The 45158-nt window shown below is 56.3% G+C and carries 21 protein-coding genes; 12 read left to right on the top strand and 9 right to left on the bottom strand.

What is annotated here, in order from left to right:
* Positions 1-282: 282 nt before the first annotated feature.
* Complete coding sequence (gene copA / locus BEA93_RS19945) at positions 283-2784, bottom strand: copper-exporting P-type ATPase CopA (RefSeq protein WP_105225023.1); 2502 nt, start codon at positions 2782-2784, stop codon at positions 283-285.
* A gap of 261 nt (positions 2785-3045) precedes the next feature.
* On the opposite strand from copA, the gene glsA reads away from it, so the two are divergent.
* From glsA to cueR, 7 genes are all read left to right on the top strand, one after another.
* Positions 3046-3978, top strand: a complete 933-nt coding sequence (gene glsA, locus BEA93_RS19950; protein WP_001278189.1) for a glutaminase A — start codon at positions 3046-3048, stop codon at positions 3976-3978.
* Positions 3979-3980: 2 nt separating this feature from the next.
* Positions 3981-5273, top strand: coding sequence for an APC family permease (locus BEA93_RS19955; protein ID WP_000982141.1), 1293 nt, complete (start codon positions 3981-3983; stop codon positions 5271-5273).
* Between the two features lie 342 nt (positions 5274-5615).
* Complete coding sequence (locus BEA93_RS19960) at positions 5616-6971, top strand: TolC family outer membrane protein (protein ID WP_016263006.1); 1356 nt, start codon at positions 5616-5618, stop codon at positions 6969-6971.
* Between the two features lie 195 nt (positions 6972-7166).
* Positions 7167-28835, top strand: coding sequence for an Ig-like domain-containing protein (locus tag BEA93_RS19965; RefSeq protein ID WP_105225024.1), 21669 nt, complete (start codon positions 7167-7169; stop codon positions 28833-28835).
* A gap of 3 nt (positions 28836-28838) precedes the next feature.
* Positions 28839-31001, top strand: coding sequence for a type I secretion system permease/ATPase (locus BEA93_RS19970; protein ID WP_016263009.1), 2163 nt, complete (start codon positions 28839-28841; stop codon positions 30999-31001).
* Complete coding sequence (locus BEA93_RS19975; protein ID WP_001014334.1) at positions 30998-32173, top strand: HlyD family type I secretion periplasmic adaptor subunit; 1176 nt, start codon at positions 30998-31000, stop codon at positions 32171-32173. Before BEA93_RS19970 ends, BEA93_RS19975 begins: the two co-directional genes overlap by 4 nt.
* Positions 32170-32577, top strand: a complete 408-nt coding sequence (gene cueR / locus BEA93_RS19980) for a Cu(I)-responsive transcriptional regulator (protein WP_001026744.1) — start codon at positions 32170-32172, stop codon at positions 32575-32577. Before BEA93_RS19975 ends, cueR begins: the two co-directional genes overlap by 4 nt.
* Before the next feature lie 4 nt (positions 32578-32581).
* On the opposite strand, the gene BEA93_RS19985 is transcribed toward cueR, so the two are convergent.
* The 3 genes from BEA93_RS19985 to BEA93_RS19995 are packed head-to-tail and all read right to left on the bottom strand — an operon-like array spanning position 32582 to position 34516.
* Positions 32582-32785, bottom strand: coding sequence for a hypothetical protein (locus BEA93_RS19985; protein ID WP_000787079.1), 204 nt, complete (start codon positions 32783-32785; stop codon positions 32582-32584).
* The gene (locus tag BEA93_RS19990) at positions 32782-33204 is read right to left on the bottom strand and encodes a hypothetical protein (protein WP_001515911.1); all 423 of its coding nucleotides are present in this window, start codon (positions 33202-33204) and stop codon (positions 32782-32784) included. The genes BEA93_RS19985 and BEA93_RS19990 overlap by 4 nt, the downstream gene beginning before the upstream one ends.
* A gap of 52 nt (positions 33205-33256) precedes the next feature.
* Complete coding sequence (locus BEA93_RS19995) at positions 33257-34516, bottom strand: YadA C-terminal domain-containing protein (RefSeq protein WP_236942068.1); 1260 nt, start codon at positions 34514-34516, stop codon at positions 33257-33259.
* A 485-nt stretch (positions 34517-35001) separates the two neighbouring features.
* On the opposite strand from BEA93_RS19995, the gene BEA93_RS20000 reads away from it, so the two are divergent.
* Positions 35002-35364 carry a hypothetical protein gene (locus tag BEA93_RS20000; protein WP_001001646.1) on the top strand — a complete coding sequence of 121 codons (363 nt, stop codon included), beginning with the start codon at positions 35002-35004 and terminating at the stop codon, positions 35362-35364.
* Positions 35365-36073: 709 nt separating this feature from the next.
* Here the strand turns inward: BEA93_RS20000 and BEA93_RS20010 are convergent.
* Complete coding sequence (locus BEA93_RS20010) at positions 36074-36532, bottom strand: NfeD family protein (RefSeq protein WP_000561077.1); 459 nt, start codon at positions 36530-36532, stop codon at positions 36074-36076.
* The gene (locus tag BEA93_RS20015) at positions 36529-37446 is read right to left on the bottom strand and encodes an SPFH domain-containing protein (RefSeq protein ID WP_000904499.1); all 918 of its coding nucleotides are present in this window, start codon (positions 37444-37446) and stop codon (positions 36529-36531) included. Before BEA93_RS20015 ends, BEA93_RS20010 begins: the two co-directional genes overlap by 4 nt.
* Before the next feature lie 145 nt (positions 37447-37591).
* Here BEA93_RS20015 and fetA point away from each other — a divergent pair, with 145 nt between their 5' ends.
* Together fetA and fetB are read left to right on the top strand one after the other, a co-directional pair.
* The gene (gene fetA, locus BEA93_RS20020) at positions 37592-38269 is read left to right on the top strand and encodes an iron efflux ABC transporter ATP-binding subunit FetA (RefSeq protein WP_001114841.1); all 678 of its coding nucleotides are present in this window, start codon (positions 37592-37594) and stop codon (positions 38267-38269) included.
* On the top strand, positions 38256-39035 hold the full coding sequence (gene fetB / locus BEA93_RS20025; RefSeq protein ID WP_105225153.1) for an iron efflux ABC transporter permease subunit FetB: 780 nt from the start codon (positions 38256-38258) through the stop codon (positions 39033-39035). The genes fetA and fetB overlap by 14 nt, the downstream gene beginning before the upstream one ends.
* A gap of 432 nt (positions 39036-39467) precedes the next feature.
* Here the strand turns inward: fetB and cnoX are convergent, their stop codons facing one another.
* The 3 genes from cnoX to tesA are packed head-to-tail and all read right to left on the bottom strand — an operon-like array spanning position 39468 to position 41805.
* Positions 39468-40322 carry a chaperedoxin gene (cnoX, locus tag BEA93_RS20035; protein ID WP_001515914.1) on the bottom strand — a complete coding sequence of 285 codons (855 nt, stop codon included), beginning with the start codon at positions 40320-40322 and terminating at the stop codon, positions 39468-39470.
* A gap of 60 nt (positions 40323-40382) precedes the next feature.
* Positions 40383-41192 carry an NADP(+)-dependent aldehyde reductase gene (ybbO, locus tag BEA93_RS20040; RefSeq protein WP_000148946.1) on the bottom strand — a complete coding sequence of 270 codons (810 nt, stop codon included), beginning with the start codon at positions 41190-41192 and terminating at the stop codon, positions 40383-40385.
* Positions 41182-41805, bottom strand: a complete 624-nt coding sequence (gene tesA, locus BEA93_RS20045) for a multifunctional acyl-CoA thioesterase I/protease I/lysophospholipase L1 (RefSeq protein WP_024191847.1) — start codon at positions 41803-41805, stop codon at positions 41182-41184. Before tesA ends, ybbO begins: the two co-directional genes overlap by 11 nt.
* On the opposite strand from tesA, the gene ybbA reads away from it, so the two are divergent.
* Complete coding sequence (gene ybbA / locus BEA93_RS20050; protein WP_001515917.1) at positions 41776-42462, top strand: putative ABC transporter ATP-binding protein YbbA; 687 nt, start codon at positions 41776-41778, stop codon at positions 42460-42462. The genes tesA and ybbA overlap by 30 nt on opposite strands.
* A complete protein-coding gene (gene ybbP / locus BEA93_RS20055; protein WP_105225155.1) occupies positions 42459-44873 on the top strand; it encodes a putative ABC transporter permease subunit YbbP in 2415 nt (804 codons plus the stop codon). Before ybbA ends, ybbP begins: the two co-directional genes overlap by 4 nt.
* Positions 44874-45158 lie beyond the last annotated feature (285 nt).

Genomic DNA, 45158 nt, shown 5'->3' on the forward strand with positions numbered 1-45158 from the left:
AGGCGTTCACGCCGCATCCGGCACCTGAGCACTATTGCCTGATGCGACGCTGACGCGTCTTATCAGGCCTACAAACTAGTGCCCGAACCGTAGGCCGGATAAGGCGTTCATGCCGCATCCGGCACCTGAGCACTATTGCCTGATGCGACGCTGTCGCGTCTTATCAGGCCTACAAACTTGTGCCCGAACCGTAGGCCGGATAAGGCGTTCACGCCGCATCCGGCAGTCGTGCGTTAATGCCAAATGCGCCGCCCTGAAGCAGCGCATCCGGCAATGACGTACTTACTCTTTCGGTTTAAACCGCAGCAACCGGTTGGCGTTGCTCACCACGGTAATCGACGAGAGTGCCATGGCTGCCCCGGCAACCACCGGGTTAAGCAAGGTTCCGGTGAACGGCCATAAAATACCGGCGGCGACGGGGATCCCAATGCTGTTATAGATAAACGCACCAAGCAGATTCTGCTTCATATTACGCAGCGTTGCGCGGGAGATGGCGAGCGCATCGGCAACGCCCATCAGACTATGGCGCATCAGAGTAATCGCTGCGGTTTCAATCGCAACATCACTCCCACCGCCCATTGCAATACCGACATCCGCCTGGGCCAGTGCTGGCGCGTCATTAATACCGTCACCCACCATTGCGACCTGACGCCCCTCGCTTTGCAGACGTTTAATCGCTTCGGCTTTACCATCCGGCAATACACCCGCAATCACTTCATCAATCCCCGCTTCTTTGGCGATCGCATTGGCGGTCGCTGGGTTATCCCCGGTCAACATCACCAGACGATATCCCGCTTTATGCAGCCGTTGCAGCGCCGCCACGCTATCACTACGTAATGGATCGCGTACTGCCAGCAGGGCTACCGCTTTACCGTCAACCGCCAGCAGCACTGGCGTTGATCCTTGCGATGCCTGGGCGGTAATCTCCGCTTCGATAGCTTTCGTATCTACTTGCTGATCATTTAACAGCGCCTGATTCCCCAACAGCAGCGCATGGCCTTCTGCTTCACCGCTCACGCCCAGCCCGCGCAATGTGCGGAAGCCGTTGACTTGTGGCAGTTGCATATCGCCTGCTTTATCGAGGATTGCCCGCGCCAGTGGGTGGCTGGAACCTTGTTCCAGTGCCGCCGCCAGACGCAGCGCCTGCGCTTCGTCAACATCAGCAAAGGTTTTCACAGTGACAACCTGCGGCTTCCCTTCGGTCAGCGTCCCGGTTTTATCGAAAACTACGGTATCCAGCGTACTGGCACGTTGCAGTGCGTCGGCGTCACGCACCAGAACACCGAACTCTGCTGCGCGGCCGACACCAGAAATAATCGACATCGGCGTTGCCAGCCCCAGCGCACACGGGCAGGCGATAATCAGCACCGTGGTGGCAATCACCAGGGTATAAACAATTTGCGGTGCCGGACCAAAGAAATACCAGATTGCCGCACTGATCAGCGCAATCACCACCACTACCGGCACAAACACGGCAGAGATTTTATCCGCCAGTTGGCCGATTTCCGGCTTACTGCTCTGGGCCTGGCGCACCATGCGAATAATCCGCGACAAGGTAGTATGGCTGCCAACCGCACTGGCGCGAAACAGCACGCTGCCGTCCTGCACCACCGTCCCGGCATGGACACTATCGCCTTCGCCTTTTTGCTGCGGAATAGGTTCACCCGTCAGCATTGCTTCATCCAGCCACGCTTCGCCCTGGGTAATCTCACCATCTACCGGCACACGATCACCGGTCGTCAGGCGCAGCAACATACCTGGCTGCACTTCAGCCAGCGGCACACTTTTTTCACCATCTTCGGTGACCAGTCGTGCCGTGGGCGGGGTTAAATCGAGTAATTTCTCCAGCGCTTTAGAAGAGCGCTGACGTGCGCGCGCTTCCAGCATATGGCCGAGATTAATCAGACCGATAATCATCGCGCTGGCTTCGTAATAAAGATGTCGCGCTTCCATCGGGAACCACTGCGGCCACAGGTTGACGCTCATCGAATAGAGCCACGCCACGCCTGTACCCAGCGCTACCAGCGTATCCATCGTCGCCGCGCCGTTCAGCAGGCTTTTCCATGCGCTGCGGTAAAAATGCCCACCCGCGAAAACCATCACCGCCAGCGTAATCAGGCCGATAACCAACCACAGGTTGCGGTTGTCGGCAGTGACCATCATGTTCTCGCCAATCATCCCCCAGACCATCACCGGGATACCCACCGCCAGGGCGACAATCGCCTGCCAGCGGAAGCGTTTCATAGTCGCGACGGCGGTTTCCTGCTGGCGCTCGCGGCGTTTAGCATCATCTTCAATCGCCTCTGCGCCGTAGCCCGCTTTTTCCACCGCCTGCACTAAATCTTGTGGGGAGGCACTGCCCATCACCAGCGCAGTGCGCTCCGCCAGGTTTACCCGTGCCTGGGTGACGCCCGGTACGCTTTGCAGCGCGTTCTGCACCCGGGTGACACAACTGGCGCAGCTCATGCCGCTCAGCAGCAACTGCTGACTATCGTCTTCGGCGGTCGCTGCCGGAAGCTCATCAGGAACCGCTGTCAGTGCTTCCGACGGGATTGATGACTCCGCCAGCGGTTTAGCCTTTGGGTGGCTTACTGATGCGTCATAACCCGCTTGCTTGATAGTTTCGATAAGCTGTTCTGCGCTGGCAGTACCGGTAACGTGCGCTTCAGTGATAGACACGTCCGCCTGCTCAACGTCCGGGCGCTGCTCAAGACTCTCTTTTACGCGTTTAACGCAGTGACCGCAGGACAAGCCGTCCAGGGTCAGGTCGATTGTTTGAGACATAATTCACTCCTTTAAGACAGTGTTGACTGACTGAGATAAAGGGTAAACCTTCCAGCAAGGGGAAGGTCAAGAAATTAATTAATCACCAGGATAAAAGTCAGTGAAGATTAAAAAATTGGCTCAATTTCCATCAGAATCAGACAATTATCTCTTTGTTTTCCTGTAGTTAATTTGCGGGTGCTAAGTTAAATCAGGATGCCTGAAAATTGGCATCGGGGTGAGGAATAACCTCCCGCATCTATAAAAAGGAGTTAACAAAAGATGTCAGATGCAAAAAATTTACAGCAGGCAGTGGACCAGGCATATACCCAATATCATTCACTGAGCGGCGGACAAAATGCCGATTACATTCCCTTTCTGGCGAATGTCCCCAGCCAACTGGCGGCAGTGGCTATTGTGACTTGCGATGGTAGCGTCTATCGCGCGGGTGACAGTGATTACCGCTTTGCGCTGGAATCCATCTCGAAAGTCTGTACGTTAGCCCTCGCGCTGGAAGATGTCGGCTCGCAGGCGGTTCAGGACAAAATTGGCGCTGACCCGACCGGATTGCCTTTTAATTCAGTCATCGCCTTAGAACTTCATGGCGGCAAACCGTTGTCGCCACTGGTGAATGCAGGTGCTATCGCCACTACCAGTCTGATCAAAGCCGACAATGCCGAGCAACGCTGGCAGCGGATTTTACACATCCAACAACAACTGGCTGGGGAGCAGGTGGCGCTCTCTGATGAAGTGAATCAGTCAGAGCAGACCACCAACTTCCACAATCGCGCAATTGCCTGGCTACTGTATTCCTCCGGATACCTCTATTGCGATGCGATGGAAGCCTGCGACGTGTACACCCGTCAGTGCTCCACGCTTATCAATACCGTTGAACTGGCGACGCTTGGCGCGACGCTGGCGGCGGGCGGTGTTAATCCGCTAAGCCAAAAACGTATTCTTCAGGCCGATAATGTACCGTACATCCTGGCCGAAATGATGATGGAAGGACTGTATGGTCGCTCCGGTGACTGGGCGTATCGCGTGGGGTTGCCCGGAAAAAGCGGCGTTGGCGGCGGTATTCTGGCGGTCGTACCTGGCGTGATGGGTATTGCCGCGTTCTCGCCACCGCTGGATGAAGAAGGCAACAGTGTTCGCGGACAAAAAATGGTGGCATCGGTCGCTAAACAACTCGGCTATAACGTGTTTAAGGGCTGATCATGATGAACACGGAAGGTGATAACGATAACAAACCCCTCGGGCTATGGAATGTCGTTTCCATCGGCATTGGGGCGATGGTGGGGGCGGGGATCTTTGCCCTGCTGGGGCAGGCCGCGTTGTTAATGGAAGCCTCGACCTGGGTCGCCTTTGCCTTTGGCGGTATTGTGGCGATGTTTTCCGGTTATGCCTACGCGCGGCTTGGGGCGAGTTACCCCAGTAACGGCGGGATTATTGACTTCTTTCGTCGGGGATTAGGTAATGGCGTCTTTTCGCTGGCTCTATCGTTACTGTACCTGATGACGCTGGCGGTGAGTATCGCGATGGTGGCTCGTGCCTTTGGCGCTTATGCCGTGCAGTTTTTGCATGAAGGCAGCCAGGATGAGCATCTTATTTTGCTGTACGCACTGGCGATCATTGCGCTGATGACACTATTTAACTCCTTAAGCAATCATGCGGTAGGGCGGCTGGAAGTGATCCTCGTCGGCATCAAAATGATGATCCTGTTGTTGTTGATCGTCGCAGGCGTCTGGTCGCTACAACCAGCGCACATTTCTGTCTCTGCACCACCCAGCTCCGGCGCGTTCTTCTCCTGTATTGGGATAACCTTCCTTGCTTATGCGGGCTTTGGCATGATGGCAAACGCAGCGGATAAAGTGAAAGATCCGGCGGTCATTATGCCACGGGCGTTTCTGGTGGCGATTGGCGTTACCACGCTACTCTACATTGCGCTGGCGCTGGTGCTACTTAGCGATGTTTCGGCATTAGAGTTAGAAAAATATGCCGATACCGCCGTAGCGCAAGCCGCTTCTCCGTTGCTCGGACATGTGGGTTATGTGATTGTGGTCATCGGCGCTTTACTGGCGACGGCCTCAGCCATCAACGCCAACCTGTTTGCCGTGTTTAACATCATGGACAATATGGGCAGCGAGCGCGAACTGCCGAAATTAATGAATAAATCCCTGTGGCGGCAGAGTACCTGGGGAAACATCATCGTAGTGGTGTTGATTATGCTGATGACGGCGGCGCTGAATTTAGGCTCGCTCGCCAGCGTCGCCAGTGCCACTTTTTTGATCTGCTACCTGGCGGTGTTTATGGTCGCTATCCGCCTGCGTCATGATATTCACGCCTCGTTACCGATCCTTGTTGTTGGCACGCTGGTTATGTTGTTGGTGATCATTGGGTTTATTTACAGTCTGTGGTCACAGGGCAGCAGTGCGCTGATGTGGATTATTGGCGCACTATTACTAAGCCTTATTGTGGCAATGGTAATGAAACGGAATAAAACGGTATAAACTTTTCTGTGCGCGGTGCTTTCTGTACTGCGCTTTTATTTTTATCCTTAAATTAATCTCCTTTCTTATGCCTTTAATAAATAATTCACAAAAAAAAGATATATAGACGATAAAACTGTGATTTCTATCACTTCCTGGTATGGATTATTCTTAACAAGGATGATGGTAATCTAAAAGTCGTAGTGTATTCTTAATAAATGACGTATAAGCTTTTCAACTGCATTTCTTTTAAAGGGGGAAGTAAAAACGAAAGAGATGCGCAAGTTATTACCCTTCTTAAATAAAATGATGCTGGTTATAAAGATCAGTTAAAATAATGACCTGGAAGGAAGTGACTTACCTATGGCGCGATTACAATTAAAAAACCGTAAAAATAAAGGTCTGATATTTTTAATAAGTTTTATTGTGATGGGAGGAGACGCGCTTGCTGCACCGTTACCACAATGGGCTAATGCCCCTGCGGTTACGCCGGTTGCCAGTTTATCCTTACAGGAAAGTATATTACGCGCATTTGCCCGCAACCCTGACGTCACCCAACAGGCGGCGCAGATAGGTATTGGCGAAGCGCAAATCGATGAAGCCAAAAGTGCCTGGTATCCGCACGTGGGTTTAACCGGCAACGCAGGCCCGTCGCGACAAACTGACTCCAGCGGCAGGCTGGATAACAACGTTTCTTATGGCATAACCCTGACGCAACTGGTGTATGACTTTGGTAAAACTAACAACAATATCAAACTGCAAACTGCCGCTCGTGATAGCTACCGCTTTAAATTAATGGCCACCCTGACCGATGTCGCAGAGAAAACGGCGACCGCCTATATGGAAGTTAGCCGTTATCAGGCTTTGTGTGACGCGGCGCAACGCAATATTCACTCGCTGGAAAATGTCTATAACATGGCGGCACTGCGCGCCAATGCCGGGCTGAACTCATCTTCTGATGAATTACAGGCCCAGACGCGTATTGCCGGAATGCGCTCGACGCTGGAGCAATATCAGGCACAGATGGCCAGCGCCAAAGCACAACTGGCGGTGCTGACCGGCGTACAGCCGGAGGCGATAGCCGCGCCGCCAGGCGAATTAGCCGAACAGCCAGTATCGCTAAAAAATATCGATTATCAGTCCATCCCACTGGTGCTGGCGGCAGAAAACTTACGCCAGTCGGCTCAGTACGGGGTAGAAAAAACCAAAGCGCAATACTGGCCCACGCTCAGTATTCAGGGGGGCAAAACGCGCTACCAGACCAGTGACCGTTCGTACTGGGACGACCAGTTACAGTTGAACGTCAATGCGCCGCTGTATCAGGGTGGCGCGGTTTCTGCTCAGGTGCAACAAGCCGAAGGGCAACAAAAAATCTCTGCCTCGCAGGTCGAACAGGCAAAACTGGATGTGCTGCAACGGGCGTCGGTGGCGTATGCCAACTGGACCGGTGCACGGGGTCGTGAAGAAGCAGGTTTAGCGCAATCCGAAAGCGCGCACAAAACGCGAGATGTGTACCAAAATGAATATAAATTAGGCAAACGCAGTCTGAATGATCTATTAACCGTCGAGCAAGATGTCTTTCAGGCGCAATCGGCTGAAATAAATGCCAATTATGATGGTTGGGTCGCAGCAGTTAATTATGCCGCTGCGGTTAATAACCTGATTCCATTAGCGGGAATTAAACAAGGCTTATACAACGACTTACCCGACTTGAAATAATCCTGCCATTATTAATAGTAGGGCTACATCGTTATTAAGTGATTTTACTCGTCATGCTTCAGGTTAGCATGAATTGCGGCTGTGTATCCTCTCGCTTGCCACCTTTCTGCAACTTGAATTGTTTAGAGTAACCCTTTGTCTTATTAAGATAAATGGACTCGCTAAGGATGTGCGCCATTTATCAGGAATGCCATTATGAGCCTGATTATTGATGTTATTTCGCGTAAAACATCCGTCAAACAAACGCTGATTAATCCGGGCGACGTCACGGTTGTTATTTATGAGCCATCTGTGGTGCAGATTCATGCTCAGGCATCTGCCGTCGCACGTTATGTTCGCGAAGGAAATGACCTGCTGATTTATATGCAGGATGGTACGGTTGTCCGTTGCAATGGCTATTTTTTGCAAGCGGCTAATTCAACTGAACAATCGGAGCTGGTCTTTGCCGATGGACAACAGCTTACACATGTCACTTTTGCTGATACTGCTGCGGGTGGTTTAGCCCCTGTGGAGCTGGTAGCCCATACTGCAGCCATTGAAAGTATTGCACCATTTCTTGATACCGTTGCTCAGACGAGCACCTTCCCGTGGGGATGGTTAGCGGGTGCAGCGGTAGGTGGCGGCGCGCTTGGCGCTTTGCTGGCAAGTGGTGGTGGTGATGATTCGAAAACTGAAGTGGTTAATAACCCACCGCCAGCCGAACCAGGCAATGCTACCCCGTCATTTTTAGTGACCGATAATCAGGGCGACCAGCGCGGCATTCTCGCTACCAATGACATCACCGATGACACCACGCCAACCTTTAGCGGCAGCGGACAGGCGGGGGCGACCATCCAGATCAAAGACAGCAACGGCAACACCATCGCCAGTACACAGGTAGACAGCAACGGGCACTGGAACGTTTCTTTACCTACACAAAGTGCCGGTGAACATACCTGGTCAGTCGTGCAAATTGTCGGCAACACCATCACCGATGCCGGTTCGATAACGTTAACTATCGACAACAGTCAGGCCGCCGTACAGGTTGCCACCACCGCAGGCGATAACATTATTAACGCCAGCGAGCAGGCTGGCGGATTTACACTTTCTGGCAGCAGTAGCCATCTGGCACAGGGAACAGAACTCACCGTCACGCTTAACGGCAAAACTTACACGACTACCGTCGGGGCTAACGGCGCGTGGAGCGTGCAGGTGCCGACTGCCGATGCGCAGGCGTTAGCTGAAGGGAACCAGGCAGTACTGGTTAGTGGTAAAGATGCCACGGGCAATACGGTCACTGGCGCGCAACTATTAACAGTCGATACCCAGCCGCCGACGCTTGCCATCAATGCTATCGCTCAGGACAACATTGTCAGCGCCGCGGAACATAACGCCGCGCTGGTGTTAAGTGGTACATCGAATGCTGAAGCTGGACAAACCGTTACCCTGACAGTAAACGGTAAAAGCCATACAGCAATCGTCGGTAGCGACGGCACATGGCAGGTGACGCTGCCTGCCGCAGAAGTGCAGGCACTGACGGAGGGTAACTACGCCGTAAATGCCAGCGTCAGCGACCGGGCAGGAAACGCCACCAGCAACAGCGCAAATTTCACGGTAGACACCAGTGCGCCTGTGGTCAGCGTTAACACCGTTGCGGGTGACGATGTTCTTAACACCGCTGAACAGATTGTGGCACAGATTATTTCCGGGCGGGTCAGTGGGGCTTCACCTGGCGACACGGTCACCGTCAAATTAGGTGCCACGGTTCTGACCGGTGTGGTGCTGGCAGACGGCACCTGGAATGTCGCTCTGGATCCAGCGGTAACCCGCACGCTGGCGCGTGGGCCTAACGACCTTATTGTCACGGTTACCGATGCTGCCGGAAATACCGGTACAGCGACTCATAACATCACCCTGGCGGGCGTCGCGCCGCAGGTGGCGATAGATCCCATCAGCGGTGATAACGTACTGAATGCGCTGGAGTCTCAGCAGCCGCTAACGTTAAGCGGCACCAGCAATTTGCCCGATGGCGGCACGGTTAACGTGACGCTGAATAATGTCACTTATAGTGCGCAGGTTAACGGCGGCGTGTGGTCATTGAGCGTGCCAGTAAGCGATGTCCTGAACCTGGCAAACACCAACTATATTGTTACCGCCAGCGCCACGGATGTGACCGGCAATACGGGAACCGCGCAAAGCAACTTACTGGTCGATACGGTGCTGCCGCAGGTGATTATCAACACCTTTGCGGGCGACAACGTGGTGAACAATGCCGAAGCGGCGGCAGATCAAACCCTGAGCGGGCGCGTAGTGGGCGCAGTGCAGGGCGATACTGTAACCATTGAGCTGGGTGGCAATACGTACACGGCGACGGTGGGGAGCAACCTCACCTGGAGTGTGAACGTTCCGGCGGCTGATTTACAGGCGCTGGGCGATGGCGCATTAACAATCAACGCCTCTGTGACGAACGGACACGGCAACACCGGTAATGGTGAACGTGATATCACCATCAGCGCCACGCTGCCGGGTCTGCGTATCAATACTATTTCCGGCGATGACGTTATTAACGCCCTCGAACAGCAACAAGATCTGGTTATTTCTGGTAGCAGTAGCCATCTTCCCACGGGCACCACCGTGACGGTAACGCTCGGCAACGAAACGTATCAAGGCGTGACCGATAGCAACGGCAACTGGCAGGTGGGCGTTCCGGCTGCGGACTTGCAGGCGCTCAGTGCAGGCACGGTCGTCGTGACGGCCAGTGCAACAGACCCGGCAGGTAACCCGGTCTCTATCGACCACAACGTGCTTGTTGATGCGGGTGAAGTGGCGATCGCTATCAACATCGTTTCCGGCGATGACATTATCAACGCCGCAGAAAAAGGCTCGCCGCTGACGCTGACTGGCACCACCCAGGGCGTCGAGGCCGGGCAAACTGTGGTGGTGAAATTCGCCGGGCAAACCCTGACGACCACAGTACAGAACGACGGTTCCTGGAGCCTGACCGTACCCGCCAGTACAGTCAGTAGCCTGTCAGATGGCGCAACGGAAATCACCGCAACTGTCACTAATACCAGCGGTAACACCGGCGACACCTCCCGCACGATTACCGTCGATAGCCAGGCTCCGGCCTTAAGCATCGATTCGCTGACCGCCGATAACATCATTAATGCCACTGAAAGCGGACAAGATTTGTCTATCACCGGCACCACCGACGCCCAGCCAGGGCAGACGGTAACGGTCACGCTGAATGGGCAGACCTATCAGGGCACTGTGCAGTCAGACGGCACCTGGAGCGTGACCGTTCCCGCCGCCAACGTTGACGCGCTGGCTGACGGCAACGCCACGGTCACCGCCAGGGTGAACGATATCGCCGGTAACCCGACCAGCGTTTCACGTGTGGCGCTGGTGGATGCCACGCCGCCGGTGGTGACCATTAATCCGGTGGCGACCGACAACGTCATCAACACGCCGGAACATGCTCAGGCGCAAATCATCAGCGGCACGGTCACTGGCGCACAGGCGGGCGATATCGTCACCGTGACGCTGAATAATGAGAATTACACCACGGTGGTGGATGCTTCCGGCAACTGGAGTCTGGGCGTTCCGGCCTCGGTGGTCAGTGGGCTGGCGGACGGCAGTTATCCTGTCAGCGTCTCGGTAACCGACAAAGCCGGAAACACGGGCAGCCAGTCACTGACCGTCACGGTCGATACCGCCGCGCCGGTGATTGGTATTAACACCATTGCTGGCGACGATGTGATTAACGCCAGCGAAAAAGGAGCCGATGTTCAAATTACCGGCACCAGCGATCAGCCTGTTAATACCGCCATCACCGTGACATTGAACGGGCAAAATTATACGGCGACGACCGACGCCTCCGGCAACTGGAGCGTGACGGTTCCGGCATCGGCGGTAACCGCATTAGGCCAGGCCAACTATACGGTGACAGCAGCGGTGACCAGCGGTATCGGCAATAGCGCCACCGCCAGCCATAACCTCCTGGTCGACAGCGCGCTGCCCGGCGTGACCATTAATCCGGTAGCAACCGACGATATCATTAACGCCGCCGAAGCGGGCGTAGCGCAAACCATCAGCGGGCAGGTGACTGGAGCTGCCGTTGGCGACACGGTAACCGTTACGCTGGGTGGCAATACCTACACCACCACCGTACAGCCTGGATTAAGCTGGAGCGTGAGCGTTCCGGCGGCGGATATCCAGGCGCTGGGTAATGGTGATTTGACGGTGAGCGCCTCAGTCACCAATGAAAACGGCAACACCGGCAGCGGTACGCGGGATATCACCGTTGACGCCAATCTGCCTGGTCTACGGGTCGATACGGTGGCGGGTGATGATGTGGTCAATATCATCGAACACGGGCAGGCGCTGGTCATCACCGGCAGCAGCTCGGGGCTGGCAGAAGGCACGCCGCTTACCGTCACGATTAATAATGTGGAATACACCACTGCGGTGCAGGTCGATGGTAGCTGGAGCGTGGGCGTCACGGCGGCGCAGGTTAGCGCCTGGCCTGCGGGGACGGTGACGGTTGCCGTGTCCGGGGAAAGTAGCGCCAGCAACCCAGTGAGCATTACGCATCCGGTAACGGTCGATCTCACTCCGGCGGCTATTTCTATCAACACCATCGCCACGGACGACGTGATTAATGCCGCAGAAAAAGGCGCTGATTTAACCCTTTCCGGCACCACCACTAACGTAGAAGCCGGACAAACGGTCACCGTGACCTTTGGCGGGAAAAATTACACTGCCAGCGTGGCGAGCGATGGTAGCTGGACTGCCACCGTACCCGCTGCTGATTTAGCGTCATTAACTGATGGAGCCGCCACCGCGCAGGCCAGCGTCAGCAACGTCAACGGCAATAGCGCCTCGGCGGTGCATAACTACAGCGTCGACAGCAGTGCGCCAACCATCATTATTAATACCGTTGCCAGCGACAATATCGTCAATGGCAGCGAAGCCGATGCGGGCGTGACGGTGAGCGGTAGCACCACCGCCGAAGCGGGGCAGATTGTTACGGTAACGCTCAATAGCCCAACCGTGCAGACATATCAGGCAACGGTACAGGCCGATGGCACCTGGAGCATCAATATTCCGGCGGCAGATCTCGCAGCGTTGACGGATGGCAGCCATACCCTGACGGCGACGGTCAATGACAAAGCGGGCAACCCGGCGAGCACCACGCATAATCTGGCGGTGGATCTCACCGTTCCGGTACTTACCATCAACACCATTGCCGACGATGACATTATTAACGCCGCCGAACACGGGCAGGCGCTGGTGATTTCTGGTTCCAGCACCGGTGGAGAAGCGGGGGATGTCGTCACCGTTACGCTAAACAGTAAAACCTACACCACGACGCTTGATGCCTCCGGCAACTGGAGCGTCGGCGTTCCGGCGGCGGACGTCACCGCGCTGGGCAGCGGTTCACAGACCGTAACGGCGAGCGTTACCGATGCGGCAGGCAACAGCGACAGCGAGACGCACACGGTTACCGTTAACCTTACCGCGCCGACTATTGGCATTAACACCATCGCCACCGATGACGTCATTAACGCCAGCGAAAAAGGCGCGGATCTGCAAATTTCTGGCACCAGTAATCAGCCCGCAGGCACCACAATTACGCTGACGCTTAACGGGCAAAATTACACCGCGACGACAGACGCCGCAGGCAACTGGAGTACCACAGTGCCAGCCTCTGCTGTCGGCGCGCTGGGCGAAGCCAGCTACACGGTGACGGCGAACGTCACCGACAGCGCGGGTAACAGCAATTCCGCCAGTCATAATGTGCAGGTCAATACCGCGCTACCTGGCGTCACCCTTAATCCGGTGGCGACCGACGATATTATTAACGCGGCGGAATCGGGTTCCGCCCAGACTATCAGCGGCCAGGTGACGGGCGCAGCGGCGGGCGATACCGTCACCGTAACGCTTGGCGGGAAAACCTATACCGCCACCGTGCAGGGCAATTTAAGCTGGAGCGTGGACGTTCCGGCAGCGGATATTCAGGCCATCGGTAATGGCGACCTGACGGTTAACGCCTCGGTGACCAACAGCGTGGGCAATACCGGCAGCGGTTCGCGAGATATTACTATCGACGCCAATTTGCCTGGTCTGCGCGTCGATACCGTGGCGGGCGATGATGTGGTCAATAGCATCGAGCACACTCAGGCGCTGGTGATAACCGGTAGCAGCAGCGGGCTGGCTGCGGGCGCGGCGCTGACGGTGGTGATTAACACGGTCACTTACGCTGCGACAGTATTAGTCGATGGCACGTGGAGCGTCGGTGTTCCGGCGGCAGATGTGGGCAACTGGCCTGCGGGGACGGTGAATATTACGGTTTCAGGCGCCAGTAGTGCCGGAAACCCGGTCACCATCACCCATCCGGTCACCGTCGATCTGGCGGCGGTGGCGATTTCCATTAACACCGTTTCCGGCGACGATGTGATTAACGCCGCTGAAAAAGGGGCAGATTTAACCCTTTCTGGCAGCACCTCCGGCGTGGAAGCGGGGCAAACCGTCACCGTCACCTTTGGCGGCAAAACTTATACCGCCACTGTAGCGGGCGATGGTAGCTGGACAACCAGCGTACCCGCCGCCGATCTCAACGCGTTACGCGACGGTGACGCTACGGTGCAGGCCAGCGTCAGCAACGTTAACGGCAACACGGCTTCGGCAACCCACGCCTACAGCGTCGATGCCACGGCACCCACGCTTTCCATCAATACCATTGCCACCGACGATATTCTTAACGCCGCTGAGGCGGGCAATCCGTTAACCATCAACGGCACCAGTAGCGCCGAAGCGGGTCAGACGGTAACCGTCACGCTTAATGGCGTCAGCTATACCGGCACCGTTCAGGCGGACGGAAGCTGGAGCGTCAGCGTACCGACAACAGATCTCAGCAATCTGACCGCCAGCCCGTACACCGTCAGCGCCTCGGTAAACGACAAGGCGGGTAACCCGGCGACCGCAATTCACGGTCTGGCGGTGGATCTCACTGTTCCGGTATTAACGATCAACACCGTCTCCGGCGATGACATTATTAACGCCTCCGAACACGGACAGGCGCTGGTGATCTCCGGTTCCAGCACCGGCGGGGAAGCGGGCGATGTCATCACCGTCACGTTAAACAGTAAAACCTACACCACGACGCTGGACGCTTCCGGCAACTGGAGCGTCGGCGTTCCGGCGGCAGATGTCACTGCGCTGGGCAGCGGTGCGCAAACCATCACCGCGACCATTACCGACGCGGCAGGCAACATCGATGACGCCAGCCGCACGGTTACCGTGAATCTGACCTCGCCAACCATTGGCATCAACACCATTGCTACGGATGACGTGATTAACGCCACGGAAAAAGGCGCGGATCTGCAAATCACCGGCACCAGTAATCAGCCAGCAGGCACTACGGTTACAGTGACGCTGAACGGGCAAAATTACACCGCCACCACAGATGCTTCCGGCAACTGGAGCGCCACGGTGCCAGCTTCGGCGGTTAGCGCGCTGGGTGAAGCTAACTACACAGTAACCGCGAACGTCACAGACAGCGCGGGCAACAGCAACTCCGCCAGCCATAGCGTGCTGGTCAACAGCGCCTTGCCTGCTGTCACCATTAACGCGGTGGCGACCGACGATATTATTAACGCTGCTGAATCCGGTAACGCGCAAACCATCAGCGGTCAGGTGACGGGCGCAGCGGCGGGCAATACGGTCACCGTGACGCTGGGCGGCAACACCTACACTGCCACGGTGCAGGCTAACTTAAGCTGGAGCGTCAGCGTTCCGGCGGCGGATATTCAGGCCATCGGCAACGGCTCTCTCACCGTAAACGCCTCGGTGACTAACGGCGTCGGCAACACCGGCAGCGGTACGCGCGATATCACAATCGACGCCAATCTGCCTGGCTTACGGGTCGATACTGTGGCGGGCGACGATGTCATTAACAGCATTGAGCACAGTCAGGCACTGGTGGTAACCGGTAGCAGCACCGGGTTAACGGCAGGAACGGCGTTAACGGTCGTGATTAATAGCGTCACCTATGGCGCGACGGTGTTAGCCGACGGCACATGGAACCTCGGTGTTCCGGCGGCGGATGTCAGCAACTGGCCTGCGGGTACGGTGGATATTACGGTAAGCGGCACCAACAGCGCCGGAACAACCTCCACCATTACCCATCCGGTCACCGTTGATCTCACCGCCGTTGCCATCACCATTAACACCGTTTCCGGCGATGATGTGATCAACGCCGTCGAGAAAGGCGAAACGCTGGTGGTGAGCGGCAGCACCAGCGGCGTGGAAGCCGGGCAAACGGTGACCGTCACCTTTGGCGGCAAAAATTACACCACTACCGTGGAAGCCAACGGTAGCTGGACGGTGAACGTGTTACCTGCCGATCTCGCTGCGTTGCCGGACGGCGCGGGCAACGTGCAGGTGAGCGTCAGCAACATTAACGGCAACAGCGCCCAGGCGGATCGCGCGTACAGCGTCGATGCCACCGCGCCGCTTGTGACCATCAACACCATCGCTAGCGACGATATTCTCAACGTAAGCGAAGCTGGCGCGGGGATAACCATCAGCGGCACCACCACGGCGCAGGCCGGACAGACGCTGACCGTTACGCTGAATAACAACACTTACCAGACCACCGTTCAGGCGGATGGCACCTGGAGCGTGAACGTTCCGGCAACGGACTTAAGCGGATTAACCGCCAGCAGCTATACCGTGACTGCGACGGTGAGCGACAAAGCGGGTAACCCGGCAAGTGCCGACCATGCGCTGGCGGTGGACGTTACCGCACCTGATCTCACCATTAACACCGTTGCGGGCGATGACATTATCAACGCCATCGAACACGGGCAGGCGCTGGTCGTCAGCGGAACCAGCACGGGCGCGGCGGCGGGCGATGTGGTCACGGTTAACCTGAACGGTAAAAACTACACCACCACGCTGGACGCCTCCGGTAACTGGAGCGTCGGCATTCCGGCGGCGGATGTCACGGCACTGGCAACCGGTAGCCAGACTATTACCGCCAGCCTTAGCGACCGTGCGGGCAACAGCGACAGCACCACCCGCGATGTCACCGTTGATCTCAGCGGCCCGACGCTGACCATCAACACCGTTTCCGGCGATGACATCATTAACAATACCGAGAAAACCCAGGATCTGACCATCAGCGGCGGCTCCAGCGGTCTGGCGACCGGCACCACGGTCACTGTGATGTTGAACGGCCTGGCGTACAGCGCCACCACCGATGGTTCCGGTAACTGGAGCGTTACCGTGCCAGCTTCGGCGGTCGGTGCGCTGGGCGAGGCGGTTTATTCGATTAGCGCCACCGCTACCGACAGCGCGGGCAACAGCGGCAGCACAACGCATACGGTGAATGTCGAATCGCTGCTGCCTGGGGTGATCATTAATACCGTAGCAGGCGATGACATTATCAACGCCGCTGAAATCGCCGTTAACCAGACCATCAGCGGGCAGGTAACGGGAACGGCAGAAGCGGGGAATACGGTGACGGTCACGCTTGGTGGCAACCAATACACTGCCACCGTGCAGCCAGATTTAAGCTGGAGCGTCAGCGTACCGGCGGCAGATTTGCAGGCGCTGGGCAACGGTGAACTGACCATCAGCGCCTCGGTGACCAACACCACAGGCAATACCGGCACCGCAACGCACGACATTGTGATAGACGCTAACCTGCCTGGTCTGCGCGTCGATACCGTGGCAGGCGATGATGTGGTTAATATTATCGAACACGGTCAGGCACTGGTGGTCACCGGCAGCAGCACCGGACTGGCGGCGGGAACGCCACTGACAGTGGAAATCAACGGCGTCACCTACGGCGCAACGGTATTAGCCGACGGCACCTGGAGCGTGGGCGTTCCGGTTGGGGATGTCGCTAACTGGCCTGCGGGGACGGTCGATATTACGGTTACAGGCACCAACACCGCCGGAACGACAACCAGCATTAGCCATCCGGTCACCGTCGATCTCGCCGCCGTCGCTATCACCATCAATATACTTTCCGGCGACGATGTGATTAACGCCGCCGAAAAAGGCAGTGATTTGCAGCTCTCCGGCACCACCTCCGGCGTGGAAGCGGGGCAGACCATTACCGTTATTTTCGGCGGCAAAAGCTACACCACCACCGTGGCAACGGGCGGTAGCTGGGGCTTGACAGTTCCGGCGGCGGATCTCGCAACCTTGCCAGATGGCGCAGCAAACGTACAAGCCAGCGTCAGCAACGTAGCTGGTAACATCGCCCAGACAACACATGCTTACAGCGTTGATGCCACCGCGCCCTCTGTCACCATCAACACCATCGCCACGGACGATATTCTTAACGCCGCTGAAGCGGGATCGGCGCTGACTATCAGCGGCACCAGTACGGCAGAAGCCGGGCAGACGGTGACCGTGACGCTAAACGGCGTCGATTACAGCGGCAATGTACAGGCAGACGGTAGCTGGAGCGTCAGCGTACCGACTGGCGATTTAGTTAACCTCACCGCTAATTCGTATACGGTCAGTGCATCGGTCAGCGACAAAGCAGGCAACCCGGCCTCGGCAACGCATAACCTGACGGTGGATCTTGCCGCTCCGGTTGTCACCATCAACACGGTGGCGGGCGATGACGTGATTAATGCCACAGAACACGCCCAGGCACAGGTTATCAGCGGCTCGGCAACGGGCGCGACCACCGGTAACACGGTTTCCGTTACCATTGGCACGACCACCTATACCACCGTGCTGGACGCCAACGGCAACTGGAGCATCGGCGTGCCTGCCAGCGTGATTTCCGCACTGGCGCAGGGCGATGTAACCATTACCGCCACGGTCACCGACTCCGCAGGCAACAGCGGCACGGCCTCGCACGTCGTCAACGTGGCGCTCGGCGCACCCGTGCTCGGCATTAACACGATTGCCGTCGACGACATTATCAACGCCACGGAGAAAGGCGCGGATCTGGCGATTTCCGGCACCAGCAACCAGCCTGCGGGCACGCAGGTAACCGTCACGTTCAATGGGCAAAATTACACCACCACAGCCGATTCTTCCGGGAACTGGAGCGTGACCGTTCCGGCGTCTGCGGTGGGTTCGCTTGGTGAAGCGACTTATACGGTGACCGCCACCGCAACCGATGTTGATGGCAACAGCGGTTCCGCCAGCCATAACGTACAGGTCAATACCGCGCTGCCAGGCGTCACCATTAACGTTGTGGCAACGGACGATATTATTAACGCCGCCGAAGCCGGGGCAGATCAAACCATCAGCGGTCAGGTGACGGGCGCGGCGGCGGGCGACACAGTGACCGTCACGCTCGGCGGAGCGACTTACACCGCCACGGTGCAGGCGAATTTAAGCTGGAGTATTAATATTCCGGCAGCCGCTTTACAGGCATTGGGCAACGGCGAGCTGACCATTTCAGCCACGGTGACGAACAGCGTAGGCAATACCGGTAACGGCACGCGTGAAATCACCATAGATGCGAATCTCCCCGGTCTGCGGGTCGATACTGTCGCGGGCGATGATGTGGTTAATATCATCGAGCACGGGCAGGCGCTGGTGATTACCGGCAGCAGTTCCGGTCTGGCTGCGGGTGCGGTACTCACGGTTTCGATTAATAACCAGACCTATAGCGCAACGGTTTTAGCCGATGGTTCATGGAGCGTCGGTGTTCCGGCGGCGGATGTCAGCGCCTGGCCTGCGGGGACGGTCACGATTACGGCGAGCGGTAGCACCACTGCCGGAAATCCGGTCAGCGTCACGCATCCGGTCACCGTCGATCTCACGGCGATTGCCGTCAGCATCAACGCCATTACCGCCGATGATGTGATTAACGCCGCCGAAAAAGGCACGGCGTTAACGCTCTCCGGCAGCACGTCCGGCGTGGAAGCCGGGCAAACGGTCACCGTCACCTTTGGCGGCAAAACCTACAGCGCCACGGTGGCTGCGAATGGTTCGTGGAGTACCACGGTTCCGGCGGCGGATATGGCCGCCCTGCGTGATGGCGATGCCAGCGCGCAGGCCAGCGTCAGCAACGTTAACGGCAACAGCGCCACCACTACCCACGCTTACAGCGTCGATGCCAGCGCGCCAACGGTGACCATCAACACTATTGCGGGCGACGATATTCTTAATGCCGCCGAAGCCGGTACGGCGCTGACCATCACCGGCAGCAGTACGGCGGAAGTGGGGCAAACGGTGACCGTCACGCTCAATGGCGCAAATTATACCGGCACGGTACAAACGGACGGTAGCTGGAGCGTCAGCGTGCCGCCAGCAGCGTTAAGCGCCCTGACCGCCAGTAACTACACCGTCAGCGCGGCGGTGAGCGACAAAGCCGGAAACCCGGCCTCCGTTAACCACAATCTGACCGTTGATACTTCCGTTCCGCTCGTCACCATCAACACGGTAGCGGGCGATGATGTCATCAATGCCACAGAACACGCCCAGGCGCAGATTATCAGCGGCTCCGCCACTGGCGCGGCAACCGGTAGCACCGTCACGGTGACTATCGGCACAAATACCTTTACCACGGTGCTGGATGCCAGCGGTAACTGGAGCGTCGGCGTACCGGCAAGCGTCGTCTCGGCGCTGGCGAACGGTACGGTCACCATTAACGCCAGTGTCACCGATGCCGCCGGAAACAGCGGCAGCGCCACCCATCAGGTGACGGTCAATACCGGTCTGCCATCAATTACCTTTAACGCCATCAGCGGCGATAACGTTTTGAACGCCGATGAAAAAGGCCAGCCGTTGACCATCAGCGGCAGCAGCTCCGGGCTGGCGACCGGCGCACAGGTGACCGTCACGCTTAACGGTCATAACTACAGTGCCACCACCGACGCAGCAGGCAACTGGACGTTAACCGTACCGGCGAGCGATCTGGCAGCCTTAGGTCAGGCCAACTATACCGTCAGCGCCAGCGCCACCAGTGCAGTGGGCAACACGGTCAGCAGCCAGGCAAATTTACTGGTCGACAGCGGCCTGCCGGGCGTCACCATCAACACCGTGGCGGGCGACGATATTATCAACGCCGCTGAAGCGGGCGCCGATCAAACCATCAGTGGGGCGGTGACCCGCGCCGCCGCAGGCGATACGGTTACTGTCACGCTGGGTGGCAATACTTATACTGCACAAGTTCAGGCCGATTTAAGCTGGAGCGTCAGCGTTCCGGCAGCCGATCTCCAGGCGCTGGGCAATGGCGATTTAACCATTAACGCCTCGGTCACCAACGCCAGTGGCAACACCGGCAGCGGCACGCGGGATATCACCATTGATGCCAATCTGCCGGGGCTGCGCGTCGATACCGTGGCGGGCGATGATATCGTCAACAGCATCGAACACGGGCAGGCGCTGGTGATCACCGGCGGCAGTAGCGGCCTGAATACCGGCGCAGCGCTGACGGTCACCATCAACGGCGTGGCCTATGCCGCCACGGTACAGGCGGACGGTAGCTGGAGCGTAGGCATTCCGGCGGCGAACGTCAGCACCTGGCCTGCGGGGCCGTTAACCGTTGAAGTCGTCGGCCAGAGCAGCGCCGGAAATCCGGTCAACGTCAGCCATCCGTTCACCGTCGATTTAACGGCGGTAGCTATCAGCATCAACACCGTTGCCAGCGATGATGTGATTAACGCCGCCGAAAAAGGCACCGACCTGACCCTTTCCGGCAGCACCAGCGGGATTGCAAGCGGGCAAACCGTTACCGTCACCTTTGGCGGCAAAACTTACACCGCAAGCGTCGCCGCCAACGGGAGCTGGAGCGTAACGGTTCCGGCGGCGGATCTGGCAACCCTGCCAGACGGCGCGGCGAACGTGCAGGCCAGCGTCAGCAGCGCGAGCGGCAATAACGCTTTGGCAACTCATGCGTACAGCGTCGATGCCAGCGCGCCGACGCTCACCATTAACACCATCGCCAGCGACGATATCCTGAACGCCACAGAGGCCGGAAGCCCGCTCACCGTCAGCGGCACCAGTACCGCCGAAGCCGGGCAGACGGTGACCGTCACCCTTAACGGCGCAACCTACACCGGGAATGTACAGGCGGACGGTAGCTGGAGCGTCAATGTTCCCACCTCAGCCTTAGGCGCGCTGACCGCAAGCAATTACACCGTCAGCGCCACGGTCAATGACAAAGCGGGCAACCCCGGCAGCGCCAGCCATAATCTGGCGGTAGACACCACCGCGCCGGTTCTCACCATTAACACCGTGGCGGGCGATGACATCATCAACGATGCTGAACACGCGCAGGCGCTGGTGATTTCCGGCACCAGCACTGGCGGAGAAGCGGGCGACGTGGTGAGCGTTGTGCTCAACGGCAAAACCTACACCACCACGCTGGACGCCTCCGGTAACTGGAGCGTCGGTGTACCGGCGGCGGATGTGACGGCGCTGGGTAGCGGTGCACAGACCATCACCGCCAGCGTCAGCGATCGGGCGGGTAACAGCGACGACGCCAGCCGCACCGTGACCGTCAGCCTCAGCGCGCCAGTGATTGGCATCAACACCATCGCGGGCGATGACGTGATCAACGCCACTGAAAAAGGATCGAATCTGGCGCTTTCCGGCACCAGCGATCAACCTGCGGGCACGGCGATCACCGTTACGCTGAATGGACAAAACTACAGCGCCACCACCGATGCCTCCGGCAACTGGAGCGTTACCGTGCCCGCCTCGGCGGTCAGTGCGCTGGGCGAAGCCACCTACAGCGTCACGGCGAGCGTCACCAACGCCCAGGGCAACAGCAGCACCGCCAGCCATAACGTGCAGGTCAATACCGCGCTGCCGGGCGTAACCATTAATCCGGTGGCAACGGACGACATTATCAACGCCGCTGAAGCAGGCAGTGCACAAACTATCAGCGGCCAGGTAACCGGTGCGGCGGCGGGCAGCACCGTCACCGTTACGCTGGGCGGCAAAACCTACAGCGTCACCGTCCAGCCAGATTTAAGCTGGAACGTGAGCGTGCCTGCCGCCGACTGGCAGGCGCTGGGTAACGGTGAGTTAACCGTTAACGCCTCGGTCACCAACGCTGTTGGCAACACCGGCAGCGGCACGCGCGATATCACCATTGACGCCAGTCTGCCAGGTCTGCGAGTCGACACCGTTGCAGGCGATGATGTGGTCAATATCATCGAACATGGTCAGGCGCAGGTGATTTCCGGCAGCAGCTCCGGCTTTGCCGCAGGCACGGCGCTGACGGTGGTGATTAATAATCAAACTTACGCTGCAACGGTGCTGGCGAACGGCAACTGGAGCGTCGGCGTTCCGGCGGCGGATGTCAGCAACTGGTCTGCGGGAACGCTGAACATTAGCGTTAGCGGCGCGAACAGTGCCGGAACCCAGACCAGCATTACCCATCCGGTCACCGTTGATCTCACCGCCGTTGCCATCAGCATTAACGCCATCACCAGCGATGATGTGATTAACGCCGCCGAAAAAGGCGCGGCGTTAACGCTCTCCGGCAGCACCTCCGGCGTCGAAGCGGGGCAAATCGTTACCGTTACCTTTGGCGGCAAAACTTACAGCGCCACGGTGGCGGCAAACGGTAGCTGGAGCACCACCGTTCCGGCCGCGGATATGGCGGCTCTGCGTGATGGCGATGCCAGCGCCCTGGTGCGGGTGACTAACGTCAACGGCAACAGCGCCACGGCAACGCATGAATACAGCGTCGATAGCGCCGTGCCAATGGTGACCATCAACACCATTGCCAGCGATAACATCATCAATGCCAGCGAAGCGGCGGCGGGCGTAACGGTTTCCGGCACCAGTACGGCGGAAGCGGGGCAAACGTTGACCGTCACGCTTAACGGCACTACCTACCAGACCACGGTGCAGGCGGATGGTAGCTGGAGCTTAACGCTGCCTGCCAGCGCCTTAACCACGCTTGCTAATAATGGTTACACCCTGACTGCCACGGTCAGCGATCTGGCGGGTAATCCTGGCAGCGCCAGCAAAGGCGTAACCGTCGATACCACCGCGCCGGTGATTAGCTTTAATACCGTGGCGGGCGATGATGTGATTAACAACGTTGAACACACTCAGGCGCAGATTATCAGCGGCACCGCTACGGGCGCGGTAGCGGGCGACCGCCTGGTGGTGACCATCGCCGGGCAGCAGTATGTCACCAGCACCGATGCCAGTGGCAACTGGAGCGTCGGCGTGCCTGCCAGCGTGATTTCCGGCCTTGCGGACGGCACGGTAACCATCAGCGCCACCATCACCGACAGCGCAGGCAACAGCAGCACCCAGACGCACAACGTGCAGGTGAATACGGCGGCGGTGTCACTTTCGGTCAGTACCATCAGCGGCGATAACCTCATTAACGCCGCCGAAGCAGGCAGTGCGCTGACCCTGAGTGGCACCGGAACGAACTTTGCCACTGGCACCGTAGTCACCGTGTTGCTTAACGGCAAAGGTTATAGCGCCACCATTCAAAGCAACGGGAGCTGGAGCGTGAATGTGCCTGCGGCAGATGTCGCCGCACTAGCCGATGGCACCAGCTACACGGTCAGCGCCTCCGCCCAGGACAGCGCCGGAAACAGCGCTACGGCTTCGCGCAGCGTGGCGGTAGATCTCACCGCGCCGGTGATCAGCATTAATACCGTTTCGACGGACGACCGACTCAACGCCGCTGAACAGCAGCAGCCGTTAACCCTTAACGGCTCGACCAGCGCGGAAGTGGGACAGACGGTCACCGTGACCTTTGGCGGTAAAACCTACACCGCCACGGTTGCCGCCAATGGCACCTGGGCGCTGAACGTGCCAGCGGCAGATCTGGCAACACTTGGGCAGGGCGCACAGACCATTACCGCCAGCGTGAACGACCGCGCCGGTAACCCCGGACAGACCACGCACGCACTGACTGTCGACACCGTTGCGCCGACGATCACCATCGCCACGGTGGCGGGCGACGATATTATCAACAACGCCGAGCAGCTTGCAGGACAAACCATCAGCGGCACCACCACCGCCGAAGTCGGTCAGACGGTGACTGTCACTTTTAACGGGCAAACCTGGACCGCAACGGTTGGTAGCGGAGGAAGCTGGTCGGTATTTATTCCGGCTCAGCAGTTTGTCGGATTAAGCGACGGCAGCTACACCGTCAGCGCGACGGTCAGCGATCAGGCCGGAAACTCCGGCAGCGCCAGCCGTGGCGTCACGTTGAACGGCGACGTCCCCACGGTCACCATCAACACCTTCGCGGGTGATGATGTGGTGAATGCGGCGGAACACGGCTCATCGCTGGTGATCAGCGGCACCACCACCGCGCCGGTCGGTCAGACGCTGACCCTGACTTTAAACGGCAAAACCTACACCACCACGGTGCAGACCGGTGGTAGCTGGAGCTACACCCTCGGCAGCGCCGATGTCACCGCGCTGGCAGATGGCAACGCCTACGTGATTAACGCCTCGGTGAGCAACGCCATTGGCAACACTGGCAGCAACAATCACACCATTACCGTTGATCTCAGCGCTCCGGTGATAGCCATTAATATCGATTCCCTGCAAGCCGACACCGGCCTTAGCGCCAGCGACTTTATCACCAGCGTCAGCCCGGTGGTGGTCAACGGCTCGCTGACCGCTGCGCTTGCCAGTAACGAGACGGCGCAAATCAGTATCGACGGCGGGGTAACCTGGATCACGCTCACCGTGACCGGCACGACCTGGCGCTACAACGACAGCCGCACGCTGACCGATGGTAACTATCTCTATCAGGTGCGGGTCATTGATGCGGCGGGCAATGTCGGCGCGACCGACAGCCAGAACGTGGTGATCGATACCATCGCCCCAGATCCAGCGGTGAAAACCATCGCCATTAGTGCGATTACCACCGATACCGGCTTGATCACTAACGATTTTGTCACCAGCGACACGACGCTTGCGGTGAGCGGCACGCTGGGGGCGACGCTTTCTGCCGGTGAGTTCGCACAAATCAGCATCGACGGCGGCACCACCTGGCAGAACCTGTCGGTAAGCGGTTTGACCTGGACGTACCTTGACGGGCGCACGCTGACCGACGGCAACTACAACTACCAGGTGCGGGTTATCGACACCGCCGGAAATATCGGCGCGACCGCCAGCCAGATAGTCACCGTGGACACCAGCGCGCCGCTGGCGAGCAAAACCATCACCATTGCGGGCATTAGCGATGACACCGGTTTAAGCAGCAGCGATTTTGTTACCCGCGACACCACACTGACCGTGCGCGGGACGCTCGGCGCAACGCTTGCCGCCGATGAACGGGCGCAAATCAGCCTCGACGGCGGCGTTACCTGGGCCACTTTAACCGTTATCGGCACCAACTGGAGCTATGCCGATGGTCGCACACTGACCGACGGCACCTGGAACTACACGGTGCGGGTGGTGGATCTGGCGGGGAACGTCGGGCAGACCGCGACGCAAAACGTGGTGGTTGACACCACCAGCCCGGAAGCGGCAAAAAGCATCACCATTACCGGCATCAGCGATGACACCGGAGCCAGCAGCAGCGATTTTATTACCAGCGACACCACGCTTACCGTGCGCGGCGTACTGGGCGCGGCGCTCGGTGCTAACGAGTTCGCGCAAATCAGTACCGACAACGGCGCAACCTGGGTGAACGTGACGCTGGCGGCAGACGGCCTGAACTGGACATACGCTGACGGGCGCACGTTGACTAACGGCACGACAACCTGGCAGGTGCGGGTGGTCGATCTGGCAGGCAACATTGGCGCAACGGGCAGCCAGTCGGCGCAGATCGACACCGTTAATCCGGCGCAGGTGTTGACCATCGCCAGCATCAGCACCGACACGGGGAGTTCGGCCACCGACTTTATCACCAGTGATACCACGCTCACGCTGACCGGTTCGCTGGGGGCGGGGCTTGCCAGCGGCGAAGTGGCGCAGATTAGCCTCGACGGCGGCGCGACCTGGACCACGCTCACCACCAACGGCACGCAGTGGACTTACACCGACAGCCGCACGCTGACCGATGGCAGCTACGTTTATCAGGTGCGGGTGCTGGATCTGGCGGGGAATACCGGCCCGGTGGTGTCGAAAACGGTGGTGGTCGATACGATTAACCCCACCGCCACGCCGACTATTGTGTCGTATACCGATGATGTCGGGCAGCGTCAGGGGACGTTAAGCAGTTCGCAGGCCACCGACGACACCACGCCGCTGCTGAACGGCGTGCTCTCCGGCCCGCTGGCCAGTGGCGAAGTGGTTTACCTCTACCGCAATGGCCTGCTGTTAGGCGCGGTGACGATGGTCGGCGCACTGAACTGGACTTACAGCGACAGCGGTCTGGTCAGTGGCGCGTACACCTACAGTGCGCGAGTGGTGGATCTGGCAGGGAATATCACCTCCTCCAGTGATTTTGTTCTGACGGTGGATACCTCTATTCCGACCACGCTGGCGCAAATCACCAACCAAACCACGCGTGACACCACGCCGATTATCAGCGGCGTAATCACCGCTGCGCTTGCCAGTGGGCAGTACGTCGAAGTGGTGATCAACGGCAAAACCTACACCTCGCAGCCGGGCGGCGCGGTGGTAGTCGACCCGGCACACAATACCTGGTATGTGCAACTGCCGGATACCGATGCACTGGCAGCGTCCGCAACCGCTTATAACGTCACCGCGCAGGTGAAAAGCTCGGCGGGCAACGGCAACACCGCTAACGTCAGCAACGGCACGGTGACGGTCAACGCGGCAATTGATTACACGCCAGCCTGGACGACCGCCAATAAAACAACGGCCTGGGGGCTGACCTACGGCCTCGACAACCACGGGATGTGGACGGTGCTGGCGAACCAGCAAATTATGCAATCAACCGATCCGCTCACCTGGTCGAAGACCGCACTGACGCTGGTGCAAAGCGGCAACAACTACGCCACCAGTTCCATTGCCGATTACGACCGCAACGGCACGGGCGATCTGTTTATTACCCGCGATGACTACGGTACGGGCTATATCAACGGCTTTACCAATAACGGCGACGGCACCTTTTCCAGCGCGATTCAGGTGAACGTTGGCACGCTGACGTGGTATGGCTCGATTGTGGCGTTTGATAAAGAGGGCGACGGCTATCTCGATTTCTGGATTGGCGACGCTGGCGGGCCGGACTCCAACACCTTCCTGTGGAATAACGCGGGCACCCTGGTAGGCAACTCCACCACCGCCAACAACGGCGGGAGCGCCACGGTCGGCGGGTTGGTAAACGGCTATCTTTCACTTAACGAAGGTTCCGGCGTCGATCTTAACAATGACGGCAGGGTAGATCTGGTTCAACACACCTTCAACCTGAATAACTTCTACACCCTTTCATCGCTCATCAGCCAGGGCAACGGCACGTTTGTCTGGGGGCAGAACACCATCAACACCTTCCTCAGCGTTGCAGGTAGCGGTGGTAACTCGACGTCTGTCTCCATGACCTGGGCAGATTTCGATGGTGACGGCGATATGGATCTCTTCCTGCCTGCCAGTCAGGGGAGGGCAAACTTCGGCTCGCTGTTATTCAACACCAACGGCGTACTGGGGAGTCCGGTTGCGGTGGGCGCAACGGGCACAACCTATGCCAGCCAGTTCAGCGTAGCGGTGGACTGGGATCATGACGGGTTAATGGATATCGCCCGTATTGCCCAGACCGGACAGTCGTATCTTTACACCAACGTTGGCGGTGCCAGCAACTGGACACAGTCGGTACTCGGCGGCAGCCAGAGTGGCACCACCAGCGGCGTGGCGGCAATGGACTACGACTGGGATGGCGCGGTGGATGTACTGGTGACCAAACAGTCGGGCAGCGTGTTCCTGATCCGTAACACCAACACGGTGAGCTACGGCACTTCGCTGCACCTGCGCATTACCGATCCCAACGGTATTAACGTCTATTACGGTAACACCGTGAAGCTGTACAACTCGGCGGGTGTGCTGGTCGCCACGCAAATCATCAACCCGCAGTCGGGGATGGGGGTTAACGACACCTCGGCGCTGGTCAATTTCTACGGGCTGAATGCCGGAGAAACCTACAACGCGGTGTTGATCAAATCCACCGGTGCCACCGCCAGCAATATCGACCAGACGGTAAACACCACCTGGGGCGGTTTACATGCCACTGATGCTACCCACGCTTACGATCTCAGCGCCGAAGCAGGCACTGCGAGCAACAACGGCAAATTTGTCGGCACCGGCTATAACGACACCTTCTTCGCCACCGCAGGCACCGACACTTACGACGGCTCCGGCGGCTGGGTGTACAGCTCCGGCACCGGAACCTGGCTGGCGAACGGCGGGATGGACGTGGTTGATTTCCGGCTTTCGACGGTGGGCGTGACCGCTAACTTAAGCAGCACCGCCGCGCAGGCCACCGGTTTTAACACCTCGACATTTACCAATATCGAAGGCATTTCTGGATCGAATTTTAACGACACCCTGACCGGCAGCACAGGCGATAACCAACTGGAAGGGCGCGGCGGTAACGACACGCTCAATATCGGCAACGGCGGTCACGACACCTTGCTCTATAAACTGCTCAACGCCAGCGACGCCACCGGCGGCAACGGTTCGGACGTGGTGAATGGCTTTACGGTAGGGACATGGGAAGGCACCGCCGACACCGATCGCATTGATATTCGTGAACTGTTACAGGGTAGCGGCTACACCGGAAACGGCAAAGCCAGCTACGTCAACGGTGTGGCGACGCTGGATGCACAGGCCGGAAACATCGGTGATTTTGTCAAAGTTACCCAGAGCGGCAGCGACACCATCGTGCAGATCGACCGCGACGGCACGGGCGGCGGCTTTGCGACAGCTAACGTGGTCACGCTGACGGGCGTGCATACCGACCTTGCCACTTTGCTGGCGAATCATCAATTGATGGTGGTGTAGATAATGAAAAAAAATGCCCAGTCCGTGGAAGCCTGGCTGGAGGCGATGATCGCCGTGGCGCGCTATTATCGACTTGATTTTTCTCAGGAGAACGTGCGCGCGACCGTCAACTGGGAGCGCGACAGTAAACGGGAGGAGTTACTCACCGACATGGCGCGGCAGTTGGGGATGGGGCTGCGGCTGGTCGAGTTTTCCGCCGATTCGCTTAACCCCTGGCGGCTGCCGTTGATTGTGGTGTTTGATAATCAGCAGGTCGGCGTGATCACCCGGCGCGACAACCACGACAATATCAGCATTCAGTTCAGCGGTGACGAAGGGCTGGAAACTACGCTTAACGTCGCGGATGTTGAAGACAAAATCGTCGAACTGGCGCTGCTGCGACCACTCAGCGCCATCCCTGATGCGCGGGTAGATGACTATATTCGCCCGTATCAGGCGAACTGGTTCTGGAATCTGTCGCTGAAAGACTGGCGGCGCTACGGCGATATTATGCTGGCGTCACTGGTGGCGAACGTGCTGGCGCTGGCGGCGATGATTTTCTCGATGCAGGTTTACGACCGCGTGGTTCCGGCGCAGTCGTACCCGACGCTATGGGTGCTGTTCGCCGGGGTGATGATGGCGATCCTGTTTGAGTTTTGTATGCGCATGGTGCGCACACATCTTTCCGATGTGATTGGCAAGCGGGCGGATCTGCGTATTTCGGATCGCGTTTTTGGCCACGCATTACGGCTGAAAAATAACGTGCGTTCGAAATCCACCGGATCGTTTATCTCGCAGATCCGTGAACTGGAATCGGTGCGGGAGCTTATTACTTCCACCACCATCGGCGCGGTGGCAGACCTGCCGTTCTTCCTGCTGTTTGTCTTTATTCTGTGGATGATTGGCGGCTGGCTGGTGCTGGTGGTTTTGTTGGCGCTGCCGTTGCTGGTGATCCCCGGCCTGCTGGTACAACGCCCGTTAGCGCGGCTGGCGAACGAAGGGATGCGCGAATCGGCGGTACGCAACGCGACGCTGGTGGAGGCCGTGCAGTCGATTGAAGACATTAAACTGCTGCGCGCCGAACAGCGTTTCCAGAATCAGTGGAACCACACCAACGACGTGGCCTCGTCCATCAGCATGAAGCAACGCTTTCTCACCGGGTTGCTGCTTACCTGGACTCAGGAAGTGCAGTCCATCGTTTACGTGGTGGTGCTGTTGGTGGGCTGCTTTATGGTGATGAACGGCGACATGACCACCGGCGCACTGGTCGGGACGACGATCCTGGCTTCGCGCACCATTGCGCCGCTGTCGCAGATTTCCGGCGTGCTGTCGCGCTGGCAGCAGGCGAAAGTGGCGCGTAATGGCCTCGATGAACTGATGAAGCGCCCGGTGGATCAGCCGGAACACGGCAAACTGGTGCATAAAGCGGTGCTGCACGGTAATTATCAGTTCAGCAACGCGGTGTTTTATTACGACGAAGAAGAGAAGATTGCCGATGTGGCAATCGGCAAACTCAACATTCAGGCCGGAGAGAAAATCGCCATTCTTGGGCGCAACGGCGCGGGTAAGTCAACACTATTGCAAATGCTCGCCGGAATGCGTATCGCCCAGCAGGGGCAGGTGCTGCTGGATAACATCAGCATCGGGCAGCTTGATCCGGCGGATCTGCGCCGCGACATGGGGCTACTCAGCCAGACCGGGCGACTGTTCTTCGGCTCGCTGCGGGAAAACCTCACCATGGGGATGCCAGAGGCCAGCGATGAAGATATCGAACGCGCGTTAATCCTCAGCGGGGCGCTGCCTTTTGTGCAGAAGCAGAAAAACGGACTCAACTACATGATTCAGGAAGGGGGATTTGGCCTTTCTGGCGGTCAGCGGCAAACGCTGCTGCTGGCGCGGCTCCTCATCTCTCAACCCAATATTGTCCTGCTCGACGAACCCAGCGCCTCGCTGGATGAAATGGCGGAAGCGCACTTAATCGAACAACTGAAACAGTGGATTGGCCATCGCACGCTGGTCATCGCCACTCACCGCACGGCGATGCTGCAACTGGTGGACAGGATAATCGTGATGGATCAGGGGCGGATTGTCATGGACGGTGCGAAAGAGGCCATTTTGCGTGAGCAGGGCGAACCCACGGCGCGACGCGTGGTGTTACAGGAGAAGAATAAGGGGTCTGCCGCATGAACGGACAAATGCAATACAACCGTGGCCTTAATGAACCGCATCTGCCGCGATCGGCGCTGGCAGTTCGCGTTACCGCAGTGATGCTGCTCTGTTTTCTCGGCTGGGCGTGGTATTTCCAGCTTGATGAAGTGACTACCGGCAGCGGCACCGTAGAACCTTCCGGGCGCGAACAGGTGGTGCAGTCGCTGGAAGGCGGCATTTTGTATCATCTCGACGTGAAGGTGGGCGATATTGTCGAACAGGGTCAGCCACTGGCGCAGCTTAACCGCACCAAAACTGAATCCGACGTACAGGAAGCGATGTCGCGGCTGTACGCAGCGCTGGCAACCTCGGCGCGGTTGCGGGCGGAAGTCAGCAATAAACCGCTGGTGTTCCCTGACGAACTGAATAAATTTCCCGAACTTATCGAATCCGAAACGGCGTTATACAACACCCGCCGTGAAGGGTTAAGCAAAGCCACCACCGGACTGACGCAAGGGATTAGTCTGGTCAATCGTGAACTGGCAATGACCCAGCCGCTGGTGAAACAAGGGGCGGCGAGCAACGTGGAAGTGCTGCGTTTACAGCGCCAGGCTAATGAACTGGAAAACAAACTTAACGACGTGCGTACACAATATTACGTTCAGGCGCGGGAAGAGTTAGCAAAAGCCAATGCGGAAGTGGAAACCCAGCGCTCGGTGATCCGTGGGCGGGAAGATTCTCTCACCAGGCTCAACTTTACCGCGCCGGTACGTGGCATTGTCCAGGACATTGACGTTACCACAGTTGGCGGCGTCATCGCCCCCGGTGGTAAACTGATGACTATCGTGCCGCTGGATGAGCAACTGCTGATTGAGGCAAAAATCTCCCCGCGCGATGTGGCATTTATCCATCCGGGGCAAAAATCGCTGGTGAAAATAACCGCTTACGATTACTCCATCTACGGCGGCTTGCCAGGAGAAGTGGCGGTGATCTCACCGGACACCATTCAGGATGAAGTGCGGCGCGATGTTTATTACTATCGGGTGTACATTCGCACCTTCAGCAACCATCTGGAAAATAAACATAAACAACAGTTTCCGATATTCCCAGGTATGGTCGCGACAGTAGATATCCGCACGGGCAAAAAGAGCGTGCTGGATTATCTGTTGAAACCCTTTAACAAAGCACAGGAGGCGTTGCGCGAACGATGAACATTAGCGATGTGGCAAAAATTACCGGCCTGACCAGCAAAGCCATCCGCTTCTATGAAGAGAAGGGATTGGTGACACCGCCAATGCGCAGCGAAAACGGCTATCGCACCTACACGCAGCAACATCTCAACGAACTGACGTTACTGCGCCAGGCGCGCCAGGTGGGCTTTAACCTGGAAGAGAGCGGAGAGCTGGTGAACCTGTTTAACGATCCGCAGCGACACAGCGCCGACGTAAAACGGCGCACGCTGGAGAAAGTGGCGGAGATCGAACGGCATATTGAGGAATTGCAAGCCATGCGCGACCAGTTGCTGGCGCTGGCAAACGCCTGCCCCGGCGATGACAGCGCCGATTGCCCGATTATCGAAAATCTCTCCGGCTGCTGCCATCATCGGGCGGGGTGAAAAATCAGTTAATCCCCGTTTGCACAGAAAGAATATGCTGCAAACTTTCTACCATAATGCGTCCCGACTGAAATAAACCTTCCTGGATTGCGTTGCTGGCATTAACAGCGTGAACCAGGGAGGCTAATAAAACAACTTGTAAGAATGCAAAGATAAATGCACCAATAATCATAATATGCATCAGAGTTGGTTTTTTTTCATTCTTCATTTTAAATAGCCCACAAACTGGCCTTCCTTCATTAATGCGACTTTCCCTGTATGGTGATAAACAATCACGTTATAAAGACCAGACTGGTATACGGTGGCATCTTTATTATCTTCATCAATCGCGCATAATGAATCATTGAGATAAGCAAAGTTTTTACTGCTCATTCTAAAGGTGAGACCAAAACCTTTATAAATGGATTTTTTAGCGGCCTGGGCGTGTTGTGCGGCTTCTGCGTTCTTATAAGCCTGCGCCTCGGATGCACTTAAAATAGCCGCCTGGCGCTGCTGTTCTGCAAGATAACAGGTGTCATGGCTGACGCCCTGCGCCTGGCAATCTGCGATACGGGAAGTGGGGGAGCTACAGCCAGCCAGTAAGATAATAGTCAGCAGGGAAAACGATTTAATGGTGCTATTCATCATTATTAACCTTAAAGAATTGAGAAATATTGCGAATAAGAAATCGCTATAAAATTTAGAAAGAATATCCCACGCCGACACCCGCGCCGAAATCAGATTGTGTGTCTGCAGAGACACCCGCTTTAATTACTGTATGAATTCCAGCGTTAAACGAAGCACCGACAGATACCGCAGATTCATTATTAAATGTACCCGCTCCGGCAGACACCATCATAAAATCACCTGTCTTAACCTGAGGCTGTGAAGCAATAGCGACGGCTGACGCGATACCTGCATTAGCTTCTTTACGGTTATCTTCCACCTCATGTTTCAACGAACTGAAATTGTTATTGAGTGAATTGATTTGTTGGCTGTTATCTGCGACACGTTTTTGGGTATTTGTTAACTGCTGATGCGTTTGGGTTACGTCTTGTGTCAGGCTGTCAATTTGTTCATGTGTTTGGGTTGAATCTTGTGCCAGACGCTGAATTTGCTCCCCGTATTGCACGCTGTCGATATGCTGCTGCGTTGCCTGGTTGGTTGTGAGGGTATCTATTCTTTGTTTTTGTTCTGCTGTGGTACGTGTATTAGCGTCATTTTGTGCGGCCAGCCTGGCGTTAACCATCTCCTGATAATGTGCGCTGGTGCGGGCATCGCCAAGTGCGGAAACCGTTTTTTGTGTAGTGTCGAGTTGTTGCTGCTGTGCATCGGTAGCGGCTGTCTGTCTGGCGTCGATCATGCTCTGATAACGGGCGGCAGTCTGTACATCGCCAGTGTCGGCAACGGTTTTCTGGGTTTCGTCGAGTTGTTGCTGCTGAACGGCAATATCGTTACGGTTCTGCTCAATATTGTTTTTGTTTTCAGTCACGGCACCAGAAAGTTTGACGCCGTTCATCAGTGCGGTGTTGGCGTTAATGTTGGCATGGTCAGCCGCTGACTGAGCATGTACGACATCGCCTTTCAAGGTGCTGACATCTGACTGCACGACCGAGACATCATTGCGGGTGTCAGCAATGGCGACTTTATTAGCATCAATATCCGTCTGCGCCACCATAATGGCATGATGTGCGTCATCGGCTTTCAGCGATGCCCAGTTGGCTGTGTGCTGCGCGTTCTGAATGGCGGTATCCTGCCCGTTGTCGCGGTCGAGCTGCGCTTGATTGGTTATCGGGTTCAGCGTACTGGTGGGCTGTACGGGAGAGGCGGCTGTATCATCGGCTTTCTGAGGCGTTGTAGTTTTGTAATTATGTGCAATTAGATAATTTTGTGTAGCAGCACTGTTCCCTGTCCTTTCTAAAAATCGACCAATTTTCTGATCAATTTCCATTTGCGACATTCCTGGCTGGATTGCCGCTAATTCTGTCGCTGCTGCCTCAACAGTATCACCCGCAAACGCAGATGGACTTACCGCGGTAGCAACAACAACAGCCAGTAAAGACAACTTTACAGATTTCATGCATTTTTTCTCTATCAAAGTAAGTCACGTTTATTGTTCTAAAGAAAACAAATATTGTTTCTATAAGAAATAATATGCGTTGCAGTTTGAACGAAATCTACGCCGCCATTTGTGTGATGTAAAGCGCATTTTTATGCGATGTAAGCGTAAACACTAGCCAAAAGAAACATTGGTTGTTTCTTATATAAATAATTATGAAGTTCATTTCGTGCTATTTCCTTGTAAAAAAGAGTAACGACTTGTTTTTATAAGCGAAATAAATTCCGTTTCTGGGCTAAACGTGAAGAGGTTCCTGATGTGTGCTAGAATGCGTTTCTTTGATAAATCTCAATTTTTAAGAGGTTTACGCCAGGCAGGGAAATTAAATGAATGAATTTGAGAAGATTTTTAATGAAATGAATCTGGACAGGGCGCTACTCCCCATCCTTTTTCGTTCGAATCGTTCCACGGTGTGGAAGTATTTAAGCGGCGATAGTACGGCTCCTGCCTCTGCTATGTCGCTGATCATGCTGTTGCAGTTGATCCAGAAGAGAAACCCCGATCTGTTAGCCGAATGGTTAACGCTTTCTGATTTTACCATTCCGCCAGAAGTGTACCTGGACCAGCCTGATTACTGGAAAGGGTGGGTGTATACCCAACATAAGGTCAATAAAAACGTCCTGGAATATCTAAAAAAACACTATCCGGATGAAGACCAAAAAAGTATGAGTAAAGGCCGGGAAGAGTAATTTTTCCTCTACTCGGCTATATGCCGGATGCGGCGTAAACGCCTTATCCGGCCTACGATTTAGGCACAGATTTGTAGGCCTGATAAGACGCGTCAGCGTCGCATCAGGCGTCGGTGCACGACTGCCGGATGCGGCGCAAGCGCCTTATCCGGCCTACGATTTAGGCACAGATTTGTAGGCCTGATAAGACGCGTCAGCGTCGCATCAGGCGTCGGTGCACGACTGCCGGATGCGGCGCAAGCGCCTTATCCGGCCTACGATTTAGGCACAGATTTGTAGGCCTGATAAGACGCGTCAGCGTCGCATCAGGCGTCGGTGCACGACTGCCGGATGCGGCGTAAACGCCTTATCCGGCCTACGATTCGGGCATATTTTTGTAGGCCTGATAAGACGCGTCAGCGTCGCATCAGGCGTCGGTGCACGACTGCCGGATGCGGCGAAAGCGCCTTATCCGGCCTACGATTCGGGCATATTTTTGTAGGCCTGATAAGACGCGTCAGCGTCGCATCAGGCGTCGGTGCACGACTGCCGGATGCGGCGAAAGCGCCTTATCCGGCCTACGATTCGGGCATATTTTTGTAGGCCTGATAAGACGCGTCAGCGTCGCATCAGGCGTCGGTGCACGACTGCCGGATGCGGCGAAAGCGCCTTATCCGGCCTACGATTCGGACATATTTTTGTAGGCATGATAAGACGCGTCAGCGTCGCATCAGGCGATGACCGCACGGATGATCAACGTTATTCCTTCAATCGCAATCACCTCAACATGCGTGCCTGCACCTAAATCTTCGCTGGCGCTGACCGGCCATGAACTGTCGCCAACGCGCATATGGCCACGCCCGTTGACCAGCGGCGTTTCCAGCACAAAACGACGACCAATTAACTGTTGTCCGCGTTGGTTTAGATGACTATCGCTGTGCTTTTGTTCGCGTACCCGCCGCGACAGCCATTTCCACCACAGCCAGGCGGCGAGTAACGTCAGAACAGCAAACATCACCCCTTGCCATTCCCAACCCAGCGGCAGTAGCCAGACCACCAGACCAGTAATCACCGCCGCGACACCGCTCCACAGCAGATAACCATTGCCGCCCAGCATCTCGGCCGCCAGCAGCAAACCACCGAGACTCAGCCAGAAAATATGTGGGTGGACTACCAGCAACGCGATCATGATTTAGCCCGCTCGCTGGCGCTGTCTTTCACCAGTTCGGCAATCCCGGCAATCGACCCCATCAGACTACTGGCGTCTAATGGCATCATTACCACTTTGCTGTTACTGGACGACCCGATCTGCTGTAACGCTTCGGTGTATTTCTGCGCCACGAAGTAGTTCACCGCCTGAATATCGCCAGAGGCAATGGCTTCAGACACCATTTGGGTGGCGCGGGCTTCCGCTTCGGCGGAACGTTCACGCGCTTCGGCCTGTAAAAAAGCCGACTGACGTTCGCCTTCCGCTTTCAGGATTTGCGATTGTTTTTCACCTTCCGCTTTGAGAATTTCCGCCTGGCGTATCCCTTCCGCTTCAAGGATGTAAGCGCGTTTGGTACGTTCCGCTTTCATCTGCGCGTTCATCGAAGAGATCAGCTCTGCCGGTGGGCGTACATCACGAATTTCGATGCGGGTGACTTTTATCCCCCACGGGTTAGTGGCTTCATCGACAATATGCAGCAGGCGCGAGTTAATGCTATCGCGCTGGGAGAGCATTTCATCCAGTTCCATCGAACCCAGTACGGTACGGATGTTGGTCATGGTCAGGTTAATGATTGCCAGCTCCAGATTGCTGACCTCATAAGCTGCGCGTGGGGCATCAATCACCTGAATAAAACAGACTGCGTCGATAGTCACGTTGGCGTTATCTTTCGAGATAACTTCCTGGGAAGGAATGTCGAGTACTTGTTCCATCATATTGATCTTGCGACCAATGCGATCCATAAACGGCACCACCAGGCTTAGCCCCGGTTGCAATGTTTTGGTATAGCGGCCAAAACGTTCCACCGTCCACTGATAGCCCTGCGGCACGATTTTGACGCCTGCGCCAACAATCACCAGCGCGACAAAAATAAGAATCGGGATAAAGATAAGCATCGGAAAAACCTCCTGTTGTACCGTCCATAATGAGCAAAGTTGCTGCTTGATTAAACAAATTATACCTGATTACTGAAAGGGAGTTCCCCCTTATTACTGTGGAGGATAAACTGTTTTTAGTAAAAATCAGAAAAAGGGATGGGTAATGCCGGAAAATAGTCTTTTGCTTCAGTTACACAACGTCGGATATCTGGCGGGTGATACGAAGATTCTTAATAACATTAATTTTTCGCTGCGAGCTGGCGAATTTAAGTTAATTACCGGCCCTTCCGGTTGCGGCAAAAGTACGCTGCTAAAAATAGTTGCTTCATTAATCAGTCCGACCAGCGGAACGTTACTGTTTGAAGGCGAGGATGTCAGCACACTAAAGCCGGAAATCTACCGCCAACAAGTTTCTTACTGTGCCCAGACGCCGACTCTGTTTGGCGACACAGTATACGATAACCTGATTTTTCCCTGGCAGATCCGTAACCAGCAGCCTGATCCGGCCATTTTTCTCGATTTTTTCGAACGCTTTGCTTTGCCGGATACCATCCTGACTAAAAATGTCTCCGAGCTTTCCGGTGGTGAAAAACAGCGCATCTCGTTGATTCGCAATCTGCAATTTATGCCGAAAGTATTATTACTCGACGAAATTACCAGTGCGCTGGACGAAAGCAACAAACGTAACGTCAATGAGATGATCCACCGTTATGTACGCGAGCAAAATATTGCTGTGCTGTGGGTGACACACGACAAAGATGAAATTAATCATGCGGATAAGGTAATTATGCTGCAACCGAATGCCGGAGAAATGCAGGAAGAACGCTATGAACACGCATAATATTACTAACGAGTCGTTGGCGCTGGCATTAATGCTGGTGGTGGTGGCAATCTTAATTAGCCATAAAGAAAAACTGGCGCTGGAGAAAGATATTCTCTGGAGCATCGGGCGGGCGATAATCCAACTGTTCATCGTTGGCTATGTACTGAAATATATATTCAGTGTTGATGATGCCAGCCTGACATTATTGATGGTGTTATTTATCTGCTTTAATGCGGCGTGGAATGCGCAAAAACGGAGCAAATATATTACTAAAGCCTTTGTTTCGTCGTTTATTGCCATTACGGTGGGGGCGGGAATTACTCTGGCGGTGCTGATTTTATCGGGTTCGATTGAGTTTATCCCGATGCAGGTGATCCCTATCGCCGGGATGATTGCTGGTAATGCGATGGTTGCTGTGGGGCTGTGTTATAACAATCTCGGGCAGCGGTTTATCAGCGAACAGCAGCAAATCCAGGAAAAATTGAGTCTTGGTGCGACGCCGAAGCAGGCGTCTGCAATATTAATACGCGACAGTATTCGCGCGGCTTTAATTCCGACGGTCGATTCAGCAAAAACGGTTGGCTTAGTGAGTTTGCCGGGAATGATGTCCGGGTTGATATTTGCCGGGATTGATCCGGTGAAGGCGATTAAATATCAGATTATGGTGACTTTTATGTTGCTCTCGACCGCCAGTCTGTCGACCATTATTGCCTGCTATTTAACTTATCGTAAGTTTTATAATTCGCGCCACCAGTTGGTGGTGGCGCAATTGAAGAATAAATAATGCGATGCCTGATGCGACGCTGGCGCGTCTTATCAGGCCTGCATGGCTCCTGCAATTTATTGTAGTTGCACGATTTGGTAGGCCGGATAAGGCGTTTACGCCGCATCCGGCGGTTATGCGCGGATGGCTGATGCGACGCTGGCGCGTCTTATCGTGCCTGCATGGCTCCTGCAATTTATTGAATTAGCACGATTTGGTAGGCCGGATAAGGCGTTTACGCCGCATCCGGCGGTTATGTGCGGATGCCAGATGCGACGCTGGCGCGTCTTATCGTGCCTGCATGGCTCCTGCAATTTATTGAATTAGCACGATTTGGTAGGCCGGATAAGGCGTTTACGCCGCATCCGGCGGCTATGCGCGGATGCCTGATGCGACGCTGGCGCGTCTTATCGTGCCTACAAATCCGGGCAAGCGTCGCATCTCAACGAAATATCAATACAACAACGCATACAACTGACGGCGATATTTCGACGCCAGCGCATCACCTGTACCCAGTGCGGCGAGGATCTCCTGGAACGTCTTACGTGTCTGACCGTCTGCGGCGGTTAAATCTTTACGCAGATGCCCAAACAGTAACTCCAGCGCCTCTTCATTGCGCCCAACCTGATGCAGTTGCAGCGCCAGTTGCGTCGCCAGTGCAGCATCTTCTGGATTCTCTGCCACCTGTTGTTGCAACTGTTGAATTTCCGGCGTATCAGCCGCCTGCTTCAGCAGTTCGATTTGCGCCACCAGCCCCTGGTAGCGGGTGTCCTGATCCTGCAACGGGATGGTTTTCAGCACCGCTTCTGCATCTTCTGAACGGTTCAGTGCAATCAGCGTTTCTGCCAGTAGCAGACCGATTTCCCCGTTCTGATTCGACAACTGCCAGGCGTCTTTCAGCAGCGGCAGTGCGTCGGTGTAATTTCCTTCCTGCATCAGTTGCATCGCCTGCTGCGCTTTCAGTTCTTCTTCGCGCGGCAGCACTTTATCCAGCAGGGCGCGGATCGCTTCTTCCGGCTGCGGCCCCTGGAAGCCGTCTACCGGCTGACCGTTCTGGAACAGATACACGGTCGGAATAGCGCGCAGACCAAACTGGGAAGCAATCATCTGCTCCGCGTCACAATCCAGCTTCGCCAGAATAAATTGCCCGTTGTACTGCGCCGCGAGGCTTTCCAGAATCGGGGTTAACTGCAAACAGTGCTGGCTACGTTCAGACCAAAAATAGAACAGTACCGGCGTGGTCATCGACTGTTCAAGAACCTGTTGCAGGTTAGATTCGTTAATGTTGACAATATTTTGTACGGACATGGAGTCACTCTCTGTTGTCGATATTTTCTTTGACATGGGGGCTTAAGCGCGCGCTTCAACTCACCCCTGCAATATTTTGTCCATCACGCGCCCCGGCAGCAGGCGTTTAAGCACCATTACCGCCCAGGTAACCAGCGTCACCGGATAGCGCATTTTGGGCTTCTCGCTGATAAAAGCATGGCGCACTTTAGCCACAACTGCTTCCGGCCCCAATGTAAAACGGGCGGCAATGCCGGGGTTTTCGACCGGTTGATCGCTTTGCGTCTGGTTGACGTTGTCGGTGAAACGAGTACGAATAGGGCCTGGCTCAATCAGGCTGACCTTGATTCCGCTGTGGCGCAGTTCCATGCGCAGCGCGTCTGACCACGCCTCCAGCGCATATTTGCTGGCCGCATAAGCGCCGCGACCCGGCGTGGAGATTAATCCCATCACCGATGAGGTCATGACAATACGCCCTTCACCATGCGGCAACATGGCGGGTAACAGACGCATGGTGAGCTGATGTGCGCCGAAAAAGTTGGCGGAAAACTGCTGTTCCATCTGCGTGCGGCTGATGGTGGAAAGGGGGCCATACACGCCGAATCCGGCATTGTTAAAGATCCCATACAGACAATTATCGGTCAGGGCGATCACTTCGTCGGCTGCGCGATCAACACTTTCCGGTGAATCCAGATCGATCAACACGCCGGTTAATCCCATATTGTTCATGCGCTCAACATCATCCGGTTTCCGGCAACCTGCCAGTACATGAAAACCCTGGCGTTTTAATTCGAGCGCGCTTTCCAGGCCAATTCCACTGGAACATCCGGTAATTAAGACCGATTTTTGCATAACTTTACCTGTCAGGATCTCCGTTGCTTTATGAGTCATGATTTACTAAAGGCTGCAACTGCTTCGCCATCCAGTCGGCAATAAACGGCTGGGCGTCGCGGTTGGGATGAATACCGTCATCCTGCATCCATTGTGGTTTGAGGTAGACCTCTTCCATAAAAAAGGGCAGCAGCGGGACATCGAACTCTTTGGCGAGTTTGGGATAAATGGCGCTAAAGGCTTCATTATAACGGCGACCATAGTTTGCAGGCAGACGTATTTGCATTAACAATGGTTCAGCGTTGGCGGTTTTGACATCCTGCAAAATCTGGCGCAGCGTCTGCTCCGTTTGCTGCGGCTGAAAACCACGCAAACCGTCATTGCCGCCCAGTTCAACCAGCACCCAGCGCGGCTGATGCTGTTTCAGCAGAGCCGGAAGGCGCGCCAGCCCTTGTTGCGAGGTGTCGCCGCTGATGCTGGCGTTGACTACCGACGTTTTACTCTGCCACTTATCATTCAACAAGGCAGGCCAGGCCGCGCTGGCAGACATTCGATACCCGGCGCTCAGGCTATCACCCAGAATTAATAACGTGTCCGCTGCGGCGGCACGGAAAGTTAACAGGACCAGGAACAGGAAGGGCAAATGCCAGCGGAAAACATTGTTGAAGTTCATCATCTTAAGAAGTCCGTCGGTCAGGGGGAGCATGAACTCTCCATCCTCACCGGAGTTGAGCTGGTTGTCAAACGCGGCGAAACCATCGCGCTGGTGGGCGAGTCAGGGTCGGGTAAGTCAACCTTACTGGCGATCCTCGCCGGGCTGGATGACGGTAGTAGTGGTGAAGTGAATCTGGTGGGGCAACCGCTACATACTATGGATGAAGAAGCGCGGGCAACGTTACGCGCGAAGCATGTCGGCTTTGTTTTTCAGTCATTTATGTTAATTCCTACCCTTAATGCACTGGAAAATGTCGAACTTCCGGCGCTGCTGCGCGGTGAGAGTAGCGCGGAAAGCCGTAACGGTGCGAAAGCGTTGCTCGAACAGTTGGGGCTGGGTAAACGTCTTGATCATCTTCCGGCACAGCTTTCCGGTGGAGAACAGCAACGGGTGGCGCTGGCGCGAGCTTTTAACGGTCGGCCTGATGTGCTGTTTGCCGATGAACCCACCGGCAACCTTGACCGCCAGACGGGCGATAAAATTGCCGACCTGCTGTTTTCCCTCAACCGTGAGCATGGCACCACCCTGATTATGGTGACCCACGACCTGCAACTGGCGGCACGCTGCGACCGCTGCTTACGGCTGGTGAACGGACAGTTGCAGGAGGAAGCATGATTGCACGTTGGTTCTGGCGCGAATGGCGCTCGCCGTCGCTGTTGATTGTCTGGCTGGCGTTAAGCCTGGCGGTGGCCTGCGTGCTGGCGTTGGGCAATATCAGCGATCGGATGGAGAAAGGTTTAAGCCAGCAAAGCCGTGAGTTTATGGCGGGCGATCGGGCGTTGCGCAGTTCGCGCGAAGTACCGCCAGCGTGGCTGGAAGAGGCGCAAAAGCGCGGCCTGAAAGTCGGCAAGCAGCTTACCTTTGCCACCATGACCTTTGCGGGCGACACGCCGCAACTGGCGAACGTCAAAGCGGTTGATGATATCTACCCGATGTATGGCGAGCTACAGACCAATCCTTCTGGACTAAAACCGCAACCGGGCAGCGTATTGCTGGCTCCACGGCTGATGGCGCTCCTGAATTTGAAAACGGGCGATACCATCGACGTGGGCGATGCCACGTTGCGCATTGCCGGAGAAGTGATTCAGGAGCCGGATTCCGGTTTTAATCCCTTCCAGATAGCCCCACGCCTGATGATGAATCTGGCAGATGTCGATAAAACAGGAGCCATACAGCCGGGAAGTCGGGTCACCTGGCGTTATAAATTCGGCGGCAACGAGAACCAGCTCGACGGCTATGAGAAATGGTTGTTACCACAGCTTAAACCCGAACAACGCTGGTACGGTCTGGAACAAGACGAAGGTGCGCTGGGGCGTTCGATGGAACGCTCGCAACAGTTCCTGCTGCTTTCGGCGTTGCTGACCTTGCTGCTGGCGGTGGCGGCGGTCGCGGTGGCGATGAATCATTATTGCCGCAGCCGCTACGATCTGGTGGCGATCCTCAAAACGCTGGGGGCTGGGCGGGCGCAACTGCGTAAGTTAATCGTCGGTCAGTGGCTGATGGTACTGATACTTTCAGCCGTTACCGGCGGAGCGATTGGCCTGTTGTTCGAAAGCGTGTTAATGGTTTTGCTCAAGCCTGTTCTGCCCGCCGCGCTGCCGCCTGCCAGCTTCTGGCCGTGGTTGTGGGCGCTCGGCACCATGACGGTTATCTCGTTGCTGGTGGGGCTGCGACCGTACCGACTGTTGCTGGCAACGCAGCCTTTACGCGTATTACGTAATGATGTGGTCGCCAACGTCTGGCCGCTGAAGTTTTATCTGCCGATTGTCAGTGTGGTGGTTGTGCTGCTGCTCGCCGGATTAATGGGTGGCAGTATGCTGCTGTGGGCGGTGCTGGCGGGCGCGATAGTGCTGGCTTTGCTGTGCGGTGTGCTGGGCTGGATGCTGCTCAATGTATTACGCAGTATGACGCTGAAATCGCTGCCTCTGCGCCTGGCGGTTAGCCGCCTGTTACGTCAGCCGTGGTCAACGTTAAGCCAGCTTTCGGCCTTTTCGCTCTCCTTTATGCTGCTGGCACTGCTGCTGGTGTTGCGTGGCGATCTGCTTGACCGCTGGCAGCAGCAGTTGCCGCCAGAAAGCCCGAACTACTTTTTAATCAACATCGCCACGGAACAGGTAACGCCGCTAAAAGCGTTCTTCGCGGAATATCAGATAGTCCCGGAATCGTTTTATCCGGTGGTGCGGGCGCGGCTGACGGCAATCAATGGCAAAGCGACAGAAGGCAATGAGGATGAAGCGCTTAATCGCGAGCTGAATCTCACCTGGCAAAATACGCGGCCGGATCATAACCCGATTGTCGCCGGTAGCTGGCCGCCAAAAGCCGATGAAGTGTCGATGGAAGAGGGGCTGGCAAAACGCCTGAACGTTGGTCTGGGCGATACCGTCACCTTTATGGGTGACACCCAGGAGTTTCGCGCCAAAGTCACCAGCCTGCGCAAAGTGGACTGGGAAAGTCTGCGTCCGAATTTCTATTTTATTTTCCCTGAAGGGGCACTGGACGGGCAACCGCAGAGCTGGCTCACCAGTTTCCGTTGGGAGAACGGCAACGGCATGTTGACGCAACTCAACCGCCAGTTCCCGACCATTAGCCTGTTGGACATTGGTGCGATCTTAAAACAGGTCGGCCAGGTGCTGGAGCAGGTAAGTCGGGCGCTGGAAGTGATGGTGGTGCTGGTCACTGCCTGCGGTATGTTGCTGTTGCTGGCACAGGTGCAGGTGGGAATGCGTCAGCGGCATCAGGAATTGGTGGTGTGGCGCACACTCGGCGCGGGCAAAAAGCTGCTGCGCACAACATTGTGGTGTGAGTTTGCCATGCTCGGGGTTGTTTCCGGCCTGGTAGCCGCAATCGGCGCGGAAACGGCGCTGGCGGTGTTGCAGGCGAAAGTGTTTGATTTCCCGTGGGAGCCAGACTGGCGATTGTGGATTGTGCTGCCGTGCAGCGGTGCGTTGCTTCTTTCCCTGTGCGGCGGCTGGCTGGGTGCGCGACTGGTTAAGGGGAAGGCACTGTTCAGGCAGTTTACGGGGTGATGAGAGGCGTTAGATTGCCTGATGCGACGCTTTGCGCGTCTTATCAGGCCTACGGTCTACGGGCAAAATGTAGGCTGGGTGAGGCACTTGTGGCGCATCCGGTAGCCGTGCGCTGATGCCCGATGCGACGCTTTGCGCGTCTTATCAGGCCTACGGTCTACGGGCAAAATGTAGGCCGGGTGAGGCGCTTGTGCTGCATCCGGTAGCCGTGCGCTGATGCCCGATGCGACGCTTTGCGCGTCTTATCAGGCCTACGGTCTACGGGCAAAATGTAGGCCGGATAAG

The sequence above is a fragment of the Escherichia sp. MOD1-EC5950 genome, from assembly GCF_002965345.1.
In the GTDB taxonomy this organism is placed as follows: Bacteria; Pseudomonadota; Gammaproteobacteria; order Enterobacterales; family Enterobacteriaceae; genus Escherichia; species Escherichia marmotae.

Excerpts from the sequence above, each read along its gene's own strand:
- copA (WP_105225023.1), bottom strand. The coding sequence starts at position 2,784 with ATGTCTCAAACAATCGACCTGACCCTGGACGGCTTGTCCTGCGGTCAC.
- glsA (WP_001278189.1), top strand. The coding sequence starts at position 3,046 with ATGTCAGATGCAAAAAATTTACAGCAGGCAGTGGACCAGGCATATACC.
- BEA93_RS19955 (WP_000982141.1), top strand. The coding sequence starts at position 3,981 with ATGATGAACACGGAAGGTGATAACGATAACAAACCCCTCGGGCTATGG.
- BEA93_RS19960 (WP_016263006.1), top strand. The coding sequence starts at position 5,616 with ATGGCGCGATTACAATTAAAAAACCGTAAAAATAAAGGTCTGATATTT.
- BEA93_RS19965 (WP_105225024.1), top strand. The coding sequence starts at position 7,167 with ATGAGCCTGATTATTGATGTTATTTCGCGTAAAACATCCGTCAAACAA.
- BEA93_RS19970 (WP_016263009.1), top strand. The coding sequence starts at position 28,839 with ATGAAAAAAAATGCCCAGTCCGTGGAAGCCTGGCTGGAGGCGATGATC.
- BEA93_RS19975 (WP_001014334.1), top strand. The coding sequence starts at position 30,998 with ATGAACGGACAAATGCAATACAACCGTGGCCTTAATGAACCGCATCTG.
- cueR (WP_001026744.1), top strand. The coding sequence starts at position 32,170 with ATGAACATTAGCGATGTGGCAAAAATTACCGGCCTGACCAGCAAAGCC.
- BEA93_RS19985 (WP_000787079.1), bottom strand. The coding sequence starts at position 32,785 with ATGAAGAATGAAAAAAAACCAACTCTGATGCATATTATGATTATTGGT.
- BEA93_RS19990 (WP_001515911.1), bottom strand. The coding sequence starts at position 33,204 with ATGATGAATAGCACCATTAAATCGTTTTCCCTGCTGACTATTATCTTA.
- BEA93_RS19995 (WP_236942068.1), bottom strand. The coding sequence starts at position 34,516 with ATGTCGCAAATGGAAATTGATCAGAAAATTGGTCGATTTTTAGAAAGG.
- BEA93_RS20000 (WP_001001646.1), top strand. The coding sequence starts at position 35,002 with ATGAATGAATTTGAGAAGATTTTTAATGAAATGAATCTGGACAGGGCG.
- BEA93_RS20010 (WP_000561077.1), bottom strand. The coding sequence starts at position 36,532 with ATGATCGCGTTGCTGGTAGTCCACCCACATATTTTCTGGCTGAGTCTC.
- BEA93_RS20015 (WP_000904499.1), bottom strand. The coding sequence starts at position 37,446 with ATGCTTATCTTTATCCCGATTCTTATTTTTGTCGCGCTGGTGATTGTT.
- fetA (WP_001114841.1), top strand. The coding sequence starts at position 37,592 with ATGCCGGAAAATAGTCTTTTGCTTCAGTTACACAACGTCGGATATCTG.
- fetB (WP_105225153.1), top strand. The coding sequence starts at position 38,256 with ATGAACACGCATAATATTACTAACGAGTCGTTGGCGCTGGCATTAATG.
- cnoX (WP_001515914.1), bottom strand. The coding sequence starts at position 40,322 with ATGTCCGTACAAAATATTGTCAACATTAACGAATCTAACCTGCAACAG.
- ybbO (WP_000148946.1), bottom strand. The coding sequence starts at position 41,192 with ATGACTCATAAAGCAACGGAGATCCTGACAGGTAAAGTTATGCAAAAA.
- ybbA (WP_001515917.1), top strand. The coding sequence starts at position 41,776 with ATGCCAGCGGAAAACATTGTTGAAGTTCATCATCTTAAGAAGTCCGTC.
- tesA (WP_024191847.1), bottom strand. The coding sequence starts at position 41,805 with ATGAACTTCAACAATGTTTTCCGCTGGCATTTGCCCTTCCTGTTCCTG.
- ybbP (WP_105225155.1), top strand. The coding sequence starts at position 42,459 with ATGATTGCACGTTGGTTCTGGCGCGAATGGCGCTCGCCGTCGCTGTTG.